52 protein-coding genes and 1 pseudogene (1 of these 53 running past the window's edge) are annotated in these 52,784 nt (G+C 70.7%); 20 read left to right on the top strand and 33 right to left on the bottom strand.

Annotation, left to right across the window (positions count from 1 at the left end; genetic code table 11):
- Positions 1-609, top strand: a pseudogene (locus ADL12_RS14990) (hypothetical protein); the annotation flags it as partial.
- Positions 610-673: 64 nt separating this feature from the next.
- On the opposite strand, the gene ADL12_RS14985 reads toward ADL12_RS14990, so the two are convergent.
- Positions 674-1,456, bottom strand: coding sequence for a hypothetical protein (locus ADL12_RS14985; protein WP_062702517.1), 783 nt, complete (start codon positions 1,454-1,456; stop codon positions 674-676).
- A gap of 300 nt (positions 1,457-1,756) precedes the next feature.
- Between ADL12_RS14985 and purN the strand changes: the two genes are divergently transcribed.
- Positions 1,757-2,386, top strand: a complete 630-nt coding sequence (gene purN, locus ADL12_RS14980) for a phosphoribosylglycinamide formyltransferase (protein WP_062702515.1) — start codon at positions 1,757-1,759, stop codon at positions 2,384-2,386.
- Positions 2,383-3,954, top strand: a complete 1,572-nt coding sequence (gene purH / locus ADL12_RS14975; RefSeq protein WP_062702513.1) for a bifunctional phosphoribosylaminoimidazolecarboxamide formyltransferase/IMP cyclohydrolase — start codon at positions 2,383-2,385, stop codon at positions 3,952-3,954. Before purN ends, purH begins: the two co-directional genes overlap by 4 nt.
- A gap of 68 nt (positions 3,955-4,022) precedes the next feature.
- Here the strand turns inward: purH and ADL12_RS14970 are convergent, their stop codons facing one another.
- The 5 genes from ADL12_RS14970 to ADL12_RS14950 all read right to left on the bottom strand — a co-directional run bounded on the left by ADL12_RS14970 (position 4,023) and on the right by ADL12_RS14950 (position 7,982).
- Positions 4,023-5,762, bottom strand: a complete 1,740-nt coding sequence (locus ADL12_RS14970) for a serine/threonine-protein kinase (protein WP_062702512.1) — start codon at positions 5,760-5,762, stop codon at positions 4,023-4,025.
- 58 nt (positions 5,763-5,820) lie between these two features.
- Complete coding sequence (locus ADL12_RS14965; protein WP_062702510.1) at positions 5,821-6,735, bottom strand: hypothetical protein; 915 nt, start codon at positions 6,733-6,735, stop codon at positions 5,821-5,823.
- 6 nt (positions 6,736-6,741) lie between these two features.
- A complete protein-coding gene (locus ADL12_RS14960; protein WP_062702508.1) occupies positions 6,742-7,119 on the bottom strand; it encodes a peptidase inhibitor family I36 protein in 378 nt (125 codons plus the stop codon).
- A 252-nt stretch (positions 7,120-7,371) separates the two neighbouring features.
- Positions 7,372-7,779, bottom strand: coding sequence for an ATP-binding protein (locus ADL12_RS14955; protein ID WP_062702505.1), 408 nt, complete (start codon positions 7,777-7,779; stop codon positions 7,372-7,374).
- Positions 7,776-7,982 carry a hypothetical protein gene (locus ADL12_RS14950; protein WP_062702503.1) on the bottom strand — a complete coding sequence of 69 codons (207 nt, stop codon included), beginning with the start codon at positions 7,980-7,982 and terminating at the stop codon, positions 7,776-7,778. The genes ADL12_RS14955 and ADL12_RS14950 overlap by 4 nt, the downstream gene beginning before the upstream one ends.
- A gap of 116 nt (positions 7,983-8,098) precedes the next feature.
- Here ADL12_RS14950 and ADL12_RS14945 point away from each other — a divergent pair, with 116 nt between their 5' ends.
- The gene (locus ADL12_RS14945; RefSeq protein ID WP_208614548.1) at positions 8,099-8,953 is read left to right on the top strand and encodes a helix-turn-helix domain-containing protein; all 855 of its coding nucleotides are present in this window, start codon (positions 8,099-8,101) and stop codon (positions 8,951-8,953) included.
- A complete protein-coding gene (locus tag ADL12_RS14940) occupies positions 8,931-9,128 on the top strand; it encodes a DUF397 domain-containing protein (protein ID WP_062702501.1) in 198 nt (65 codons plus the stop codon). The genes ADL12_RS14945 and ADL12_RS14940 overlap by 23 nt, the downstream gene beginning before the upstream one ends.
- On the opposite strand, the gene ADL12_RS14935 is transcribed toward ADL12_RS14940, so the two are convergent.
- From ADL12_RS14935 to ADL12_RS14895, 9 genes are all read right to left on the bottom strand, one after another.
- Positions 9,129-9,716, bottom strand: a complete 588-nt coding sequence (locus tag ADL12_RS14935) for an ALF repeat-containing protein (protein WP_062702499.1) — start codon at positions 9,714-9,716, stop codon at positions 9,129-9,131.
- A gap of 188 nt (positions 9,717-9,904) precedes the next feature.
- Positions 9,905-11,986, bottom strand: coding sequence for a PQQ-binding-like beta-propeller repeat protein (locus ADL12_RS14930; protein ID WP_062702497.1), 2,082 nt, complete (start codon positions 11,984-11,986; stop codon positions 9,905-9,907).
- A gap of 109 nt (positions 11,987-12,095) precedes the next feature.
- The gene (locus tag ADL12_RS14925; RefSeq protein WP_159053171.1) at positions 12,096-12,710 is read right to left on the bottom strand and encodes a M23 family metallopeptidase; all 615 of its coding nucleotides are present in this window, start codon (positions 12,708-12,710) and stop codon (positions 12,096-12,098) included.
- 118 nt (positions 12,711-12,828) lie between these two features.
- The gene (locus tag ADL12_RS14920; RefSeq protein WP_079052049.1) at positions 12,829-14,226 is read right to left on the bottom strand and encodes a protein kinase domain-containing protein; all 1,398 of its coding nucleotides are present in this window, start codon (positions 14,224-14,226) and stop codon (positions 12,829-12,831) included.
- The gene (locus tag ADL12_RS14915; RefSeq protein WP_062702492.1) at positions 14,223-14,966 is read right to left on the bottom strand and encodes a hypothetical protein; all 744 of its coding nucleotides are present in this window, start codon (positions 14,964-14,966) and stop codon (positions 14,223-14,225) included. Before ADL12_RS14915 ends, ADL12_RS14920 begins: the two co-directional genes overlap by 4 nt.
- Positions 14,967-15,153: 187 nt before the next feature.
- Positions 15,154-15,627 carry a hypothetical protein gene (locus tag ADL12_RS14910; protein ID WP_062702490.1) on the bottom strand — a complete coding sequence of 158 codons (474 nt, stop codon included), beginning with the start codon at positions 15,625-15,627 and terminating at the stop codon, positions 15,154-15,156.
- A gap of 98 nt (positions 15,628-15,725) precedes the next feature.
- Positions 15,726-17,297, bottom strand: a complete 1,572-nt coding sequence (locus ADL12_RS14905; protein WP_062702488.1) for a protein kinase domain-containing protein — start codon at positions 17,295-17,297, stop codon at positions 15,726-15,728.
- Positions 17,294-18,061, bottom strand: a complete 768-nt coding sequence (locus ADL12_RS14900) for an FHA domain-containing protein (protein WP_062702486.1) — start codon at positions 18,059-18,061, stop codon at positions 17,294-17,296. Before ADL12_RS14900 ends, ADL12_RS14905 begins: the two co-directional genes overlap by 4 nt.
- A 176-nt stretch (positions 18,062-18,237) precedes the next feature.
- Complete coding sequence (locus ADL12_RS14895; protein ID WP_062702484.1) at positions 18,238-18,882, bottom strand: hypothetical protein; 645 nt, start codon at positions 18,880-18,882, stop codon at positions 18,238-18,240.
- Between the two features lie 269 nt (positions 18,883-19,151).
- Between ADL12_RS14895 and ADL12_RS14890 the strand changes: the two genes are divergently transcribed.
- From ADL12_RS14890 to ADL12_RS14870, 5 genes are all read left to right on the top strand, one after another.
- A complete protein-coding gene (locus ADL12_RS14890) occupies positions 19,152-20,006 on the top strand; it encodes a bifunctional methylenetetrahydrofolate dehydrogenase/methenyltetrahydrofolate cyclohydrolase (protein WP_062702482.1) in 855 nt (284 codons plus the stop codon).
- A complete protein-coding gene (locus ADL12_RS14885; RefSeq protein ID WP_062702480.1) occupies positions 19,996-20,481 on the top strand; it encodes a DUF3017 domain-containing protein in 486 nt (161 codons plus the stop codon). Before ADL12_RS14890 ends, ADL12_RS14885 begins: the two co-directional genes overlap by 11 nt.
- A gap of 226 nt (positions 20,482-20,707) precedes the next feature.
- Entirely contained in the window at positions 20,708-21,208 is a 501-nt protein-coding gene (locus tag ADL12_RS14880; RefSeq protein ID WP_062702478.1) for a helix-turn-helix domain-containing protein, read from the top strand.
- Positions 21,209-21,659: 451 nt separating this feature from the next.
- Complete coding sequence (locus ADL12_RS14875) at positions 21,660-22,907, top strand: helix-turn-helix domain-containing protein (protein WP_062702476.1); 1,248 nt, start codon at positions 21,660-21,662, stop codon at positions 22,905-22,907.
- Between the two features lie 407 nt (positions 22,908-23,314).
- Positions 23,315-24,304, top strand: coding sequence for a malate dehydrogenase (locus ADL12_RS14870; protein WP_062702474.1), 990 nt, complete (start codon positions 23,315-23,317; stop codon positions 24,302-24,304).
- Between the two features lie 135 nt (positions 24,305-24,439).
- Here the strand turns inward: ADL12_RS14870 and ADL12_RS14865 are convergent, their stop codons facing one another.
- A complete protein-coding gene (locus ADL12_RS14865; protein WP_062702473.1) occupies positions 24,440-25,303 on the bottom strand; it encodes a bifunctional helix-turn-helix transcriptional regulator/GNAT family N-acetyltransferase in 864 nt (287 codons plus the stop codon).
- Positions 25,304-25,405: 102 nt separating this feature from the next.
- Positions 25,406-26,404 (bottom strand): helix-turn-helix transcriptional regulator, encoded by a 999-nt coding sequence (locus ADL12_RS14860; RefSeq protein WP_244187906.1) that lies wholly within the window; start codon positions 26,402-26,404, stop codon positions 25,406-25,408.
- Positions 26,405-26,473: 69 nt separating this feature from the next.
- On the opposite strand from ADL12_RS14860, the gene ADL12_RS14855 reads away from it, so the two are divergent.
- The 6 genes from ADL12_RS14855 (at position 26,474) to ADL12_RS14830 (ending at position 34,344) form a co-directional block, all read left to right on the top strand.
- Positions 26,474-27,034 carry a DinB family protein gene (locus tag ADL12_RS14855; protein ID WP_062702469.1) on the top strand — a complete coding sequence of 187 codons (561 nt, stop codon included), beginning with the start codon at positions 26,474-26,476 and terminating at the stop codon, positions 27,032-27,034.
- 186 nt (positions 27,035-27,220) lie between these two features.
- Positions 27,221-28,747: an aldehyde dehydrogenase family protein gene (locus ADL12_RS14850; protein WP_062702467.1), complete on the top strand. Its 1,527-nt coding sequence runs from the start codon at positions 27,221-27,223 to the stop codon at positions 28,745-28,747.
- Between the two features lie 57 nt (positions 28,748-28,804).
- Positions 28,805-30,337: a GMC family oxidoreductase gene (locus tag ADL12_RS14845; RefSeq protein WP_062702465.1), complete on the top strand. Its 1,533-nt coding sequence runs from the start codon at positions 28,805-28,807 to the stop codon at positions 30,335-30,337.
- A complete protein-coding gene (locus ADL12_RS14840) occupies positions 30,337-31,437 on the top strand; it encodes a quaternary amine ABC transporter ATP-binding protein (protein ID WP_062702463.1) in 1,101 nt (366 codons plus the stop codon). The genes ADL12_RS14845 and ADL12_RS14840 overlap by 1 nt, the downstream gene beginning before the upstream one ends.
- Positions 31,437-33,386: an ABC transporter permease gene (locus ADL12_RS14835; protein ID WP_062702461.1), complete on the top strand. Its 1,950-nt coding sequence runs from the start codon at positions 31,437-31,439 to the stop codon at positions 33,384-33,386. Before ADL12_RS14840 ends, ADL12_RS14835 begins: the two co-directional genes overlap by 1 nt.
- A 1-nt stretch (position 33,387) precedes the next feature.
- Positions 33,388-34,344 carry an ABC transporter substrate-binding protein gene (locus tag ADL12_RS14830; protein WP_062702459.1) on the top strand — a complete coding sequence of 319 codons (957 nt, stop codon included), beginning with the start codon at positions 33,388-33,390 and terminating at the stop codon, positions 34,342-34,344.
- Between the two features lie 3 nt (positions 34,345-34,347).
- On the opposite strand, the gene ADL12_RS14825 is transcribed toward ADL12_RS14830, so the two are convergent.
- From ADL12_RS14825 to ADL12_RS14780, 10 genes are all read right to left on the bottom strand, one after another.
- Complete coding sequence (locus tag ADL12_RS14825) at positions 34,348-35,088, bottom strand: isocitrate lyase/PEP mutase family protein (RefSeq protein WP_062702457.1); 741 nt, start codon at positions 35,086-35,088, stop codon at positions 34,348-34,350.
- Entirely contained in the window at positions 35,085-35,531 is a 447-nt protein-coding gene (locus ADL12_RS14820) for a carboxymuconolactone decarboxylase family protein (protein WP_062702455.1), read from the bottom strand. The genes ADL12_RS14825 and ADL12_RS14820 overlap by 4 nt, the downstream gene beginning before the upstream one ends.
- On the bottom strand, positions 35,528-36,052 hold the full coding sequence (locus tag ADL12_RS14815; protein WP_062702454.1) for a carboxymuconolactone decarboxylase family protein: 525 nt from the start codon (positions 36,050-36,052) through the stop codon (positions 35,528-35,530). Before ADL12_RS14815 ends, ADL12_RS14820 begins: the two co-directional genes overlap by 4 nt.
- An 89-nt stretch (positions 36,053-36,141) precedes the next feature.
- Positions 36,142-37,398, bottom strand: a complete 1,257-nt coding sequence (locus tag ADL12_RS14810) for an MFS transporter (RefSeq protein WP_062702452.1) — start codon at positions 37,396-37,398, stop codon at positions 36,142-36,144.
- Positions 37,395-38,180, bottom strand: a complete 786-nt coding sequence (locus ADL12_RS14805) for a hypothetical protein (RefSeq protein ID WP_062702450.1) — start codon at positions 38,178-38,180, stop codon at positions 37,395-37,397. The genes ADL12_RS14810 and ADL12_RS14805 overlap by 4 nt, the downstream gene beginning before the upstream one ends.
- Before the next feature lie 114 nt (positions 38,181-38,294).
- On the bottom strand, positions 38,295-39,380 hold the full coding sequence (locus ADL12_RS14800) for an alkaline phosphatase family protein (RefSeq protein ID WP_062702448.1): 1,086 nt from the start codon (positions 39,378-39,380) through the stop codon (positions 38,295-38,297).
- A 63-nt stretch (positions 39,381-39,443) separates the two neighbouring features.
- A complete protein-coding gene (locus tag ADL12_RS14795; protein ID WP_062702446.1) occupies positions 39,444-40,046 on the bottom strand; it encodes a transposase in 603 nt (200 codons plus the stop codon).
- Positions 40,043-40,705: a dihydroxyacetone kinase subunit DhaL gene (dhaL, locus tag ADL12_RS14790; protein ID WP_208614547.1), complete on the bottom strand. Its 663-nt coding sequence runs from the start codon at positions 40,703-40,705 to the stop codon at positions 40,043-40,045. Before dhaL ends, ADL12_RS14795 begins: the two co-directional genes overlap by 4 nt.
- 37 nt (positions 40,706-40,742) lie before the next feature.
- On the bottom strand, positions 40,743-41,732 hold the full coding sequence (dhaK, locus tag ADL12_RS14785) for a dihydroxyacetone kinase subunit DhaK (RefSeq protein ID WP_062702442.1): 990 nt from the start codon (positions 41,730-41,732) through the stop codon (positions 40,743-40,745).
- A 261-nt stretch (positions 41,733-41,993) separates the two neighbouring features.
- A complete protein-coding gene (locus tag ADL12_RS14780) occupies positions 41,994-42,770 on the bottom strand; it encodes an IclR family transcriptional regulator (RefSeq protein WP_062702440.1) in 777 nt (258 codons plus the stop codon).
- Between the two features lie 56 nt (positions 42,771-42,826).
- Here ADL12_RS14780 and dhaM point away from each other — a divergent pair, with 56 nt between their 5' ends.
- Both dhaM and ADL12_RS14770 read left to right on the top strand, forming a co-directional pair.
- Positions 42,827-43,219, top strand: coding sequence for a dihydroxyacetone kinase phosphoryl donor subunit DhaM (gene dhaM / locus ADL12_RS14775; protein WP_062702438.1), 393 nt, complete (start codon positions 42,827-42,829; stop codon positions 43,217-43,219).
- Positions 43,220-43,235: 16 nt separating this feature from the next.
- Positions 43,236-43,505, top strand: a complete 270-nt coding sequence (locus ADL12_RS14770; RefSeq protein WP_208614546.1) for an HPr family phosphocarrier protein — start codon at positions 43,236-43,238, stop codon at positions 43,503-43,505.
- Here ADL12_RS14770 and ADL12_RS14765 read toward each other — a convergent pair.
- Both ADL12_RS14765 and eno read right to left on the bottom strand, forming a co-directional pair.
- Positions 43,483-44,583 carry an aminotransferase class I/II-fold pyridoxal phosphate-dependent enzyme gene (locus tag ADL12_RS14765; RefSeq protein WP_062702436.1) on the bottom strand — a complete coding sequence of 367 codons (1,101 nt, stop codon included), beginning with the start codon at positions 44,581-44,583 and terminating at the stop codon, positions 43,483-43,485. The two genes, ADL12_RS14770 and ADL12_RS14765, sit on opposite strands and share 23 nt — an antisense overlap.
- Before the next feature lie 27 nt (positions 44,584-44,610).
- Positions 44,611-45,891, bottom strand: a complete 1,281-nt coding sequence (eno, locus tag ADL12_RS14760) for a phosphopyruvate hydratase (RefSeq protein ID WP_062702433.1) — start codon at positions 45,889-45,891, stop codon at positions 44,611-44,613.
- A 190-nt stretch (positions 45,892-46,081) separates the two neighbouring features.
- Between eno and clpX the strand changes: the two genes are divergently transcribed.
- Positions 46,082-47,362 carry an ATP-dependent Clp protease ATP-binding subunit ClpX gene (gene clpX / locus ADL12_RS14755; RefSeq protein ID WP_062702431.1) on the top strand — a complete coding sequence of 427 codons (1,281 nt, stop codon included), beginning with the start codon at positions 46,082-46,084 and terminating at the stop codon, positions 47,360-47,362.
- Positions 47,363-47,449: 87 nt separating this feature from the next.
- Here the strand turns inward: clpX and ADL12_RS14750 are convergent, their stop codons facing one another.
- The 4 genes from ADL12_RS14750 to asnB form a co-directional block, all read right to left on the bottom strand.
- Entirely contained in the window at positions 47,450-48,529 is a 1,080-nt protein-coding gene (locus ADL12_RS14750) for a diiron oxygenase (RefSeq protein ID WP_062702429.1), read from the bottom strand.
- Positions 48,530-48,617: 88 nt separating this feature from the next.
- Positions 48,618-48,902: a PqqD family protein gene (locus ADL12_RS53970; protein ID WP_062702427.1), complete on the bottom strand. Its 285-nt coding sequence runs from the start codon at positions 48,900-48,902 to the stop codon at positions 48,618-48,620.
- Positions 48,902-49,765: a hypothetical protein gene (locus ADL12_RS14740; RefSeq protein ID WP_159053170.1), complete on the bottom strand. Its 864-nt coding sequence runs from the start codon at positions 49,763-49,765 to the stop codon at positions 48,902-48,904. Before ADL12_RS14740 ends, ADL12_RS53970 begins: the two co-directional genes overlap by 1 nt.
- Positions 49,766-49,779: 14 nt before the next feature.
- Positions 49,780-51,972: an asparagine synthase (glutamine-hydrolyzing) gene (gene asnB / locus ADL12_RS14735; RefSeq protein WP_208614545.1), complete on the bottom strand. Its 2,193-nt coding sequence runs from the start codon at positions 51,970-51,972 to the stop codon at positions 49,780-49,782.
- A gap of 513 nt (positions 51,973-52,485) precedes the next feature.
- Here asnB and ADL12_RS14730 point away from each other — a divergent pair.
- Positions 52,486-52,784, top strand: the beginning of a protein-coding gene (locus tag ADL12_RS14730; protein WP_159053169.1) for a M28 family peptidase. It continues 1,516 nt past the right edge of the window; the window shows 299 of its 1,815 coding nt (coding positions 1-299); it begins with the start codon at positions 52,486-52,488; the stop codon falls past the right edge of the window.

The following is a 52,784-nucleotide window of genomic DNA, read 5'->3' as shown; positions in this document are numbered from 1 at the left end:
GTGCTCGTACGGGCGTGGCGGTGCCGGGCGGGGGCGGTGCGCCGGGATGAGCGGGTGACCGAGACGCAAGGGGCGCGGATCGGCAAGCCCCGGCTGGAGGCGTCGGGGGAGGGGCGCTCCGGGGAGAGCGGCTCGGATGCGGGTGGACGCCGGTTGCGGGAGCGGCTGCCGCTGGTCGGCGGGTGGTGGTCGCGGGCGGCGGAGCCGGGGAAGCGCGGGGGTGCGCCGACGAACTCGAAGGCGACCTCGAAGGCGACCTCGAAGACGGACTCAAAGACGGGGCACCAGGCTTACGTCCAGGACGCACCGCTCACGGCGATGGCGCCGGACCAGCCCGTTCCGCAGCAGGGCAAGGATCGGGATCCCCGGTTCGCGCAGTACGACGAGGATGCCCCGTACGAGGCTTCCGACCAGGACATCCCGCACGTGGAGTACGACCACGACACGACCTTCGAGCCATACGACTTCCCGCCCGCCGAGCCCACGCCTGAGCCGCCGGCGGAGCCGTCACCGGAGTCGCCCTCGCCCGATGCCTGGCACGACGACGCCTCCCGCACAGAGCGTTGGGCGGCGATGAAGGAGGCATCGGATCCACCGGAGGCCCCCTGAGGGCACCCCGGACCCGAACCCGAACCCGGACCCGAACCCGAACCCGGACCCGGACCCGGATCCGTCAGTCCGTCGTCCCCAGAACCCCCCGCAACTCCTTCGGCAAAAGCTCATTGCACGCCTGCTTCGCCTCGTTCGTCAGCGCATCATTCGTGCAGGTGTAGAAGTCGCTGTAGACCACCTGCGCCGTGAACCCGGCCGCGACCACCGCGATGGCGAGGGACGCCGTGACCAGGCCGCTCACTGCCGCCGTCGTCTGAGGGCGGCCGCCCGGCCGGGGGGCCGGGGTGTCCGGGTCGGGGGTGCGGGGCTTGGTGCGGAGGCTGGTGATGCCCCAGTAGAGGGCCAGCGCGCCGAGGAGCAGGGCGACGTACGGCCAGCTGAAGAGGGCGAAGAAGAAGGCCCACATACCGGACAGCAGGGCGTAGCGAGCGCGACGCTGGGCGGGGTCGGTGGGGTCCCAGCGCATGCCCGAGCTCGGGCCGTCATTCCCGGGGCCCTCAGGGCCGCCGCGGGGACGCTCTCCGAAGCCGTCGGGGGAGCGGCCCGGCTGGCGGTCGCTCCACTGACTGCCCCAGGGCGAGTTCCCGCCGCCCTCGCCCGAACCCTGCGAGCCGTCCTCGCCGGAAGGGCGCCGCGGCTGCCACGGGCGGTCCGGCGAGCCCTCCGGCGGCGGGGCGAAGGGGTTGTCGTCCTGGGCGCCACTGCCCTGTTCGCCGCCGGAGTTCTTGCCCGAGGGCGCGTCGGGAGGCGAGGCGGGCCGCTCTCGCAGCAGGACGGCGCCACGCTTCCCTCCCTGCGCGGACTGCGGAGGGAGAGTGAGGAGTCGCAGGCTGCGGTCCGACATCAAGTGAGCGTCTTCCCCTTGGTGAACAACTGATCTTGGTGAACGACTGATCCGACATGAGCTGTCACTTCGTGAACGCACCGCACCACCACCGCGTTCCCGGGCCAGCTCCCCCAGACGCTACCTTCCGGCCACGCCCCCGTCCCGTGGGGGCTGTCCGTAGTGCCGGTATCGTTGCTGACGGTCGGCCGCTTCGTAGACTTCCCCGTATCCCGGGGCGCGATGCAATCGTACGAATATACAAAGCGCCTACAAAGTGCCGGCCGCATGAAGAACGCACCCCCGAGAAAGGGCCCCACCGTGGCCGCCAAGCCCGTGGCCAAGCGCCTCGTCGTGCTGGTCTCCGGATCCGGCACCAATCTGCAGGCGCTCCTCGACGAGATCGCCGCCGTCGGTCCCGAGGCGTACGGCGCCGAGATCGTGGCCGTCGGTGCCGACCGCGAGAACATCGAGGGGCTCGCGCGGGCCGAGCGCGCCGGGCTGCCGACCTTCGTGCGGAAGGTCAAGGACTACGACAGCCGGGAGGAGTGGGACGCGGCTCTCGCCGAGGCCGTCGCCGCCCACGAGCCCGACCTCGTCGTCTCCGCCGGGTTCATGAAGATCGTGGGGAAGGAGTTCCTCGCACGCTTCGGCGGACGCTTCGTGAACACCCACCCGGCCCTTCTTCCCAGTTTTCCCGGCGCCCACGGCGTCCGCGAGGCCCTCGCGTACGGCGCCAAGGTCACCGGCTGCACCGTCCACTTCGTCGACGACGGCGTCGACACCGGGCCGATCATCGCGCAGGGCGTGGTGGAGGTCCGGGACGAGGACGACGAGAGCGCTCTGCACGAGCGCATCAAGGAAGTCGAGCGAAGGCTGCTCGTCGAGGTCGTGGGGCGGCTCGCCCGTAACGGCTATCGCATTGAGGGACGAAAGGTAGTTATCCAGTGACCGCCACCGCCGAGAGCAACAAGCGGCCCCTTCGCCGGGCGCTCGTCAGCGTCTATGACAAGACCGGGCTCGAGGAGCTCGCGCGCGGGCTGCACGAGGCCGGTGTCGAGCTCGTCTCCACCGGCTCCACGGCCGCGAAGATCGCCGCGGCGGGCGTCCCCGTCACCAAGGTCGAGGAGCTCACCGGCTTCCCCGAGTGCCTGGACGGCCGGGTCAAGACGCTGCACCCGCGCGTGCACGCGGGCATCCTCGCCGACCTGCGCCTGGAGGACCACCAGCGGCAGCTGCAGGAGCTCGGCGTCGAGCCGTTCGACCTCGTCGTCGTCAACCTCTACCCGTTCCGCGAGACCGTCGCGTCCGGGGCCTCGCCCGACGAGTGCGTGGAGCAGATCGACATCGGCGGTCCGTCGATGGTGCGCGCCGCCGCCAAGAACCACCCGTCCGTGGCGGTCGTCACCAGCCCGGCCCGTTACGCCGACGTCCTGGCGGCCGTCCGCGACGGCGGCTTCGACCTCACCACCCGCAAGCGGCTCGCGGCCGAGGCCTTCCAGCACACGGCGGCGTACGACGTGGCGGTCGCCAGCTGGTTCGCCTCTTCCTACGCCCCCGTCGACGACTCCGGGTTCCCCGACTTCCTCGGCGCCACGTGGGAGCGGGAGAACACGCTCCGGTACGGCGAGAACCCGCACCAGCCCGCAGCGCTCTACGTCGACGGCAGCGGGACTGGCCTCGCGCAGGCCGAGCAGCTGCACGGCAAGGAGATGTCGTACAACAACTACACGGACACGGACGCCGCCCGCCGTGCCGCGTACGACCACACCGAGCCGGCCGTCGCGATCATCAAGCACGCCAACCCCTGCGGCATCGCGATCGGCGCGGACGTCGCCGAGGCGCACCGCAAGGCGCACGCCTGTGACCCGCTGTCGGCGTTCGGCGGCGTGATCGCCGTCAACCGCCCGGTCAGCAAGGAGATGGCCGAGCAGGTCGCGGAGATCTTCACCGAGGTCATCGTCGCGCCCGACTACGAGGACGGCGCGCTGGAGGCCCTCGCCAAGAAGAAGAACATCCGCGTGCTGCGTTGCCCCGAGGGCCCCGGCAACCCCGTCGAGGTCAAGCCCATCGACGGCGGCGCCCTCCTCCAGGTCACCGACCGCCTCCAGGCCGACGGCGACGACCCCGCCAACTGGACCTTCGCGACGGGTGAGGCGCTCAGCGCCGAGGAGCTCTCGGAGCTGGCCTTCGCCTGGAAGGCCTGCCGGGCCGTCAAGTCCAACGCGATCCTCCTCGCCAAGGACGGTGCGTCGGTGGGCGTCGGCATGGGCCAGGTCAACCGCGTGGACTCCGCGAAGCTGGCGGTGGAGCGGGCCGGCGCCGAGCGCGCGCAGGGGTCGTACGCCGCGTCCGACGCCTTCTTCCCCTTCCCCGACGGTCTGGAGATCCTGACCGAGGCGGGCGTCAAGGCCGTTGTCCAGCCGGGCGGTTCGGTCCGCGACGAGCTGGTGGTCGAGGCCGCGAAGAAGGCGGGCGTGACGATGTACTTCACGGGGACGCGGCACTTCTTCCACTGAGCCGCGCAGGTTCGACTGAGCCGCACCAGCCGCAGGGCCCGCCGTTCATCTCGACGGCGGGCCCTGCGTCATGTGGAACTCCGCAGGGCCGCCCAGGTGTTGGGCCCCACTTGGCCGTCCACCTCGAGTCCCTTGGCGCTCTGGAACTGCTTGACCGCGGACTCGGTGTCCCTGCCGAACTCGCCGTCCACGCCCGCGCTGCCGACGCTGTAGCCGCGCTTGGTGAGCATGCACTGCACCTGGACGACGCGTTGGCCCTTGTCGCCGTAGTCGGTGAGTTCGGTGCCGGAGTAGTAGGTGCACTGGGAGATCCAGGGCGGGGTGGCGGGAGTCGTGGCGGTCTTGGGGGGGGTGGCGGTCGGGGCGGTGCCGCCGCCGCTGCCGTCGCCGTCGGATGTGGGGGAGGCTTCGGCGGTGGGAGCGGACTGCGTTGCGCCTGCGCCGCCTGCGGGTGCGTCCGGGCTCTGTGACTTCTCGGCCTCCGCTTCCCCCGGGCTGGTTTCCTTCCCCTTCTCCTTTCCCTCCCCCCTCTCCTTGTCGCCGGAGGGCGAGGCGGAGGAGCTGGGGAGGGGAGAGGCGTGCGCGGCATCGGGGGCGGTGCTGCCGGCTGCCGCCGGTGCGGCCGAGTCCGTCTCGTCGAGGGACGGGCGGGTGAGGAAGAAGGCGCCCGCGGCGACGGCGCACACGGCGAGGCCGGCGGTGACGGCGAGGTAGGCCTTCCGCTTGTTCCGACGGCCGCCGTCCTCCGGCGCCGGGGTCTGGATGGGAGTGGCGTGCTGCCAGGAGGGCGGTGCAGGCGGAGTGCCGGGCGGGACGGGCTGCTGTGTCGGCGTACGCAGCTGGACGGTCTCGTGGACGCCGACCTGTTCCAGCGCGTCGCAGGCCTGCCCTCGGGCCAGCAGCCGGGCGCTCAGCGGCTCGTGCCAGACGGCCGCGCGGCCGTGACCGGCGGCTGTGGCGGCTTCGGTGAGTTGGCGTGGAGTGGGGCGCCCGGCGGGGTCCTTGGCGAGGCAGGCGGACAGGAGGGCGGCCAACGCGGGGTCCACGGCCGCGAGTTCGGCCATGATCTCCTGCTTGGGCTCCTCGAAGGCGACCCGGTGCATCACATCGACGCCGGTGCCGTCCCCGAAGGGGGCGTGGCCGGTGGCGGCGTAGATCAGGCTCCCCGCGAGCGAGAAGACGTCGGAGGCGGTGTCGCAGCGCCCCTCACGCAGATACTCCGGCGACATGTAGGCGGGTGTGCCGACCCTGCTCCCGGTCGAGGTGATCGCGCTGCTGTCGGCGGCCTGCGCGATGCCGAAGTCGATGACGTGCGCGCCCTGCGGGGACAGGATCACGTTGGACGGCTTGAGATCCCGGTGTACGACATCGGCGGCGGCCATCGCCGACAGCGCCTGCCCGAGGTCCGCCACCAGCCGCCACACGCCGGCCGGCGCCAGCGTGCCGCAGTCGCGCACCGCGTCGGCGAGGTTGAGGCCGGGTACGTACTGCGTCGCCATCCACAGCAGCGTGTCGTCGAACCCGGTGCCGAGCAGCTGCGGCGCGCGCGGGGTGTGCACGCGGGCGTGCAGGGAGGCCTCCCGCTCGAAGCGCCGCCGGAACCTCGGGTCTTCGGCGTACTCCGGGCGGATCACCTTGACGGCGGCGAGGCCGGGGGTGCTGTCGGCGGGGCGGGCGAGGTAGACGCGGCCCATGCCGCCGCTGCCGAGGAGGCCGAGGGGGACGTAGGGTCCGATGCGACCGGGGTCGGTCGACTTCAGCGGGGTGGCGCCCGCCTGTTCGAGAGCGGCGTACCGCTGGTCTGTCATCGATCCCCCGACCGCTTCTTCTTCAACCTGCCCCGGCGTCACGCCGTTTGAGGCGAGGCTACCGTGCCAGGGGTACGCCCGCGCCCGTCAACGCAGCCTGCCGCGCAGCGCGGAAGTCCTTCAGCACGGAAGTCCGAGCCGGGGACAGTGCGCTCTCCACCAGTTTCTGGGCCCGGGCGACCTGCTCGGCGAGATCGGCCTCGGCCTGGCACGCGGCATCTCGCCGGGCGATCCTCAGCTCCTCTTCTCCGGTCGCACGGAGGCCGGCCGCGTCGGACTTCCCCGAATCCAGGTGTCTCCTCATTGCCCTGAGAGGATCCTCGCGGTCCTGGTACGGGAACCCTTCGTGCCGCATGCACACGACCCATTTCCGTTCCGCTGCCTTCACGAGGGGGTGGTCGAGGGTGTCCTCCACGATCGAGTTGCTGAGGTTCTGCAAGGTGAAATGGTTCCGCTCCCAGGAAGTGCCGTACACCTTCTGACGTGCGACGGACGCGCAGGAGCCGGTCGGGATGGACAGCGACGGACCCTCCGGCAGTTCGATCACCTGCCGTGGCCCGTTCTCCGCGCCCTTGAGCGCCGCCTCCCACACGCCGCGTTCCCGCTCGGACAGCGCGGACAGCCGCTGGGCGTTCGGATCCGCAGGCGGGGTCTTCAGCCGCTGCACCGTAAGGCCGTAGCCGTCCTGTGCGGCGCGGCTCCGGGGCAGCAGACCGTAAGGACTTGTGGCCGCTTCCCGCTGGACGTCGCCGACCGGTACCTCGCTGTAGCCGAAGCCCCGACTCCGCATGCACTTTTGTACTTCGCGTTCCTCGGCGCGGTGCAACGCGGCGGACTCGGCGGCCGTGAAGTGCAGACTTCCACCGAGGGGGCGGGGATCAGGCTGGGCCTTGGCTGCGGCCTCGTGGCCGGGCGCTTGAGAGCACCCGGCCACGAGGAGCGCTGCGGCGGCCGACCACAGCAGATGTCGCATGGCGTGTCACACGCACCAGCGGTTGGACGCGAGGTCGTCGGCGAAGATGCCACTGCGGTAAGTGTCGAGGTTGGAGATGACGTAACCGCGTTCGAGGGTGAAGTAGCTGCCGGAGTGGTTGATGCCGTTCCAGACCCGAACGTTGCAGTTGTTGCCGTTGTTGTACACCGACTCGGCGTTGTCGAACTTGTTGTACTGAAGCAGGTTGCTGTTGTTCCCCGATACCTCGCCCGGGTCACCGGCACCGCTGTCGCCCAGGTAGGCGCACAGGGATCCCGAGGAACAGTCGGTCCACGCGGCGTTCGCCGGAGTGGCGGTGGCACCAATGCCCAGACCTGCGAGCACCGCTGCACCGACCGCCGCTGCGATCTTCTTTCGGATCATGTCCTGTCCTTCTCTCGTCGATCGCCGCATCGTGGCGGGGTCTGTTGTGCCGTCCCCCGTGGCGGCGCATGCATCACAGTGGCGGTCGTGGCAGCGGAGCAGTACCTGCAATGTTTCAGGGTCGTGGGGGGAGTGTGAGGTGGGCCGCCGGGCGAGGTGACAGCCCGTGGGCTGGTCCTTTTCCCAGCGGCCACCTCCCGAACCCGCCGTGCGACGTTAATCGCAACGGGCTCTCCAGTGACTGCCATGAACTCAGGTGGTGCGGCCGGCTGAACCGGGAATGCAATCAGGCGCTTTCAGAGCGCACTCGCACCACACGGTCTTGCCGGCGGGTGTCAGCCATACGCCCCAGCGTCGTGCGATTGCGTCGAGCAGCAGGAGGCCGCGGCCGCTTTCGTCGTCCTCGCCCGGGTGGCGCGCGATGAGCCAGGCGTGCGGGTCGGGGTCGGTGACCTCCACCCGCACACGGCCGTCCTGACCATGGACCAGACGGACGGTCACCGGTGCGCCCTCGCCGACGTGGTTGATCACGTTCGTCAGCAACTCGCTGACACAGAGCTGGACTTCGGGGCAGGGGCCACCGAGGTGCTCGCGTACGGCCCGGCGGGCCTCGGGGATCGCCTTGGGGAGTGCGAGCAGTTCGAGGGCGAGGGGCTTCACTGGCCGGCCGCCTTGCGCAGGGCGGTGATCAGGGCGCGGGCGGTGGTCTGGTTGCAGTTTCCCAGTGCGATGAGGGGCCGTGTGGTGAGCGCGTCGGCGAAGGTCGGCAGGTCGACGCCGAGGGAGGGGAGCGTGATGCCGTTCGCTTCCAGGGCGGTGCGGAGGTCTTCGATGCAGGCGTCGGTTTCGTGGTGGGGGTGCATGGGGATACGCCTCCGTGTGCGTTCTGTGGTGGATCGCTCACAGATTGGCGTCAAGCTGCGTACCGTAAGAGAGGTTTCGGGTTCGCACGGAAGCTTGGGAAACGGTGGTGGTGGTTGTGCCCGCGAAGAAGGACCCTGACGCGTCGGTGAGTGTTCCCTGCTTCTACGGCGCCGAGTTGCGTTACAAGCGGGAGCTGGCCGGACTGACGCTGGAGCAGTTGGCGGAGGGGAGTTTCCGGGGGATCCCGTTCCTGAGCCAGATCGAGCGCGGAGAGCGGGGAATGCCGATGGATCTGGCCCGCCATGTGGATGAACGGCTGGGCACGGACGGGTTTTTCCAGCGGCGGTGTGAAGACGTCGCCAAGGCACGGCGGGCGGGGCATCCGCTGTACTACGCGGACGTACCGGACCTGGAGAAGCAGGCGGAGACGCTGGAGGAATGGGCGCCCAACGTCATCCCGGGCCTCCTGCAGACCGAGCCGTACATGCGGGTTCTGATGCACCACGGGAGGCCGTTGCTACCTCGGGAGCTGATCGAGCAGCGTGTCCGCGCGCGGCTGCTGCGTGCGGAACTGTGGGACCGCGAGGAGCGGCCCACTTACTGGGGGATCCTTCGCGAGTCGCTCATTCGGAACCCGCTGCTGCCGCCGGAGCAGATGGCCGAGCAGCTGGAGCACATCCTCGACGTGATCCGGGCCACGGAGAGTGTTTTGCAGGTCGTCCCGCAAACGACCGCTGCGCACCCCCTCATGCACGGCATGGCCAAGATCATGGCCTTCCCTGACGCGCCACCGTTGGTGTGGACGGAGGGCAGCTTCGACGGGCAGATTGCCGACTTTCCGGCCCTCGTGAAGGAGTACCGCAGGTCGTACGATCTGCTCAGGGCCGTCGCACTCCCGCCTGAGGCGTCCCTGGCCTTGATCGAAGAAGCAGCGAGGACCTACAGAGATGAAGCGCAACAGGGGCATTGACCTGAGCTCCGTCGTTTGGCGCAAGAGCAGTTACAGCAACGGAGATGGCGCCGACTGCGTCGAAGTGGCCGACAACCTCCCCGGCATCACCCCCGTCCGCGACTCCAAAACCCCAGAGGGCCCCGCCCTGGTGTTCCCCACCCGAGCCTGGGCCCTCTTCGTCAAGTCCCTCTGATCAGACCTCGTACTGTCCGGTCTCCAGGAAGTACCGCATCTCCTCCGGTGTCCCCTCGATGGCCCCCTCGGCCGCCGCACGCAGCGCGTCGCTGATGGTCGGGTCGGCGAGGATGCGGGCGATGCGGACGCGGTCGTCCTCGGCCACGGCGAGGCGGTAGCCGGTCTCCAGGAAGGCGCGCAGGGCCTGAGGGGTGTTGGTGTCGAGGGCCTCGTTGGCTTCCCTGATGACCGCCTTGTCGGTCTTCGGGTCGGCGGAGGCGAGGATGCGGGCGATGGCGACGCGGTCGTCCTCGGCCTGGGCTATCCAGCGGCCCGTCTCCAGGAAGTACCGCTGGTCCTCGATGGTGCCGTCCATGGCCGCCTGCGCGGCGGCGTAGACGGCCTTGCCGGTGTCCGGGTCGGCGATGATGCGCATGATCGCGACCCGGACGTCGTCGTCGGACATCTCGTCGACGCCCGAGGCGGTCGCGTCGGACGCGGTCGCCACGGTCGTGGCACCGGACGCGGCGAAGGCCGGGGTGGTGAGCAGCAGGGCGGGCGTCAGGGCGGTGGCCGCGACAGTCAGGGCGGCTCGGGCCAGTCTCATGTACGGACCTTCCTTGCGGGTTGCGGTTGCGGGAACGGAGACGTCACAGAACCGGCGGACGAAGGCACAAGTCCCCAAGTCCCCAAGTCCCTCGTCTCATCCGCCGGTTGGGACATCTTCGCTCAGCCCACGCCGCGGATCACCGCAATTACCCGGCAGGCTTCACGCTCCCCTGATTGCCGGTCACTTCATTCCTCCGGCTCGTACCAGTTCTCGGCGCGCTCCTCCCCGCCGTACGCGACCGCCTTCGTGCTGCCGTTCTTCTCGGACGTGCAGGTGAGGAGCATCGTCGGGGAGGTGTGGGCGGCCAGGAGGCCGGTGCGGCCCTGGCAGTCGGCCACCGGGGCGACGGGGGAGCGCTGGCTGTCGGCGACCTTGAACTCGTTGGCGCCGGTGATGGTCTCGACGACGGCGTGGACCTTCCCGGACGCGCCGAGGACGAGCAGGCCGTTGTCGCGCATACGGTCGCTGTTGATGCCCTGCACCTCTTCCATCGCGAAGGCCACCGCCGGGTCCCGGCCCGGCAGCGGGACGACGCGGGTGTCCGACGGTTTGCGGTAGAAGTCGTTCACGACGAGCATGCCGTCGCTGTGCGGGAGTACAAAGCCGGTGTGCGTGTGAACGGGCTGGGTGGCCTCCCGGATCCGGGGCGAGTACCCCGTCCAGCGCTCCCACCGCACCATCGGATCGTCCCGCCACGGCTCGGGTTCGAAGGTGACCCACCAAGCCCCGCGCCGGTCGGCCGGGCACCCTTCGTAGAGCACCAGGAGCCTGTCGACTCCCTCGACCGCCGCCGTCGCCCAACCCTTGCCACCGCATTCCGCCGGGACGGGCGAGGTCATCTGGGGCTTCCCATAGAGCAGCGGCGCCGTCTCGCCCTCGCCGTCGTGCTCCTCGATCCCGAAGCTGCGGAGCCTTCCGATGCAGTCGTCGGTGACCATCGCCTGCCCCCACTCCATGTACCTGCCGTGGACCAGATAACCGCAGGCGTCGTCGTCGAACCCCACCCCGGCCGTGCTGCCGTCGCTCTTACGGACGGCCAGCACCGTCGACTTGGGGGTGAGGAGGTAGGCGTAGTCCTGCCCCGGCAGTGGCACCACCCGGGGCGGCTTGCCCTCGTCGTCCAGCCTGGGGCGCGTGGAGGTGATGAACTCCCACCACGCGCCCCCCTTGCCGCCGCCGGGGTTCGTCTGCTCACTGAGGTGGAGCGAGGACAGCAGCAGCCGCCCGCGTACCGAGCCGTCGAAGGCGTCGAGGGTGGTGACGGAGTTGTCGACCAGGACGAGGACCGCGCAGCCCTCGCTCACGCCGACCTGCTCGACGGTGGCGTGCCGGGTCGTCGGCACCGTATAGCGCCAGCGCTCCTTCCCCGTACGGGTGTCGACACCGACCACGGACGCGCCCTCGGCGGCGAGGTCGTCATCGACCCCGACGACGGTGTCCTGGTGGTAGGTGACCTCGGTCCCGTTGCCGTCCTCCTTCTCCCGCTCACAGGTGCTGAGCGCCACCGGGCTGTCGAACTCTCGCTCCCAGGCGCGCTCCGACGGCACGCCCTTCGGCCAGACGGTCGGAGAGGGCGTGCGCAACGCGCCGTCGTACAGCCGCTCCTCGGGTACGGAGCGCACCTCCTGGCGCGGCAGGGTCAGCGTCTCCCGCTCACCCCGCACCAGAGCGGCACCGAGCGATCCGGCACCCGCGAGTGCCCCGCCCAGCAGGCAGCCGACGATCAGCAGCACCATCACCTGCTGGATACGGCGGCGTACCGCACCCGCCCGTCCGGCCGCCGCCTCCGATATCCCGAACCACGGCCTGCGCCGCAGCGCGAGCGGGACGCAGAGCAGGGCGACGGCCGCGCACATCAGCGACAGGGCGAGGGGAGCGGCGGGCCGCAGTTCCATGGGCGTCGGAACGGGCCAGTTCGTCACCTCGGGGTGACGCCACGTCAGGTAGCCGGCCAGCCCGATGACGCCCGCCAGCGCCGCCAGCACCCCCGCCACCAGCGCTCCGCCGCGCCGCCCCATCGACAGTACGAGTACGACGGCCGCTCCGACGGCCAGCGCACGCGGGAACCAGGCCGCCGAACCGTAGTCGTCGGCCTGCGCCTCGGGCAGCGCGTCCGTGAGCGGGAACGCCGCGTACCAGGCGAGGACTGCGGCACAGCCGAGGGCGAGTGCGAGGAGGAGGTGCGCGGGGCGGTGGGCAGGTGCCGGCGGGTCGTCATCGGTTGGTTCCGGCTGCTCGGTGATGTGTTCCTCGTCGCGCCCGGCCATCCCGCACCCCCCGTACGGCCGACTCCCGGATGACTTCAGTCTGGAAGCGGCACCCGGTACCCGGCAACGGAAATGCCGTCTTCCGGTGAGCCGTCGTCCCGCGGATGTCCTAGCAGTTCTTGCTGACGACGTCCTTCCACGTCTCGCCCACGCCTGTGTACTTCTTGCCGTTGAAGTGCACGGGCTTGCGGTTGGCCTCCGTCGGGATGCCGTTCGTCTTGTAGCGCTGCTCGTAGTGCAGGTGCGCCCAGTCGCCGCTGTTGGAGCCGGTGGCGCCGATGTGGCCGATCCGGGTCCCCGCGGTGACGCTGTCGCCCTTCTGGACGTACCTGTCGTGCTTGTCCTTGAGGTGGTAGTACGCCGTGTACCAGCCGCTGCCGTGGTTGATGATGATGACGTTGCCGGCGCCCCGGTCCCAGAAGGTCTTGGCGACCTTGCCCTTGTAGCCGGCCAGCACGTTCTTGCCGGACGATCCCGTGTTGTTCTTCACCACGATGTCGAGGGCCGGGTTGTGGCCATTGTCGTAGGTGTCGAGCCGCCAGTGGGTGTTGCAGGCGAACGGCATCTGGAACTTGGGCTTGGCCGCCGCGACCACGTCGGCCGCCTGGCCGGAGCCCGGTGCCGCCGTAGCTGTGGCGCCGAACTGCAGGCCGAGTGAGAGCGCGAGCGCGCCGGCCCCGAGTGCGGCCGTGGTGCGGCGTCGGGTCAGGTCGGTTGTCCTCATGTGTGTCTCCCCGTTGTCGTTCTTCGGTGCGGGCAGGTCAAGCATCCGGTGGTGGTCGCGACCGCGGTACCTGGAAGGTTGTAGGGCGAGCGGGGGCACCCGCACGACTACTGTCCGCTCAGCAGGACGACACCCACTCGTGCGAGCGGATCTGCAGGCCGCCGCGGTCAGGGAAGTTGACCTTCTGGAGCTCCTGGATGCAGCCGAACGGCTCCTTCCGGTTGGCCTCGCGGAAGAGCTGGACGTCGTCGTGCGGGTCCCCGGTGTAGCCGTTGTTGAAGGCCGACCTCGGCCCGGTGGTCCTCGCCCAGTCGCAGGTGATGATGCCGCCGATCCAGTCGTCGTCGTACTCGTACCAGGCGCACATCTCGCCCTGTCCGTCCGGCTTTGTGAAGAAGCAGACGTCTCCCTGGTCGCAGCGCGCGTACCCCTGCGGCGCGGGCTCGCGCAGGGCGAGGAGGCCGGCGGCGGCCAGCGACAGCGCCGCGACCGCCGCGAGCGAGATGAGGACGGCCGGATGCGGGCCGCGCCTCGGCTTCAGCCGGGGCAGCCGCGGGGAGCGTGCCGCCCCGGCCGCGGCCTCGACCCGGCGCAGCAGGGCCTGCGCGGAGTGCGGGGCCCGGTCGGTGTGGGTGGGGGCCAGGCAGTCGGTGACGATCTGCCGCCAGGCGTCCGGGAGTTCGGGGGAGAGGCGGAGCTCGTCACGGCCCTTGGCATAGCGCTGCACCGCTTCCCGGCGGGCCGTCGGATTCGTCCCGGGAAACGGCAGGCTGCCGGTCAGCACCAGGTGGGCGATGATGCCGAAGGCCCAGATGTCGGCGGTGGGACGGGTCTGGTGGCCGCGGTCGCCGACCTCGGCCCACAGCAGTTCGGGCGGGGTGTAGTCGGAGGTCGTGAACGCGGGGGAGTACGCGTGGGTGCCGTCCAGCTCGGCGGCCAGGTTGAAGTCCGCGAGCCGGACCGAACCGTCCGCCATCAGCAGCACGTTGGCGGGCTTGAGGTCGCCGTGCACCCAGCCCGCGTGGTGCAGGTGGGCCACCCCCTCGCAGATCTGGGCGACCAGGGAGGGCCCGCCCGGGACGGCGACGGCATGGTCGGCGGGTGTGCCGCCGCGGCCCCGCCGCCGGACCCCCGACAACTGGTCGAGCAACTGGTCGAGGGAGCCCTCGGCGCGTTCCAGTACGAGGACCGTGGCGCCGTCGAGGCCTGGGCGGGCGGGGTCGTCCACGGTCAGGGCCTCGTGCATCCGGATGAGGCGCGGACGCTGCAGTCTGCGCAGCAACTCGGTCTCCCGCTGGGCGAGTTCCCGCAGGTGGTGCAGTTGGCGTGGCGTTTGGGTGCCGGTGGGCAGGAACTTCAGTGCGACCTCGGCCGGCATGCCCTCGGCGGGCTCGGCGCGCCGGGCGGCGTACACACTGCCGAAGCCGCCGGAGGCGATGGATTCGCGCACCTCCCAGACGCCGACGCGGTAACCCCGCGGGACGTCCACGGCGTGCGTCGACGAGTTGGCGCTCATCGGACGAGGCTCCTGTTCCCGTTCAACAGGGCCAGGTCGTCCTCGCGTACGAGGTCGAACCGCAGGGCCAGGGAGACCAGGCGTTCCTTCTTGCCGTTGAGACGCGGACCGCCGCTGGGCACCGTGTCCGGTGCCGGTTTGAGGCGCAGCTTGACCGCGAGGTAGTCGATGTTCCACGCCACCGACGCACGGGAGACCGCGGGCCACATCGGGCGCAGCTGCTCGACCAGCTCCTCGGCGGTCGGCAGCGGGGCGTGCGGCTCGCCGCGCAGGCGGGCGGCGCACAGGGCGACCAGGACGTGGAAGTACCGTTTGCCGCGGTCGAGCGGGAAGGCGCACGTGGTGGGCGCCCCGTCCCGCTGGCCGACGCGGTCCAGGAAGTCGTGGCGCGGGGCCCAGACATCGAAGCTCAGCAGTTCGTTTCCGGCGGGCAGGACCACGCGGGCGAACTCGAAGGGCACCGGGGCGTCGAGCCGGCCCGGCGCGACCTTGATGTGCTCGCCCGCGCCCTCCGGGTTCTCGACCGCGTACGTCTGCGCGCTGCTCAGATTGCTGAGCCGCCAGTAGGCGCCCGCGGCGGTGATCTCTCCGGCTGTACGGGAGACGCCCTCGTGCGCGACGGTCAGGTGCGGGCCGTACGGTCCTGCCGTGCGGCCGAACGGCAGGGAGTCGCCCGGCTCCAGGTGAATGTGATCGTCCGGGCACGTGCTGTGCATGGGCACGACGATGATGCTGTGCATGACTGTTTCCTCCCCCGACAGAAACTGGGGTCAGGGTAGGAAGAGAAAGCGCGGGCATTCCAAGAGCATGCAAAAGCGGCGTGTCGTGTGCAAAGTGTGTGATCTTATGCGATAAGGGCGAACGGCCTCCGGCCCTCCCCCGAGGGAGCCGGAGGCCGCGCGGTCGGTTGGCGCCGGTGGTGTCAGGTCAGCACGGGCGCAGGGACCAGATCGGGTCCCAGGTAGCCGTGCCGGCCTGGTACGCCGTCGACGTCCAGCGGACGCTGCCGTCCTTGTTGTAGAACTTGGCGACCGTGCCGGGCGTCTGGTTGTTGGTGAACGGGCCGTCGCCGGTCCAGTTGGTGAGGTTCCACTTCTGGCACTTGTAGAAGTCGAACTTCTGGCCCTTGACGATCATGCACAGGTGGCCGTAGCCGCAGGCCAGGTCCCGTGTGCCGATCTGTCCGTCAGGTGCGGCGGTGACAGTGAGGCCGTCGTACGTGACCTTGTCGGCGGAGACCTGGAGCGGCTTCGGGCTCCCGGCGAGAACCTGGTCGGCGACCTGCTGGGTGCTGGTCACCCGGGTGCCGTCCGGGGCGGTGGCGGCGGTTGCCGCGACGGTGGAGCCGGCGATCAGTGCCGTGGCCGCGGCGAGGAGTGTGGCGGGCTTGATGATGTTCACGTTGATTCCCCCAGTGAACTCGGTGGTCGTACCGCCGAAGCGGAGTGCTCACACCGTCCCAGCCCGGTCCGTGCGGCAGTACCTCAGACCTCTCAGGGTCACTTCTTGCCGGGCGGCGTGTACTCCTTGAGGTAGTGGGCGACGCGGTCGGCGTAGTCGCGGATCCTCGCGGGAACGCCGTTCTCCTCGTTCACGACCTTGGACGACGTCCGGTAGGAGGCGGCGATCAGCACCCGGCGGTCGCCGGGCAGGGAGGTCTTCAGCCGCGGCTCGATGAAGCAGAGGTAGCGGCCCACGGCCGGGATCGACTCGGCGGGGGTGAAGGGAGGCCGGGGGGTCTCCTCCGCGGCGACGCCGTCCGCCCGGATCCACCAGCGCAGAACGCTCGGCGTCCAGCGGGCGATGCCGTACTCGCCCTCTTCGCCCACCGAAGGGTCGGAGAGGTCCGGGTCGAAGTTGCTCTCCGCCTTCAGCAGGGCGGCGATCAGGGCGGGGGTGACCTCCTGCTGGACGCAGTCATGGGCGGAGTCGACGATGAGACGGCGGTAGGCCACCGGGATGCCTTTGTCCGTACGGAGTTCGGAGGCGCCGTAGGTGGCGGCCGTGACCTTCGTGGTCTCGCCGCCCGAGGCGCCGGCCCCCTCGGTCCCGGCACCGGCCCAGGTGCTGATGCCGTAGCCGAGGGCGGACACCGCCACCACGGCGGTCGCGGCGGCCAGCATCGTCGTACGGCGGGAGCGGCGGCGGGGGAGGAGGGACCGTGGCAGGCGCGGTGAGCGGCCGGTGCCCGCCGCGGCCTCCACTCGCCGCAGCAGCGCCTGACTGCCGATCCGGTCGGTGTGCGTACGGGTCAGGCAGTCCCGCACGATCTCCCGCCAGGCATCCGGGAGTTCGGGCGACAGGCGCAGTTCGTCGGTGCCGCGGGCGTAGGCGGCGGCCGCGTCGCGGCGGGCCGTCGGCGTGCCGCCGGGCAGCGGGAAGGAGTCGGTCAGGACGAGATGCGCGAGAACACCGAAGGCCCACACGTCGGCCGACGGGCGGATCCGGCGGCCCCGCTCGCCGATCTCCGACCACAGCAGCTCCGGCGGCGTGTAGTCGGGGGTCGAGAACGCGGGCGTGTACGCGTGCGTGCCCTCCAGCTCCGCCGCCATGTTGAAGTCGGCGAGCCGGGCCGAACCGTCCTGCATCAGCAGCACATTGGCCGGTTTGAGGTCCCCGTGCACCCAGCCCGCCCGGTGCAGCTGCGCCAGTCCCTCGCAGATCTGCGCCAGCAGCGCCGGTCCGGCCTCCGGTCTCGGCGTGCGCGCCAGCAGCGCGGACAGCGAACCTTGCGCCTTCTCCAGTACGAGGACCGTGGCACCGTCGAGGGCGGGGCGCTCCGGGTCGTCGACGACGAGGGTCTCGTACATCCGGATCAGCCTCGGCTGCTTCAGCCGGCGGTGCAACTCGACCTCGCGGTCGATGAGTTCGCGCAGGTGGGAGAGTTGGCGGGGAGTTCCGGTGCCGGTGGGCAGGAACTTCAGGGCCACCTCGGCCGGCCGGGCCGTGCCGGTTCCGACGCGCCTGCCCTCGTACACGCTTCCGAACGCCCCCGTGGCGATCGGCTCCCGCACCTCCCACACGCCCACCCGGTACCCCTTCGGCACCGGCACGGCGTACGGCTCGGTCACCGGGCCGCCCGGCCGGGCGCCGGGGCCACCGGGCGCGCGGGCCCCCTCAGCACGATCAGGTCGTCCTCCCGGACGAGATCGAAGCGCAGCGCCAGCGACACCAGGGACTCCTTCTTGCCGTTGAGCCGCGGGCCGGTGTCCGCCGTCTCCGGGCCGGGCTTGAGACGCAGCTTCACGGCGAGGTAGTCGATGTTCCACTGCACGGAAGTGCGGGACGCAGCCGGCCAGTGGGGGCGCAGCCGGTCCACGACCTGGTCGACCGTGGGCAGCGGGGCGTGCGGTTCACCGCGCAGGCGGGGTTCGCACAGGGCGGCCAGGACCGCGAAGTACCGCTTGGTGCGGTCGACCGAGAAGGCCGGGGCGGTCGTCGCGCCGTCCAGACCGCCGTCGGGGCTGAGGTAGTCGTGGCGCGGCGCCCACACCTCGACCGCCAGCAGATCACCGGCCGCCGGCAGCACGATCCGCGAGAACTCGAACGGGACCGGCGCATCCAGCCGCCCCGGCCCGACCTTGATGTGCTCGCCCGCGCCCTCCGGGTTCTCCACGACGTACGTCTGTTCCCGGCTGAGGTTGCTCAGTATCCAGAAGGCGCCCTGCGCGGTGATCTCACCGGCTCTGCGGGACACCCCGTCGTGCGCGATGGTGAGGTCGTTGTCCGATGCGGAACGCCCGAAGCTGAGCCGCTCGCCGGGCGCCAGTCGGATCTGGGTGCGGTCGGTCTCGTCCTCCGTGGTCGGCGGAGGTACCACGATGATGCTGTACAAGGTGCGTCTCCCCGTGCCTGACGGCTACCCACGTCAGAGTAGGGCGACGCAGCGGGGCCGTGTCCCCCTCATACGGGTGAGACACGGCCCCGGCTGTTAATTGGCGCGAACTCTTCAGTCACTCGTGAACGAGCGTGAATGTTCGGTGCGTTCGGTGAAGCGCTCAGTACCGCGGTTCAGTAACGCGGGCGGCTGAACCAGGCCGACGCCGCGCTGTTGACCATCGAGGCGAGGATGATGCCCGCGATGGCGAGGGAGATGAGTCCGGCGAAGGTGGTGGAGCCGCTGGCGCCGTTCACGATGTTGCCGATGCTGCCGAGGATCATCAGCGACGCATACACGATCGTGGTGATGCGGATGCCGCTGCCGCCGTTCTTGAACTTGACGCCCAGGAAGATCGACAGGGCGCCCAGGCCCACCATGAGGCCGGCGACCAGGAAGCCGAGACCGGCCAGCATGTCGGTGTCGTCACCCGAGCCGACGCCGTTGGACACGTCCTGTACGGCACCGACGGCGACACCGGTGATGATGCCGAACAGCAGCTGGAAGCCGGCGAGGATGAAGAGGAAGACGCGCGCGGTCTTCATCAGACCGGGCATCTCCACCGGCATCATGTTCCCGCCCGGGTAACCCGGGTATCCGGGGTATCCGGGCTGGGCCGGCTGGCCCTGCGGGTAGCCGTAAGCGGGCGGCTGCTGGGGAGCGCCCTGCGGGTAGCCGTAGCCGGGCTGCCCCTGGGGCGGCTGCTGCGGCGGGTAGCCGGGCTGGCCCTGGGGCGGCTGCGGCGGGCCGTAAGGGTTGTTCGGGTCGCCGAAACTCATGGCGGTCTTTCCTCCGTTGTTCCGAGTGCGGGGACGCGCGGCACGGTTCGGAGGAAGGTCTACGTCTGCGGTGTGTCCCCCCGGTACTGCCCGCGGCACTTCTGTCACATCGTTCTTTAGTCGGCTCTTACTTGTCCAGCCGCATTCCCTATGTGTTGTGCAAGTGCAACATCATCGATCATGGGTGGATACGGGCGGAGATACGGGGCCCAAGGCCATGGCCGACCCGGATTGGAACCCGGAGGGCGTCATCCGCGAGGATGGGACCCATGACCGCCCAGATTCTCGATGGCAAGGCCACCGCAGCCGCGATCAAGTCCGATCTGACCGCCCGCGTGGCGGCGCTGAAGGAGAAGGGCGTCACGCCCGGCCTCGGCACGATCCTCGTCGGGGACGACCCCGGCAGCCAGAAGTACGTCGCCGGCAAGCACCGCGACTGCGCCCAGGTCGGCATCGCCTCCATCCAGCGCGAACTGCCGGCCACGGCGACGCAGGAGGAGATCGAGGCCGTCGTCCGCGAGCTGAACGAGGACCCGGCCTGCACCGGCTACATCGTCCAGCTGCCGCTGCCCAAGGGCATCGACGAGAACCGCATCCTGGAGCTGATGGACCCGGACAAGGACGCCGACGGACTCCACCCCATGAACCTCGGCCGCCTGGTCCTCAACGAGCCGGCCCCGCTGCCCTGCACCCCCAACGGCGTCCTCACCCTCCTGCGCCGGTACGGCGTCGAGATCAAGGGCGCGGAGGTCGTGGTCGTCGGCCGCGGTGTCACCATCGGCCGGCCGATGCCGCTGCTGCTGACCCGGCGCAGCGAGAACGCGACCGTGACCCAGTGCCACACGGGCACGCGGGACCTGGCCTCGCACCTGCGCAGCGCGGACATCATCATCGCCGCCGCGGGCTCCGCACACCTGATCCGCCCCGAGGACGTGAAGCCGGGCGCGGCCGTCCTCGACGTCGGTGTCTCGCGCAACGCAGACGGCAAGATCGTGGGCGACGTCCACCCCGGCGTCGCCGAGGTGGCCGGCTGGATCTCCCCGAACCCCGGTGGTGTGGGCCCGATGACCCGGGCACAGTTGCTGGTCAACGTGGTCGAGGCGGCGGAGCGCAGTGTCGGTTGAGGACGCCGCCGACAGGGCGGAGGAGGCGGAGGAGATCGAGGTCCGGGATCCGGTGAGCGCGCCGGACGCGGTGGGCAGGCCCCGGCGTACCACCCGACGCTTCCCGCTGTTCACCAAGGACACGGCCCGCCCGGAGGGTGGCGGCCGCGCCGCGCCCGGTGACGCCCCGGCGCCCGCCCGGCAGTGGCCGGTCCTGCTGGTGCTGGGTCTGGTCGGGGTGGGTCTGCTGATCACCGCGCTCGACGTGTTCCGGATCGGCACGCTGGTGATCGGCGGCGCCCTGCTGCTCGGCGCGGTGCTGCGCTGGCTGCTGCCGAGCGTCGGCATGCTCGCCGTGCGCTCGCGCTTCACGGACATGGTGACGTACGGCGGGCTGGGCCTCGTGATCGTGCTGCTGGCGTTGATGGCGCAGCCGAGTCCGTGGCTGACGATCCCGTTCCTGAAGGACGCGCTGCATTTCACGGTGGACAGCTGAAGCTGACCCGCACTCCGGCACGACGGCGGCCCGTCCTCTCCCCCGAGGAAGGACGGGCCGCCGTCCGCGTCAACCCTCGGGCACGGTGAAGGCGCTGTTCAACGCCTGTCAGTGCGCTGTGGCACGGAAGTGACCGTTCCGCTACGTCGCGGTACATCGCGGTATCTCGGGAACCATTGCGCCGCCCCCTGTCGTCACCCGATCGGATCTGGTTCGGAGGTGAGCGATGGGTGCCTGGCAGCCGCTGCCCGACGATCTGCCGCCGGAGGTGCGGCATTTCGTGGAGCAGTTGCGGCAGCTCAAGGACCGTACGGGCCTGAGTCTGGTCGCGCTGGGTGCGCGCACGGCGTACAGCAAGTCCTCCTGGCAGCGTTACCTCAACGCCACCCAGCCCCCGCCCCGGCAGGCGGTCGTCGCCCTGTGCCGGGTGGCGGGAACCGGGAAGGAGGAGGCGGAACGCTTCGGGGTGCGGTGGGAACTGGCGGTGCAGGCGTGGCCGAAGCCTGCGCCGGTGGCCGCCAAGCCGGAAGGTGACGAGGGGCGCGAGGGGGGCGAGGGGGAGGAGCACGAGGCGTACGAGGCGTACGAGGACGATCCCACCCTTCCCTGGTGGGATGCCCCGCCGAAGAAGCCGGAGCCGCCGTCGCGTCGGTTGCTGGTGGTCGCCGTCGTGCTCGTCGTGGCTCTGGTGCTGACGGCGGTGATCGGGGCCCTCGCGCTGGGGTGAGCCGGTTGAGGCGGAGGTGCCGGACTTGTCCGAATGCGAAGCATGTGAGTGCGTGTGGCACGTGTGATCTTTTATGTGCTTTATGTGTGTCGATGTGTTGACAAGTTCGCGGATTTGCAACGAAGTCGTTCAACAGGCGGGCTAGCGTGGTCGATCGGGACGGGTCGGGGCGTCCCGAGTGGTTGGCAAGGGCTTACTGCCAGGGTTGCGTCGGCCGGAGAGGGAAGCCGGTGGAACACTGGACGCGGTTCGATGGGCGTGCAACGGTGCACGGCCACGGTTCCGATGCTCCCGTGCGCCCCCACCCCGGGAACTGAGATCCTTGTTCGGCGCATCCCTGTGGGTAGCCACAACGAGGACTCGGCAGAGGGCACCACGCGCGGGGGAAACGCGAGAAACACCAGCACGAACCGGGGGGAAGAGGGGGGAAGCAATGCCTCGTTGGAGGGCCTTGCCGGATGAACTCGATCCGCAGGTCAGGGAGTTCGCGAGCCAGCTGCGTCGGCTCGTGGACCGCAGCGGTCTGAGCATCGCGGCGCTGGCCGACCGCACGGGATACAGCAAGACGTCCTGGGAGCGGTATCTGAACGGGCGGCTGCTCGCGCCCAAGGGCGCGATCGTGGCGCTCGCCGAGGTCACGGGCACCAATCCCGTTCACCTGACGACGATGTGGGAGCTCGCCGAACGGGCGTGGAGCCGTTCGGAGATGCGCCACGACATGACCATGGAGGCGATCCGGATCTCCCAGGCGCGCGCCGCGCTGAGCGAGTTCGGGGCGCCGCCGGCGAACGCCAAGGGGAGTGCGAAGGCGGGCAGGACCGCCCGCAAGAGCGGAAGCGCGACGGCGACGCCCGGGGTGGCGGGACCGGCGGGCGTGGCACCGACCGTGCCGCCCACGGTTCCGGCGCAGCCCACGGCACCGGAGGTGCGGGACTCTGTCGTCCGGGATTCCCCGGTACGGGACTCGGGTGTACGGGGCTCCCATGGGGGTGACGTCCGCGAGGGCGGTTCCTCCGGGGACAACTCGTGGGGGCTGGCCGGGTATCGGGGGCCGTCGCCGACGGGTGGCCGTACGGGCGGGACGCCGCCGTCGGGAACGGCCGGGGTGCCCGGGGCGGCGGTCCCGGGTTCGGCGGGGATGCCGGGTCCGTACGGCGAGCCTCCGCAGCGGCCTCGTCCGGGGCGCGGATCCTCCGCCGGCGGCGGTGGCAAGCGGCGGCTGACGATGTTCCTCGCGGGCGTCGTCGGTGTGCTGGTCGTGATCGCGGCGGTGTTCTACCTCACCGACCCCGGCAACGGGAACAAGGACCCGGACGCGGCCAAGTCGCCCTCGCCTTCCGTGACGACGGACCCCGATCTGCCGGCCGGGGTGGAGTGCAGCGGTGACTCCTGCACCGGCAAGGACGCGGAGAGCATGGGCTGCAGCGGTGACCTGGTGACGACCGCCAAGACGGCCACCGTCGGCACGGCCGTGGTCGAGGTGCGCTACAGCGAGACGTGCGGCGCGGCGTGGGGGCGTATCACGCAGGCCGCGCAGGGGGACGAGGTGGTGGTGACGGTCGGCAGGACGAAGCAGACCGGATCGATCACCCTCGCCGGGGACACGATCGCGTACACGCCGATGGTGGCCGTGAAGGACGCGGGCGAGGCCACGGCTTGCGCGACGTTGGCTGCGGGACAGGAGGGGTGCACGCAGTAACGGACCCTGCGGTACTGCTTCTCGACGCCGGTCAGGCAATCCAGCCTGTCCGGCGTCCGGCGTTGGGCGGTGAAAAGTTTTCGGACCGGACAGGAATGGCCGTCGGCATAGGGGGAACGCGCACCGTACCCCCACGGGAGTCCGGCAATCGGTACCCCCACCCGGCGGTCGCCCAGGTTCCACCTCTCCCGGACCGGGCGGCCGCCCCCCTTTTGCCGTAGTGGGCCGCCCCTTTGCCGCAGTCATGGTCATCCTGTGGGGCGGGCCACACGGGACCCGGCCGTGCGAGATCCCGGATGCGCGATAGCCTGATGGGTGGATCTCTTGACGCCAAGAGATCGATCATCTCTACGCCCCGCATCCCGGGGCAGGGATGCCTCACCGCCAGCTGTCATACGGAGAACGCCATGACCCGCACTCCCGTGAACGTCACCGTCACCGGCGCGGCCGGCCAGATCGGTTACGCCCTGCTCTTCCGCATCGCCTCCGGCCAGCTGCTCGGCGCGGACGTGCCGGTCAAGCTGCGCCTCCTTGAGATCACCCCCGCGCTCAAGGCCGCCGAGGGCACCGCCATGGAGCTCGACGACTGCGCGTTCCCGCTCCTGCAGGGCATCGACATCAGCGACGACCCGAACGTCGCCTTCGACGGCGCCAACGTCGCGCTGCTCGTCGGTGCCCGCCCCCGTACCAAGGGCATGGAGCGCGGTGACCTCCTCGAGGCCAACGGCGGCATCTTCAAGCCGCAGGGCCAGGCCATCAACGCCCACGCCGCGGACGACATCAAGGTCCTGGTCGTCGGCAACCCGGCCAACACCAACGCGCTCATCGCGCAGGCGGCCGCCCCCGACGTACCGGCCGAGCGGTTCACCGCGATGACCCGCCTCGACCACAACCGCGCGCTGACCCAGCTCGCGAAGAAGACGGGCTCGACGGTCGCCGACATCAAGCGGCTCACCATCTGGGGCAACCACTCGGCCACCCAGTACCCGGACATCTTCCACGCGACCGTCGCCGGCAAGAACGCCGCCGAGGTCGTGGGCGATGAGAAGTGGCTCGCCGAGGACTTCATCCCGACCGTCGCCAAGCGCGGTGCGGCGATCATCGAGGCCCGTGGCGCCTCTTCGGCCGCCTCCGCCGCCAACGCCGCCATCGACCACGTTCACACGTGGGTCAACGGCACGGCCGACGGTGACTGGGTCTCCATGGGTATTCCGTCCGACGGTTCGTACGGCGTTCCCGAGGGGCTCATCTCGTCCTTCCCCGTCACCACCAAGGACGGCAAGTACGAGATCGTCCAGGGCCTGGAGATCAACGAGTTCTCCCGCGCCCGCATCGACGCCTCCGTCAAGGAGCTCGAGGAGGAGCGCGAGGCGGTCCGCTCCCTCGGCCTGATCTGAGCCCGCCTCAGAACCCGTTCTGTCACGCCTGCGCAGGCCCTGTTCCGGTCTCTTCCGGAACAGGGCCTGCGCTGCGCTCCGCCGGAAGTGCCGTGCTGTGCCTCGCGCCCTTTAGGGTGCTGCAGAGGGGGATGTTCAGGGGGCCAGGCGCTTCTCGAACCAATGGCTGCCGTAGATGTCGTCGGTGTAGGCCGGGATCTCCGCGTATCCGCACGCCCGGTACATCGCCTGCGCCTCGGTGAGCGTGGCGTGTGTGTCGAGGCGTACGGCGGTCAACTCCCGTGCGGTGGCCGCGCGTTCGAGGGCGTCGAGGAGCCGGCGGGCCAGGCCGAGGCGGCGGGCGTCCTGGTGCACCCAGACGTGGCGGATCTCGCCGACGCCCGGTTCCAGTCGCCGTAGCGCCCCGCAGCCGACCGGCCGGCCCTCCTCGTACGCGACGAAGAAGGTGCCCGCGTCCCCGGACACCTCGTCGGGCCGGACCAGGAAGGACTTGTCGTAGCCCTCGGGGAAACGCTCGTCGATGTCGGCGGCGTACGCGTCCAGGCAGGCGCGGGCGTCGGGGCTCGCTCCGTCGACCTCCTCGACGGTGATCCCGGCGAGGCGCAGCAGCCGTCGTGCCGTCGTCATGGCCTCGGTCAGTTCCGTGCGCTGTGCCGCGCTCAGCCCTTCGAGCAGCCCGGCCGCGACGGCGTTGGCCCGCCGGTTCTGCTCCTTCACCTCGACCCGCCCGGCCGGGGTCAGCTCGATCATCCGCAGGCGGTTGTCCTGCGGGTGCGCACTCAGCCGGACCATGCCCTGCGACTCCAGCGCCTTGGCCATCCGGCTCAGGTACCCGGCGTCGAGGCCGAGCCGGCTCCTGAGCTCACGCAGGGACGCGCCGTCCCCGATCTCGAACAGCAGCCGGGCCTCGCCGAGCGGGCGGTCCTGGCCGAGGTAGTGGTCGTCCAGTACGCCGATGCGGCGCGTGAAGTAGCGGTTGAAGTGGCGGAAGGCCGTCACATGGTCCGCCGGGACCGGCTCCGTCGTGCCGGAGGCGTGCCTCGATGCAGTCCTCGACGCATTCCTCGCCGTATTCCTCACTGGCTCCATACTTCTTTGACTTTAGTCAAAGGTCGCGTCGGAGGCCATGCCTTCGGCCGCTTCCGTGAGGCGCCGGCCGAGCGCTCGGACCGCCTCCCGCAGCTCCCGCGGCCCGACGATGCGGAACGGGGCCCGGATCGCCGTGAGCTGCTGGGCGTACCAGTCCGGTTCGTCGGTGGTGGCGAGGAGGCGTGTGGTGCCGTCGTCGATCGGTTCGTGGCGGCCGAGGCTGCGGGGGAGCCATTCGGTCACGAGCGCGACGGGCGCTTCGATCACGATCTCCACCTCGTAGGTCCAGCCCTGGGAGAGGTGCTCCTCGAGGGTCTCGACGGGACGTAGACCGGTGGGCGGCTCGAAGATGTCGGGGAGTGTCGTCACCGTCGTGACCCGGTCCACCCGCAGGACGCGTCGCGCGTCGCGCGTGTGCGACCAGCAGAGCAGATACCAGCGGCCGTGGTGGACGACGACCGCCCACGGGTCGACCTCCATGGTCCGCTCGCCGCGCGAGCCCAGCCGGTAGCCGAGGCGCAGGCGGCGGTGTGCCGCGGCGGCCTGGACGAGGGCGGCGGTGGTGTCGGGGTCGGGGCGGGAGGCGGCGTCGGGGCCGCCCCGGGCGCTGACCTTGCGGACCGCCTCGGCCGGGTGCGCGACCGGTTCGGGCAGGGCACGCAGGAGCTTGCCGAGCGCGCCGCCCACCGGGCCGGACGGGTCGGCCGCGTCGTGATGGCCGTCCAGTACGGCCATGACCAGGCCGAGCGCCTCGGTCGGCGTGAACATCAGCGGCGGCAGGCGCAGGCCCCGGCCGAGGCGGTAGCCGCCGTACGGGCCCCGGGTGGACTCCACGGGGATGCCGGCCTCGCGCAGGATGCCGATGTAACGGCGGGCGGCGCGTTCGGAGACGCTGAGGCGGCCGGCCAGGCGGTCGGCGGTGATGCCGGGGTTGTTCTGGAGGAGTTCGAGGAGCAGGAGGGCGCGGGCGGTGGGGCTTTCGTCGGGCCGGCTCATCCGCGACGGGCTCATGAGGGGCTCCCTACGACTGCCTGACATTCCGGAAGTGGATCGACCGGAATGGACCGTAGCGTGCCTGCCATGAGCTACGACACCGAAGCACCGGTCCTCATCGAGCCCCCCGTCGCCGGCTCCGAGGCCGACACCCTGATCGGCTCCCTGGAACGGCAGCGCCGGACCTTCGCCTGGAAGTGCGAGGGGCTGGACGCGGCCGGCCTGGGCACACGGCTCGGGCCCTCCGCCCTCACCCTGGGCGGGCTGCTCAAGCATCTGGCCCTCGTCGAGGACGAGTACTTCACCCGGCGCCTGCTCGGAGTGGAGCTGCCCCCGCCGTGGGACGCGGTGGACTGGGACGCCGACCCCGACTGGGAGTGGCGGTCGGCGGCGCAGGACAAGCCCGAGCAGCTCTATGCGCTGTGGGAGGAGGCGGTGGCCCGGTCCCGGGCGAACCTGCGGCAGGTGCTGTCCGAGGGAGGTGTCGACCAGTTGGTCCGCCACACGTGGCCCGACGGCCGGGCGCCCAGTGTGCGGCGGGTCCTGATCGACCTCGTCGAGGAGTACGCCCGCCATCTCGGCCAGGCCGACATGATCCGCGAGTCGATCGACGGCCGGGTGGGGGAGGACCCGCCGGCCGACTTCTGAACCGCCCTCCGCACCGCGCTTCTGCGTCCCTTTTGCTCCTGTTTGCCCGCATGTTCAGTGACACAGCACACTTTCGGCCACCGATTGCGCATGCAATGCGAGGGCCCGGGCATGCGATGACGGTCCTCGTGAGTGACACCCGTGTGACTCAGGGGCACCGACCAGGAACGGAAGGCAACACCGATCATGACCGGACAGCAGGCGCGGCAGGCACGACAGACGATTCACGCGGGCGGCGAGTGGCGCGAAGCCGTCACCGGCGCGACGCGCGAGATCCTCGACCCCGCGGACGCCCTGCCCTTCGCCGTGGTCGCGGAGGGGGACGAGAAGGACACCGACCTGGCCGTCGCGGCCGCCCACCGCGCCTTCGACGGCGGCCAGGGGGAGTGGCCGCTGACGCCCGTCGCCGAGCGTGCCGCCCTGCTGCGCCGTGTCGCCGACCTGCTGGTGCGCGACCGCGAGGAGCTCGGCCTGCTGGAGAGCCGCGACGCCGGGAAGACCGTCGAAGAGGGCCGGGTCGACATCGACTGCGTCGCCGACGCCTTCCGCTACTTCGCCGACCTCGTCGCCGCCGAGGCCCCCGGCCGGGTCGTCGACGCGGGCTCGGCCGACATCCACAGCGTCGTAGTCCATGAGCCGGTCGGCGTGTGCGCGCTGATCACGCCCTGGAACTACCCCCTGCTCCAGGCCAGTTGGAAGATCGCGCCCGCCCTCGCGGCCGGCAACACCTTCGTCGTCAAGCCGAGCGAGATCACGCCGCTGACGACGATCGCGCTCATCGAGCTGCTGGTGGAGGCCGGGCTGCCCGCCGGAGTCGCCAACATCGTCACCGGGCCCGGCCACTCCGTCGGTGCCCGGCTCGCCGAGCACCCCGACGTCGACCTCGTCTCCTTCACCGGTGGCCTGCTCAGCGGCACGAAGGTGGCCCAGGCCGCGGCGCCCAGCGTCAAGAAGGTCGCCCTCGAACTCGGCGGCAAGAATCCCAACGTCGTCTTCGCCGACGCCTGCGCCACCGACGAGGCCTTCGACACCGCCGTCGACCAGGCCCTCAACGCCGCCTTCATCCACAGCGGCCAGGTCTGCTCGGCGGGCGCCCGCCTGATCATCGAGGACTCCGTCCGGGACCGCTTCGTCGCCGAACTCGCCCGCCGGGCAAGCCGTATCCGCCTCGGCCGAGGCACCGCGGACGGCGTCGAGTGCGGACCGCTCGTCTCCGAGCAGCAGCGCGCCAAGGTCGAGGCGTACGTCGACTCCGCGCTCAAGGACGGCGCGGTGCTGCGCTCCGGCGGCAAGCGTCCCGAGCCGTCACCCGAGCGGCCGGAGAACGGCTACTTCTACGAGCCGACCGTCCTCGACCACTGCCACCGCGAGATGGCCGTCGTACGCGAGGAGGTCTTCGGCCCGGTCCTCACCGTCGAGACCTTCCGCACCGAGGACGAGGCGATCGCCCTCGCCAACGACACCGAGTACGGCCTCGCGGGCGCCGTCTGGACCGCCGACGCGGGGCGCGCCCGCCGGGTCGCGGGCCGGCTGCGGCACGGCACCGTCTGGATCAACGACTTCCACCCCTACCTCCCGCAGGCGGAGTGGGGCGGCTTCGGCAAGAGCGGAGTGGGCCGCGAGCTCGGCCCCGCCGGACTCGCCGAGTACCGCGAGAGCAAGCACATCTACCAGAACCTCGCACCGAAGCCGGTGCGGTGGTTCGCGGGCTGACCTGACCCGAGCCCCGTAAGCCCGTTCCAGCCCGACCCCTCCTGGAGTACCACCCCCATGCCCGATATAACCCCCCAAACGTACGACTACGTCGTCATCGGCGGCGGCACCGCAGGCTCCGTCATCGCCTCCCGTCTCACCGAGAACCCCGATGTCACCGTCGCCGTCATCGAGGGCGGTCCCAGCGACGTGGGCCGCGACGACGTGCTGACCCTGCGCCGCTGGATGGGCCTGCTCGGCGGCGAGCTGGACTACGACTACCCGACCATCGAGCAGCCCCGCGGCAACTCGCACATCCGGCACAGCCGCGCCCGCGTCCTGGGCGGCTGCTCCTCGCACAACACGCTCATCGCCTTCAAGCCGCTGCCGTCCGACTGGGACGAGTGGGAGGCGGCCGGCGCCAAGGGCTGGGGCGCGGTGCCGATGGAGGCGTACTTCGCCCGGCTGAAGAACAACATCGTCCCCGTCGACGAGCAGGACCGGAACGCCATCGCCCGTGACTTCGTCGACGCGGCGCAGGGCGCGCTGGACGTGCCGCGCGTCGAGGGCTTCAACAAGCAGCCCTTCACCGAGGGCGCCGGCTTCTTCGACCTCGCCTACCACCCCGAGAACAACAAGCGTTCCTCGGCGTCGGTGGCGTATCTGCACCCGGTGATGGACGAGCGCGAGAACCTCACCATCTGGCTGGAGACCTGGGCGTACAAGCTGGAGCTGAACGGCACCCGCGCCGAGGGCGTGCATGTGCGCACCAAGGACGGCGAGGAGCTGCTGATCCGCGCCCGGCGCGAGGTCGTGCTGTCCGCGGGCGCCGTCGACTCGCCCCGCCTGCTGCTGCACTCCGGCATCGGTCCCAAGGAGGACCTCGCCAAGCTGGGCATACCGGTGGTCCACGACCTGCCGGGCGTCGGCGAGAACCTGCTCGACCACCCCGAGTCGGTGATCGTCTGGGAGACCCACGGCCCGATCCCCGAGAACTCCGCGATGGACTCCGACGCGGGCCTGTTCGTCCGCCGCGACCCCGAACACCAGGGCCCGGACCTGATGTTCCACTTCTACCAGATCCCGTTCACGGACAACCCGGAGCGACTGGGCTACCAGCGGCCGGAGTTCGGGGTGTCCATGACCCCGAACATCCCCAAGCCCAAGAGCCGCGGCCGGCTGTACCTGACCAGCGCCGACCCGTCCGTGAAGCCCGCCCTCGACTTCCGCTACTTCACCGACGAGGACGACTACGACGGCCGCACCCTCGTCGACGGCATCCGCATCGCCCGCGAGATCGCCGCGACCGAACCGCTGGCGAGCTGGCTCAAGCGCGAGGTGTGCCCCGGCCCGGACGTCACGGGCGACGAGGAGCTGAGCGAGTACGCCCGCAAGGTCGCGCACACCGTGTACCACCCGGCGGGCACCTGTCGGATGGGCGCCGCCGACGACGAACTGGCGGTGGTCGACCCGCAGTTGAGGATCCGGGGCCTGGACGGCATCCGGATCGCCGACGCCTCGGTCTTCCCGACGATGACCGCGGTGAACCCGATGATCGGAGTGCTCATGGTCGGGGAGAAAGCCGTGGACCTGATGGGAGGTGAGGCGTGATGAGTACCACCACTGGTACCCCTGTTTTCTCTGTTGAAGGTCTCTGGAAGGTCTTCGGCCCCAAGGCGCACCGCGTCCCCGCCGACCCTGAGCTGGCCGCGCTCACGCCGGCCGAGCTGCGCACCCGCACCGGCTGCACGTCGGCGGTCCGCGATGTCTCCTTCGACGTCCGCAAGGGCGAGGTCTTCGTCGTCATGGGCCTGTCGGGCTCCGGCAAGTCCACGCTGGTGCGCTGTCTGACCCGGCTCATCGAACCGACCGCGGGCACCATCGCCATCGACGGCGAGGACGTGCGCGCCATGGACAAGACCCGCCTGCGCGAACTGCGCCGGCACCGTGCCGCGATGGTCTTCCAGCACTTCGGCCTGCTGCCGCACCGCAGCGTCCTGGACAACGTGGCCTACGGCCTGGAGATCCAGGGCGTCGGCAAGGCGGAGCGCCGCGAGCGGGCCGCCGAGGTGGTGGCCAAGGTCGGCCTGGAGGGCATGGAGCACCGCAGGCCGGGCCAGCTGTCCGGCGGCCAGCGCCAGCGCGTCGGCCTCGCCCGGGCCCTGGCCGTGGACCCCGAGGTCCTGCTCTTCGACGAGCCCTTCAGCGCGCTCGACCCGATGATCCGGCGGGACATGCAGGAGGAGGTCGTCCGGCTGCACCGCGAGGAGGGCCGCACGATGGTCTTCATCACCCATGACCTGAGCGAGGCGCTCAAGCTGGGCGACCGCATCGCCCTCATGCGCGACGGCCGCGTGGTCCAGCTGGGCACCCCCGAGGAGATCGTGGGCTCGCCGGCCGACGACTACGTCCGCGAGTTCGTCCGGGACGTCCCGCGCGAACAGGTCATGACGGTGCGTACGGCCATGCGGCCCGCGTCGGCGGAGGAGACGGGCAGCGGCCCGGCTCTGGCGCCGGACGCGACGGTGTCGGAGGCGATCGAGGCCGTGGCGCGTACCGGCGCGCCGGCCCGGGTCATGGACGGGGCGCGTTGTCTGGGGGTGGTCGACCACGAACGGCTCCTCGGCGTCGTGGCGGGGACGGAGCACAGTGCCGTCGCGGGGGCGGGGAAGAGCGTCGCGGGGGCAGGGAAGAGCAAGGAGGTGGCTTGATGGCCACCGTCACCACGGCCGCCCCTCGCATCGCCGTGCCGGGCGTCCTCAAACACCCTGTCCTGCGCAAGCTCCTGCTGCTCGCGCTCGCCGCCGCGATCCTCGTGCCGTTGGCCAACGCCCGCTGGGCGAGCGGCACCTGGCCCGCCGCGCTGACCGTCGACTTCACCGAGCCGCTCACCAAGGCCAGCGTCTGGATCATCGACAACCGGGACAGCCACCCGCTGTTCCTCTACTTCTTCGGGCACATCAGCAACGCGGTCGTGCTCGCCGTACGCGCCGTGTACCTGGTGCTGCTCGCCGCCGGCTGGGCCGGTGTCACCGCCGCCGCGTCCCTCGTCGCCTGGCGTGTCGCCGGCTTCAGACTCGCCGCGGGCACCGGGATCGCGTTCCTGGCCTGCGGGTTCCTCGGCATGTGGATCCCGACCATGCAGACCCTCGCGCTCATGGTCGTGGCGGTCCTCGCCTCGGTCGCCGTGGGCGCGCTGCTCGGTCTCGCCGCCGGTCTCTCCGACCGTATGGACCGGATCCTGCGCCCCGTCCTGGACACCATGCAGGTGCTCCCGGCGTACGCCTACCTGCTCCCCGTCGTCCTGGTCTTCGGCATGGGCGTCCCCGCGGCCGTCCTGGCCACCGTCGTCTACGCCGCCCCGCCGATGGCCCGCCTCACCGCCCTCGGCCTGCGCGGCGCCGACAAGGAGGTGCTGGAGGCGGTCGAGTCGCTCGGCACCACCGCACGGCAGCGCCTGCTGACCGCCCGCATCCCGCTGGCCCGCAAGGAACTCCTCCTCGGCCTCAACCAGACGATCATGATGGCGCTGTCCATGGCGGTCATCGCGTCGGTCATCGGCGCGGGCGGCCTCGGTGACCGCGTCTACCAGGCGCTGGGGTCCGTGGACGTGGGCGCGGCGCTCGCGGCCGGCATCCCGATCGTGCTGCTCGCCGTCGTACTGGACCGGGTGACCGGCGCGGCGGGGGAGGCGCTCGGTGACGAGCCGCAGCCGAACGGCCGGGCGCGCTGGGCGTACGCCCTGGTCGCCGCCGTGGCGGTGGCGGTCGCCGGACGTCTCGCGGGACGCCTCGACTGGCCCGACGCCTGGGCCCTGAACATCGCCGAGCCCGTCAACCGCGCCGTCGACTGGATGACCGACCACCTCTACTCCGGTGTTCCCGTCATCGGCGGCACCGCCGACTGGGCGGCCCACTTCACCACCTGGGTCCTCGACCCCGTGCGCGACACCCTGCAGTGGCTGCCCTGGTGGTCGGTCCTGCTCATCGTCGCCGCCCTCGCCTGGCTGATCGGCACCTGGCGCACCGCGCTGACCGCCGTGCTCGCCATGGCCGCGATCGGCGTACTGGGCGTGTGGGAGCCGTCGCTCGACACCCTCTCCCAGGTGCTGGCGGCCGTCGCCGTCACCCTGGTCCTGGGCTTCGCGACCGGCATCGCGGCGGCGCGCAGCGACCGGGTCGAGCGCATGCTCCGGCCCGTCCTGGACGTCTTCCAGACGATGCCGCAGTTCGTGTACCTGATCCCGGTCGTCGCCCTGTTCGGAGTGGGCCGCGCACCCGCGGTCGCCGCGGCCGTCGTCTACGCCCTGCCCGCCGTCGTCCGCATCACCACCCAGGGTCTGCGCCAGGTCGACCCGGCCGCCCTGGAGTCGGCCCGCTCGCTCGGCGCGACGCCCGCCCAGCAGCTGCGCCAGGTCCAGCTCCCGCTCGCCCGCCCGGCGCTGCTGCTCGCCGTCAACCAGGGCGTGGTCCTGGTCCTCGCCGTCGTCATCATCGGCAGCCTGGTCGGAGGTGGCGCGCTCGGTTACGAGGTCGTCGCCGGCCTCGCGCAGGGCGACCTCGCGACCGGTCTGGTGGCCGGCGCGGCGATCGTCTGCCTGGGCCTGATGCTGGACCGGGTGACCCAGCCGACGGAACGCCGCGCGAAGAAGGGAGCGTGACATGCGATTTCGTACGACTGCTGTAGTGGCCGGGGCGTCTTCGCTGCTGCTGCTCACCGGCTGCGGCGCCGCCGACATGACCAAGCAGGCCTCGCCGTTCGCCAACGCGCAGGGCGTCAAGACCGTGACCCTGTCCGTCCAGTCCTGGGTCGGCGCGCAGGCCAACGTGGCCGTCGCCCAGTACCTGCTGGAGCACGAGCTCGGCTACCGCGTCGACACCGTGCAGATCGACGAGGTGCCCGCCTGGGACGCCCTCAGCCAGGGCCGCGTCGACGCGCTCCTGGAGGACTGGGGCCACCCCGAGGAGGAGCAGCGGTACGTCAAGGACAAGAAGACGATCGTGCCCGGCGGCGACCTCGGGGTCACCGGGCACATCGGCTGGTACGTCCCGACGTACTTCGCCAAGCAGCACCCGGACGTCACCGACTGGAAGAACCTCAACAAGTACGCCGACCGGATGCGCACCGCCGAGAGCGGCGGCAAGGGCCAGCTGATGGACGGCTCGCCCTCCTACGTCACCAACGACAAGGCGCTGGTGAACAACCTGGACCTCGACTACCAGGTGGTGTTCGCCGGTTCCGAGGCCGCGCAGATCACGCAGATCAAACAGTTCGCCAAGGAGAAGAAGCCCTTCCTGACGTACTGGTACTCCCCGCAGTGGCTGTTCAAGAAGGTCCCCATGACCGAGGTGAAGCTGCCGGAGTACAAGGAGGGCTGCGACGCCGACGCGGAGAAGGTCGCCTGCGCCTATCCGCACACCCCGCTGCAGAAATACCTCAACGCGGACTTCGCGAAGAGCGGCGGCGAGGCGGCGGCCCTGCTGAAGAAGTTCAAGTGGACGACCGAGGACCAGAACGAGGTCTCCCTGATGATCGCCGAGCAGAAGCTGTCGCCCGAGGAGGCGGCCAAGAAGTGGGTGGACAGCCACGAGTCCACGTGGAAGGCGTGGCTGTCCTGACGCTCACTTCGTGAGACCGGCCGCGATCTCGCGCAGCGCCTCGGCGGCCCTGCGCTGGAGTCCCGGCCCGAACGTGATCCGGGTGGCCCCGAGTTCGCCGAGTTCGGTGGGCGAGGGGCCGTCCCCGGTCACGGTGCCGTGCACATTGATCGGGCCCTGGATGCCGGACCGCAGCAGCGGCAGTACGTCGGTGGGGGCGCCGATCGGATACACGCAGTCGGCGCCCGCGGCGACGTACAACGCGGCCCGCTCGATGGCCCGTTCGGCGGCCTGCTTGGGGTCGGCGGCACCGGGCGGGCGGATGAAGGTGTCGATCCGGGCGTTGACGAAGAGCCGGTCGGCGGCGGCGTGCCGCACCTCGGCGAGCCAGTCGGCGTGCGCGCGCGGGTCCTTGAGCGCCCCGTCCTCGGAGTCCTCCAGGTTGCATCCCACGGCGCCCGTCGCCAGCAACCGCTCCACGAGCTCCTTCGGCGCGATCCCGTACCCGCCCTCGATGTCCGCCGACACCGGCACGTCGACCGCCCGGACGATCCGCGCGACCGCCGCGAACATCTCGTCGGCCGGGGTCTGCCCGTCCTCGTACCCGAGGGAGGCGGCGACCCCCGCACTCGGCGTGGCGAGCGCCGGGAACCCGGCCTCGACGAAGACGCGGGCGCTCGCGGCGTCCCAGGGGCCGGGCAGGACGAGCGGATCGCCGGGTGCCTTGCGTCGGTGCAGGGCGCGGAAGGCTTCGACCTTGGTCATGTGGTGTGTCCCCCTGGTGGAATGCGGCGGCCGACCATCACGCGGTTCCAGTTGTTGATGGCGATGATCAGCCCGACGAGATGGGCGAGTCGGATGTCGTCGAAGTGCGCGGCGGCACGGTCGTACACCTCGTCCGGCACAAACCCGTCCGTGAGAACGGTGACGGCCTCGGTCAACGCGAGCGCGGCCCGCTCCCGCTCGCCGAAGACGTCCCCGGCCTCCTCCCAGGCGGCCAGCAGGTCGAGCTGCTGCTCGCTCACGCCGTGCTTGCGGGCGAGGGCGAGATGCATGTCCAGGCAGAAGGCACAGTGGTTGAGCTGCGAGGCCCGGATCACGACGAGCTCGGCGAGGGCCGGGTCGCCGAGCCCCTTCTTGGCGGTCGCGCTGAGCGTGGACATGGCCCGCCCGACCGCCTGGTCGAGGAGCCGGGTCCGGAGCGTCACTTGTGCTGTCCCGGCTGGTAGTTGCCCGGGGCCATACGGAAGGTCACTCCGAACCGGTTCCAGGCGTTGATCGTGGCGATGGCGGAGATCAACTGCGCCAGCTCGGCCTCGCCGAAGTGCTTGGCGGCCCGTTCGTACACCTCGTCGGGCACGAAACCGTCCGTCAGGACGGTCACCGCCTCGGTCAGCTCCAGCGCCGCGAGCTCTTTCCGGGTGTAGAAGTGCCGCGATTCGTCCCAGGCGCTGAGCTGGATGATCCGCTCGACGCTCTCGCCTGCCGCGAGCGCGTCCTTGGAGTGCATGTCGACGCAGAAGGCGCAGTGGTTGATCTGCGAGGCGCGGATCTTCACCAGCTCGTACAGCTTGGGGTCGAGTCCCTGCTTGGCGGCCGTGTCGAGGCGGATCATCGCCTTGTAGACCTCGGGGGCGTGCTCGGCCCAGCGCAGCCGGACCGGTCGCTCGGGCGTGTACTCCGTCGTCGTGGTGCCGGCGGTGCTGTCGGTGCTGTCGGTGGTCGTCATGATCTCGACCCTAGGAGCGAAGCAGCCCATGGGTCTGGTCCATTTCTCCGCCGAGTTCCTGGGCCATTCCCCTACGCCGTGCCATCACGTCATGACAGGTCGCGCATCCGGCGGATCGGGCTGGTCCACACCGCGACGGGGGGCAGGAAGGCGAGGGCGCAGATCAGCCAGAGTGATCCTCGGTTGCCGATCCCCGTGGCCACGGCGCCCGCGGTGAGTGCGCCGAACGGCACGGCACCCCAGGACACGAACCGCACCGTGGCCATGACCCGCGGCAGCAGGTCGGGTGGGGTGACGGTCTGCCGGTGGGTGCGGGTGAGGATGCTGAACACGACCACACTCGCGCCGAAGCCGGTGTTGCCCAGCGCGAACAGCAGCAGCCCCCAGCCGCTCTGGGCGAGCGGCATGAGCACTGCCACCGACGCGCCGAACAGCGTGGCGACCAGCAGCGTGCGAGCGCTGCCGAGGCGGCCGGCGAGGCGCGGGGTGAGCGCGGCGCCGACGAGGGCGCCGAGCCCCTCCGTGGCGATCAGTACACCGACCAGGGCTGCGGGCGCGTCGAGGGTACGGACCAGGAAGACGGGCAGCAGCGCCATGAAGGCGCCGCAGGTGAAGTTGACCAGGGTGGCCGCGGCCACGCAGGGTCGGATCACCGGATGGCGGGCGACGTACCGCCAGCCCTCCTTGATCAGGTCCAGCGTCGACTCGCCCTGCTCCGTCTTCTTCGGGGTGGCGGGCCGCGGCAGGCTGCGCAGCAGCACGGCGGAGACGAGATAGCTGACGGCGTCGAAGAGGAGGCTGGCGGCGCCGCCGAAGACCTGGACGAGCACACCGCCGAGCGAGGGACCGCCCAGTTGGGTGGCCGACACCGAGGCGGAGGTCAGGCTGTTGCGGGCGGTCAACTCGTCCTTGCTGACGATCGACGGCAGGAACGTGGAGTTGCCCACGTCGAAGACGACCGTCGCCAGGCCGATGACCAGCGCGACCAGGACGAGATGGGCCAGGTGCAGCACGTCGAGCACCGCGGCCACCGGCACCGACAGGACGGCGACGGCCCGGATGAGGTCCATCGCGACCTGGGTGCCGCGCAGCGGCAGGCGCTGCACGATGACACCGGCGGGCAGGCCGATGGCGATCCATGCCGCGTACTGGGCGGCGGTGAGGAAACTGACCTCGAGGCTGGAGGCGTGCAGGACGCCGACAGCCACCAGCGGCAGGGCGACGGTCGTGATGGCGTCGCCGACGCTGCTGATGGTGGAGGCGGTCCAGTACCGCCAGAAGGCGGAGGCCGACTCCGGCCGGCCGTCGGCCGCGTTGTCCGACCGGACGTCCTGATGGGCAGTCAAGAGATCTCCACCTCCAGTGTGAGGTCCTTGCAGCGCTGCACGACCAGATTCACCCAGGCCTGCGGGTCTGCGGGGTCGAAGGAGCGCATGGTCTCCAGAGTCCAGTACTCCTCGAACGGCAGGGCCTTGGGCCGGGTCTCGCGGACGCGGCGGGCCCGCCACTTCGGCGTGCGCGAGCCGAAGTTGCCCTCGCTCTCCAGCAGCGCGTCCACGGTGTGCCCGAGTGCCTTGCGTGCGGAAAGCACCGCGCTGTCCAAGTCCTGGGCGGCCAGTTGGCCGACGGCATCCTCGATGGAGGCGTCGGCCTCCGCGAGCGAGCGTGTGGTCACGAAGGCCCGGAAGGCGGATGCCTCGACCTGCCGCTTGCACTCCTCGGCCCAGGAGGAACCGCTGAGCGTCAGACAGCTACTCATCCGCTCCAGGAACAGCTCCTCGGCGTCCACCAGTGCCTTGGCCGTGGTGCTGTCCGCCTCGAACTGCTCCCAGGTGACCTTGTCGAGCATCTGGCGGACCTGACTGTCGAGCCAGTACTTGATCTCCCAGCGGCGCCCGTCCACGTACAGGACGACCGCGGGGACGACGGCGGGGCTCAGCGGGACGGGGATGGTGCGGGCGCTCTCGCTCGTCCAGGGGGTGGTGGCGATGACGTTGAAGTCGTAGTCGCTGCCCTCGTTGGACCACCCGCGGGCGACGGATCCCACACAGCACACCGCGAGACAGCCGTCCGGTATGAGCCCTCGGCGGTCCATCTCTTCCAGGCAGCCGGTCAGGCTCGTCCTCATTTGGATACCTCCCCGTTCAGACCTCGGCTCAGAGAGTTCAACACAATGCAGGGAGCGTCAACCGCCACGTGAGACACGGGACTCGGGGCTCCCGGGACAGGCGCGGACATGCTTTCACCGCCATACGGAGAAGGGCGTGTCAGTCTCCTCCGGGGCGAAGGAGCCGTGGTCGTAGCAGTACGCCGGATCGGTGAGGAAGGCCTTGCCCTCGGCCACGAGCAGGACCTCGCCGACCCGGGCGCGGGCGAGTGAGCCGGGTCGGAAGACCTCGTCCGCGAGCAGGACCCGTACACCGTCGGGGAGCACCGGGCCCATCAGCGCGGCCAGTTCGGGGCCGTCGTGGCGCGTCGGGTACAGCCAGCGCATCCGCCCGGCGCCGCCCATCGCGAAACCGTGGCGTCGTCCCAGGTCGCCGAGGAGGTTCGCGAGGGCCGCGTCGTGCACCGTGGGCACCAGGCCGTGATCGGCGTGGGCGACCACCACTATGTCGCCGGTGGCCAGGGATGCGGCGAACTCGCCGAGCGCCGTGAGGACTTCGACGGTGTGGTCGTCGTAGCCGTACCGGTGCACGTGCTGGTCGACCTCGACGTAGCACCAGAGGAGACAAGGCTGCCCCGTTCCCCGCCGGGCGAGCGTCTCCACCACGGCCGTACGGACCCGGTCGGCCACCTCGGCGGCGGGACGCCGACGGTAGGTGCCGCCCGCGGTGTAGAAGCGGTGGCCCGTCACCGGGCGCGCGTGGGCCAGCAGGGCGTCGCGCCACGACGAGCCGTAGTGCTCCAGGTCGCCGAGGACGGCCAACGGGGTACGGCCGAGGGCGGTGGCGTCCAGGAAGACGTTGCCCTCGGCGGGCGTCAGGCCGGGGCCGTGGTGGTCGAGGAAGTTGACCAGGCCGTCCGCACCCCCTGGAGCGGAGAAGACGACGCCGGGCACTCCGTGGTCGGCGACGTCCAGGCCGGTGAGAGCGCTCAGCCAGCAGGCGGAGGACGTGGTCGGCGCCGCGGCGCGCATCAGCCGTGTCTCGGCGGTGGGCCAACAGGCCTGTGCCGCCGTGAGGTTGACCCCGTCGAGGGCGAGCACCACGACGGTGCGGTCGGCATGGGCGGCCATCAGCCGGGCGAGTTCGGCACGGAAGTCCGTGACGGAAAGCTGCGGGGCCGGGGGGCCCGCGGCCGGGGCGCTGCAGCTCACCCTGGACATCCTGGGTTCCCTCCCTCCGGACGTCGTCGGCCGGGTCCAGAGGCGCCCCTGCCGGGGCCGCGATCACTGGGCACGGCGGAGTTCTCGGGCGGTTCCGTCGGCCGGGGTCCTGCCCGGGCCGAACAGGCGGACGGTGAAGTCGCCCGGCTGGTGAACACGGATGCCGGGCCTGAGACCCGCACCCCGCCCGGTGGCCGCGGCGGGCCGTTCCACGGGGGCCGTCGCCCGGTTCATCCGCTCCTCGGCCAGCGCGCCGACCATGTCGGCCCACTGCCGCATCTGCGCCGGCATCTGCTGCCTGCGGGAGCCCTCGCGGACGCGGTCCCACAGGCCGGCCTCGCTCCACTGAGTGAAGCGGCGATGGGCGTTCTGCCACGACACGGCGAACGTCTTCGGGAGCGCCCGCCAGGGCACCCCGCTCACCAGCACGTACACGATCGCCGCGAACATCGCCTCGTCGTCGGCGCGTTGGGTGCCGCCGCCCTGCGGCCGTATCGCCGGGCGCGGCAGATAGTGGCGGGCCAGCGGCCACAGCATCATCGGGGTCAGCCAGGCGAACCGACCTGGTGCGGGCAGTGCCGCCTGCGTCGTCTGTGGCTGCCGGATCGCGGCGGAAGCGCTCCCGCGCGGCAGGCGGGAGACCGTCTGTGGGCGCTGCTGGGTCACTTGGCCTCCAAGGCGTGCGCGAGGGCATGGAAGATGAGCGCGAGCGATGCCGCGCCGGGGTCTTGATGGCCCACGCTGCGCAGGCCCAGATAGGAAGCACGGCCGCGGCGGGCCTGCATCAGTTCGGTCGCCCGTACGCCCGCGTCGGCCGCGTCGGCCGCCGCGCGGGCGGCGGCTTCGAGGCTTCCGCCTGTGTCGGCCACGCGGGTGAAGGCGTCGACGGCCCCCTCGTACACGTCGTACATGGTCTTGTCCCCCGGCTCGGCGGCACCCAGGCGGTGGACGCTGGCGCGCGCCGCGGACAGCGCGGCGGCGAAGCGGCGGCTGTCGTCGTCGGGGCCGGGGGCGGAGAGCGTCTTGCCCATGGCCCGGAAGGAGCTGCCGAACAGCGGTCCCGAGGCCCCGCCGATGGTCGAGACGAGGGTGTCGCCGACGGCGATCAGTAACTCCCCCGCGGTCAGGTCGTCCTGTTCCCACTCGTCGAGTGCGGCTGTGACCGCGAGGAATCCCCGGTGCATGTTGACGCCGTGATCACCGTCGCCGATGGCCAGGTCCAGTCGGGTCAGTCGGTCCTTGTCCCGGTCCAGGTAAAGAGCGGCGGTGCGCAGCCATGCCCGCGTCCGTGCGGAGTCCAACGGTCCTCCCGTTTTCTTGGTCATCGGCGCCCTTCTTGGTCATTGGCGCCCTGCTCACCCGTCAGCAGCCCCAGCGCAGGACCGGGGTGTTCACCGGGGCCGCCCAGAGCGCCAGCATGGGGGCGTCCGCCCGGCAGACGGTGATCGACACCCCCGCCATGTCCAGCGCGGTGACGTAGTTGCCGACCAGGGAGTGGGCGATGTTCAGTCCGCCCTCCCTCAGCACCCCGGCGGTCTCGTGCAGAACGACGTACAACTCCTGCAGGGGGGTTGCTCCCAGGCCGTTGACCATCACGAGGGACTCCCCGCCGCCCGGCGGGAGCCCGGCGAGCAGCGGTTCCATGGCCCGGGCGACGAGCTCGCGGGCGGGGCGCAGCGGTTCCCGGCGCAGTCCCGGCTCGCCGTGGATGCCGACGCCGAACTCGATCTCGTCCGGGCCGAGTTCGAAACCGGGTCGGCCGACCGCGGGTGCCGTGCAGGGGGACAGGGCGATCGCGATGCTGCGCGAGGCGGCGTTGACGCGCTCGCCCGCCTCGGCCACGGCCGCGAGATCGGCGCCCTCTTCGGCCAGCGCGCCGCAGATGCGCTCGACGAACACCGTGGCACCGGTGCCACGGCGGCCCGCGCCGCCGTCCGCGCCGGCGACGTCGTCGTCCACGACGACGGTGCGCACCTCGTGGCCCTCGTCCGCGGCGAGTTCGGCGGCCATGGCGAAGTTGAGCCGGTCACCGCTGTAGTTCTTGACGATCTGCAGGACGCCCGAGCCCGAGTCGGCGGACCGCAGCGCGGCCAGGATGCGGTCGGGGGTGGGGGAGGTGAACACCTCGCCGGGCACCGCGGCGTCGAGCATGCCGCGGCCGACGAACCCGCCGTGCAGGGGCTCGTGGCCGGAGCCGCCGCCGGAGACCAGCCCGACCTTGCCGGGCACCGGCCCGCCCGCCCGGGCGATCACCCGGGTCGCGTGGTCGACGCGCAGGCCGGGATGTGCGATCGCCATGCCCCGCAGTACGTCGGAGACCAGGCTTTCAGCTGAGTTGATCAGCTTTTTCATGGTGGCACCCTCCCCCGGTAGGCCACTCGGGCCAAGCACTCGGCCCGCCATGTTCTGTTCAGGTGAACGCCGCTTCGGCCGCCTCGGGAAACTCGAATGGTGTTCTGTACTGATGAACGTCTGTCGGAAAACTAAGTTCCCTCTCCTGGGGTGTCAAGGAGTGACCCGAGAGTGACACAAGTGGCTGTTTTCTCCGACCGGAGACAGGGGGGAGCGTGGTGCGACACACGTGTGGGTGTGGCGCGGCCCGAAAGGCCGGGGTCAGAAGGGGGCCCGTCGTCCGTCGGCGCGGAGGGCGCCCAGTTCGCGCGAGAGATTCCGGGCGGTCTCGCGGGTGGCGATCGCATAGCTCTGGCGCCGTTCGTCGTCCAGGAGCCGCTCGACGGGGCCGATCACTCCGATGGCTCCCGCGACGGCGCCGGTACGGTCGAAGACGGGCGCCGCGATGCCCGCGTCGCCCAGCGTCGCCTCCTGGCTCTCCAGTGCGTAGCCGACCTCTCTGGCTCGCGCCAACTGCGCGGCGAGCGCGGCGGGTTCGGTGATCGTCCGGCCGGTCAGCGCGGCCGGTGGGGTGGACAGCAGGCGCTGTTGCAGCTCCTCGGAGGAGAAGGCCACGACGGCCTTGCCGAGTGCGCTCGCGCTCCACGGCAGGGTGGCGCCGGTTTCCAGGGCCTGGACCACGCTCTCCGGGCGGAAGGCGTGGTGGACGACCATCACCTCGTCGTGGACGAGTACTCCCACCCAGACCGCCTCACCCGTTCTGGCGGCCAGCAGATTGGACCAGGTCACGGCGCGGGTGCGCAGCTCGTGCGTGTCGAGGTAGGCGTTGCCGAAGATGACCAGGGCGGGGCCCAGCCGGTATTTGCCGGACTCGGCGTCCTGGACCACGAGGCCGTCCGACTCCAGTGTGCGCAACAGTCCGTGGACGGCCGACTTGGAGATGCCGAGACGAGCGGCGAGATCCGTCACGCCGAGCCGGGGGGAGGCTCCGGTGAGCTCCTGCAGGATGCGCACGGCACGCTTGACCGACTCGACCACTGCTGTCCCTTGTTCGCTCTTGCTGAACGCTGTTCTGGAATCTAGAGTATGCGTTCATGAACCAGTCCGTTGGCATCGTACTGGTGTCACACAGCGCTGAGCTCGCGGCGGGGTTGGCCGAGCTGGTCGGACAGATAGCGGCGAAGAGCGTGCCCGTGGTTGTCGCGGGGGGTGATGATCAAGGCGGGCTCGGTACGAGCTATCGCCGTATCCAGCAGGCCTTCGAGGCGGCGGACCGGGGTGCCGGGCTGGTCGTCCTGCCGGACCTGGGCAGTGCCGTGCTGATGACCCGTACCGTCCTGCAGGACCATCCGCGCCCCGACACCGTCATCGCCGACGCGCCCTTCGTGGAGGGTGCCGTCGCGGCCACGGTCGCCGCGGCAGGCGGCGCCGATCTGGCCTCTGTGCTCAAGAGCGCGGAGGAGGCCCGAAGTGTCCCCAAGTTCTGAGTCCCCGGGAGATCCTGTGCGAGGTTCCGGCCTGCGCGTCCGCGTCGTCCTGCCCGAGGACCTGCACGCCCGCCCGGCGGGCCGCGTGGCCGCCGCGGCGCCCCGTTTCACCAGCACGGTCCACATCGAGTACGACGGCCGCACCGCCCTCGCCGCCAGCGTCCTCGCGGTCATGTCTCTGGGGGCCAGGGCCGGCTCGGCGGTTCACATCGTCGCCGAGGGGCCTGATGCCGCGGCGGCGACGTCGGCGCTGACCGAGATCCTCACGGGGCCGGGGACGTCGTAGCGTCAACGACCTTCGCGCAGTGGGGAGTTCGGCCGAGGCGAGTGTGCAGTTCGTGCAGCCGGTCCTCCCGGAGAGGGACGCTCAGACGGCCGACCTCGGTGAGGGTGCCCGCGGACGTCGACCACACCGGCTGGACCTTGGCCTGGATGCCGCGCTCCGCGAGGAGTTCGACGGCTCGGTGCGGATCGTGCGGGAACAGGAGGTAGGGCAGACCCCGTGCCGCCGGGACCGGATCCGGCAGGCCCGCCTCGGTCAGCAGGTCGCGTACGTACGGCTTGGTGCGCGCGATGGCCGCCCGCAGGTCGGCGGTGATGTCGCCCAGGCGGAGGATCCGGCGGGCGATGCGCAGGGACAGGGAGGAGGGGCCCAGGGGGGACACCGCCTCGCGGACGCGGCCCGCCATGGGGGCCGACGCCACGCAGTAGCCGAGGCGCAGCCCGCCGAGCCCGTACGCCTTGGACAGCCCGCGCACCACGATCAGATTGGGTACCTCGGGAGCGAGGTTCGCGGCGCTGAAGTCCGGCGGGCAGTAGTTGGCGTTCGACTCGTCCACCACGACCACGGCACCCCGGTGCGCCGCCACCGCGCACAGCTCGCGCACCGCGTCGAGCCCGGCGAACCGCTCATCGGCGAGTGCGGGCCGCTCCAGCAGCAGCACGTCCCCGCGCGGCCCGGAACCGTACGGCACACAGCGGCCCTTGGCACGGGCCACCCAGTGCGGGTAGTCCGGATAGACGTCGGTTACGACCTCCACCGTGCCGCCGGCGGCCAGCAGGCTCAGTCCATGCAGCAGCGGTCCCACGCCGGCGCCGCAGGTCACCGAGACCGGCCGGCCCGGAGCGTCGAAGAACTCCCCCACGGCGGGGCCGAGCAGAGCCTCGCCGTAGGGGTCCTTGACCAGGTAATCACGGACGTACGGCAGTCCCTCGGCCACCTCGGCGGCCAGCTCGGCCGACACCGCGGCCATCACGTCCACCGACAGCAGGTCCCCCTCGTCCTGCGTCCAGGCGAGGTTGAGCAGGTCCGAACCGTCGGACAGGTCGCGCAGCTTCTCGTAGGAGCCGATGGCGAGGGACATCCGTGCGCCGCCTTTCCGTGCCGGGTGTCAGCGCAACCGCAGCACGCTGTTGCCCGGGTAGATCGCTTGCGAGCCGAGCTCCTCCTCGATCCGGATGAGCTGGTTGTACTTGGCGGTGCGGTCCGAGCGCGACAACGAACCGGTCTTGATCTGCCCGCAGTTGGTGGCCACGGCCAGGTCCGCGATGGTGGTGTCCTCGGTCTCGCCGGACCGGTGCGACATGACCGCGGTGTAGCCGGCCTTGTGTGCGGTCTCCACGGTGGTGAGGGTCTCGGTGAGCGAGCCGATCTGGTTGACCTTCACCAGGATCGAGTTGGCGTATCCACCGCTGATGCCGTCCTTCAGGCGCTCCACGTCCGTGCAGAAGACGTCGTCACCGGTGAGCTGGATCTTGCCGCCCAGCTCGCGGGTGACCTGCTTCCAGCCCTCGATGTCGTCCTCGGCCATCGCGTCCTCGATGGAGGCGATCGGGTAGCGCGAGACGAGTTCGCCGAGGTAGGCGATGTGCTCCTCGACGGAGCGCTTCACGCCCTCGCCCGCGTAGTCGTACACCCCGTCGTGGAAGAACTCGGAGGTGGCCGGGTCGAGGACCAGGCAGATGTCGTCGCCGGGGGCGTAACCGGTCTGCTCGATGGCGCGGACGACGAACGACAGCGCCTCGTCGGCCGAGCGCAGGTTGGGGGCGAAGCCGCCCTCGTCGCCGACATTGGTGTTGTGGCCGGCCTCGGAGAGCGCCTTGCGCAGGGTGTGGAAGACCTCTGAGCCCATCCGCACGGCCTCGGCGAAGCTCTCCGCGCCGATCGGCGCGATCATGAACTCCTGGAAGTCGATCGGGTTGTCGGCGTGGGCGCCGCCGTTGACGATGTTCATCATCGGCACCGGGAGCGTGCGGGCGCCGACACCGCCGACGTAGCGGTACAGGGGCAGGCGGTGGGCCGCGGCGGCCGCCTTCACCGTGGCGAGCGAGACGCCGAGGATCGCGTTGGCGCCGAGAGCGCCCTTGTTGCGCGTCCCGTCAAGCTTGATCATCGTCTCGTCGATCAGGGGCTGGTCCTCCGCGTCGAGACCGCGCAGCGCCTCGGCGACGGGCCCGTTGACCGCCTCGACGGCCTTGCGTACGCCCTTGCCGTGAAACCGGCTGCCGTCGCCGTCGCGCAGCTCGACCGCCTCGTTGGCGCCGGTCGACGCGCCCGACGGCACCGCGGCCCGGCCGAACGAGCCGTCCTCCAGAGTGACATCGACCTCGACCGTCGGATTGCCACGGCTGTCGACGATTTCACGAGCAACGATTCCCGATACGGCGGTCATGCGACTCCTCGAACACATTGATTCTGTCGCCCTCATCCTGCCATGGTTGCAGCATCGACGCGACGTCGTCTCACCATTCAAAGTCCGTACTGCAGCGGTCGATTGAGCGGCGCGTTACTCAATTGATCCGTGCCGTCGGCCGGTTCGGCGCGCACCTGGATTTCACCAACCGTTCGGAGGGGTTCACCAAATGGCGGTCGCAGGCTCGCACGGCTCCCAACTCACCTGCTCCTTCTGCGAGAAGAGACAAGACCAAGTCTTTAAGCTCGTTTCCGGACCGGGCGTGCACATCTGCGACGGCTGCGTAGACCTGTGCGCCGAAGTGGTAACCGAAGAGAGAAATGGAGCGGGTGCCGGAAGGCTTGCCGGTGGACTTCCCAAGCCACGTGAGATACGGGCCTTCCTGGACACTTATGTAGTCGGCCAGGAACGCGCCAAGCGGTCTCTTTCCGTAGCCGTGTACAACCATTACAAGCGGGTGCGCTTCGCCACGCCCGCCGACGACGAGGTCGAACTGGCCAAGTCCAACATCCTGTTGCTCGGGCCGACAGGTTCCGGCAAGACGCTGCTCACCCAGACCCTGGCGCGCATCCTCGACGTGCCGTTCGCCATCGCCGACGCCACCGGGCTGACCGAGGCGGGGTATGTGGGGGAGGACGTGGACGCGATGCTGCTGAAGCTGATCCAGGCCGCCGACCACGATCCGCGCAAGGCGGAGACGGGCATCGTGTATATCGACGAGATCGACAAGATCGCGCGCCGGGGCGAGGGGCCGGCTGTCTCACGTGATGTCTCCGGCGAGGGAGTCCAGCAGTCGCTGCTCAAGGTGCTCGAAGGGTCGGTGGTCACGGTGGCGCCCCCGAACCGGGGGACCGGTGCGGTCGCGGGCAGCCGCAGCCGCACCGCCCAGGAGGGCATCCAGATCGACACCTCCCACATCCTCTTCATCGTCGGCGGCGCCTTCGCGGGGCTGGAGCAGATCATTGAGGCGCGCACAGGGGCGAAGGGCATCGGCTTCGGCGGCAGCGTGCGCTCCCGGCAGGAGGCCGCGACGGACGATCTGTTCGACCAGGTCACGCCGGAGGACCTGGTGAAGTTCGGCATGATCCCGGAGCTGATCGGCCGCCTTCCCATGATCACCTCTGTGGGCCGGCTGGACCGCGAGGCCCTGCTGCGCATCCTCACCGAGCCGAAGAACGCGCTGGTGCGCCAGTACCGCAGCCTGTTCCGACTGGACGGTGTGGAGCTGGACTTCGAGACCGGCGCGCTGGAAGCGGTCGCTGACCAGGCGATCAGCCGAGGCACGGGCGCCCGGGGTCTGCGTGCCATCCTCGACGAGGCGCTCATCTCGGTGATGTACGACGTGCCGTCGCTGCAGGACGTGGTCCGGGTGACGGTGACGGAACGCACGATCCTGAAGGGTGAGGAGCCTTTGCTGGTCCGGGGGGACGGCTCGGTGCACAGCGGTTGAGTCGCGGGACGGGCGGGGCCGGGGAGTGAGTCACCCGGGCCCGCCCGTCGTCGAGGGAGGGGAAGGACGAGGCGGTCGGCGGGGACGTCAGTCCAGCAGGCCGTGCGCCGCCAGTTCGGCCTGGGCCGCCCGGTCGTCGAAGGCGCCGAGGTCCCGGAAGTAGCGGCGGGTCTGCTGTGAGGTCGCCCGGAAGTGGTCGGCGAGCACCTCGGGGGTGTACACCTCGGCGATGACCTGCTCGACGTGGTCCTTCGACAGCCCGTAGCCGGCCAGCTCCTCGCGCAGCGCGTCCAGGTCCGGGCGCAGGAAGGCGTCCATCAGGCGGGGCACGAGCCGGCCCGCGGTGCGCCGCTCCGCCTGGTCGAGCTGGGCCCACAGGCGTTGCAGGAACTGGGCGAAGTAGGCGTGGTGGCGGCCCTCATCCAGAGCGTGGTCACGGATCGTCCCGGTGACGGCGGGGACCACCTCATCGCGCTGCGGCATATCGGCGAGGCTCGCGGAGATCAAGGTCTCCGAGACGATCACGAAGAGCAACTCGGCCAGCGGTCGGTCGGCCCCCGGCAGCTCATCGAGGATCTCCTGGAGCCGGCGCAGGAAGAAGGGCTCGTCGGGCAGCCGTGGTTCGACGCCGGTCGCCCGTCCTGCCTGGGCGGTGAGATCCGCCGAGAACAGAGCGTGGTAAGCCTCGTCGCAGTACATCTTGTACGCGTCCAGGCGCATCTCCTCGGGTACGGCGACCCCGACCGACCCATGGGCGATGCCGAGCACCGTGCGGTTGACGACCAGGTACTCCAGCTTCGCGGTGAAGTCCAGGTACCGGTAGAGGTGCTGGACCAGCACCTCCTGGAACCGGTGCTCGGGCAGCGCGCGGACCAGAGGGTGCCGGGTCACCGGCACGAGGTCCGGCGGGAACAGCCGCAGTCCCGGTTCACCGTCCCCGGAATCGAGCACCCGCCGCGGTGAACTGCGCACACTGGACCGCTCGTACCAGGTGCGGAACGGGCTGCGGTACGACGGGAGTTCGGGCGGCTCGGGACGCTCGGGGGCCTCCTCCGGCCGCCGGCCCTCCGGCTCCCCTTCGACAGCCCCGCCGGGCCCCCGCAGCAGCCGGCGCGGACAGTACGACAGCGCCGAGCAGCCGACGAACATCCCTACGGTCCCGCACATGCCGTCCCCCTCTCACCACGGCCGACGGCGGTAGGGCTGCCCGCGGAACGGCCCTCGGCGGGCCGCCGCGAGCCAGTTGTGCCCGAGGTCATCGAACGACCTCCACGACCCCGTGTCCCACCAGCTGGGCGGCGAAGCCGACGGTGTCGTCCGTCGCCTCGTCGACCGGGACGCCGTACTCCTCGGCGAGCCCGGCCGCGATCTCCGCCAACGTCGAGACGCCGTCGATCCGGCGGAAGATGGCCTGTGCGACCTCGTCCAGCTCCAGCGCCTGGTCCTGCACGGCGATATACAGCTTGCCCCGGTATTTGCGTGCGCGGGCCTCCATACGGCGCCGCAGCACATTGCCCGGAGTCAACTCCAGTTCCCCCATCAGTGAATCTCCACCTCGATCGACAGATCCCTGCACCGCTGCACGGTCCGCGTCACCCAGGCATCGGGCGCCCGGGGGTCGAAGTCCCGCATGGTCTCCACGGCCCAGTACTCCTGGTACGGCAGCTGACTGGGCCGTACCTCGCGCAGCCGCCGGGCACGCCACTTGGGGATGGGTGAGCCGTACGCACCGTGGCTCTCCAGCAGCGCGTCCACCACATGCCCGAAGGCCTTGCGTGCCGACAGCACCGCGCTGTCGACGTCGTCGGCGGCGAGCTGGCCGAGCGCGTCCTCGATCGAGGAGTCGGCCTCGGCCAGGGAGCGGGCCGTCACGAATGCCCGGAACGCGGTCTCGCCCAGTTCCTGCCGCCTGCTGCGCACCCACGACGTACCGCTGAGCGTCAGGCAGGTCGCGAGCCGCTCCAGGAACAGCTCCTCGGCGTCGGTCAGCGCGCGAGCCGTCGAGGCGCCCTCCTCGAACCGGTCCCAGGCCACCTTCGCGAGCATCTGGTCGACCTGTACGTCCACCCAGTACTTGATCTCCCAGCGCCGCCCGTCGACGTACTCCACCACGGCCGGAACCGAGGCCGGGCGCAGCGGGACGGGGATGGTGCGCACGCTCGGTCCGTGCCAGGGACCGTGGGCGACGATGTTGAAGTCGTAGTCGCTGCTGTCGTTCGCCCAGCCGCGGGCCACGGAGCCGACGCAGAGCACGGCAAGATGATCGGCCGGCAGCAGCCGGCGGCTCTCCAGCCCCTCCAGGCAGTCGAGCAGCGTCGTGCGCAGCGCGGACCGCTCCCACGGTCCATGGACCAGGGTGGCGTCGGTCCTCCGGGGCGCCCGCCGCGCGGTCGCCTTCCTCACCGGGCCGTACCCCGTCATCCGGCGGGGACCGCATGCGAGAGCAGTCCCAGCTCGAGCGCCTCGGCGACCAGCGGTGCGACCTCGTCGGCGGCGACCCCGAGACCGGTGATGAGATCTCCGTACGACTGCTTGCCGTCGAAGGCGTGCAGCAGCCGGAGCCAGCCGGGGTTCTCGACCTCGTCGAGGACGTACTCGATACTGCCGTTCACCACGAGGTACCAGACGGCCGGTTCGTCCGCGGAGTGCAACAGCAGGACATCGTCGGTGAGCCGCAGCACGTGCTCCGGCTCGACCTCCGGGCGGCGCACCACCCGTGCCTCGATCGACGCCCGCTCGACCGCCCAGTCCGTCACCGGCACGCCCTGCGGTACCGGCGCCTTGACGGTGTCGACGAGTGGCGCGGGCAGGTCCGCCGTCATCCGCTCCAGCAGCCCGAGGTTGACGACGCGCAGCAGCAGTTCCACATGGCCGGCCGACGGATCGCGCTCCAGCCGGCGCAGCTGGGCGCGCACCTCGTCGGTGTCCAGGTGGTGGCGGGCGGCGTCGGAGTCGAGGGCCTCCTCGAGCAGCCGGTCGCCGTCCTGGGCCAGCATCCGCACGAAGGTGCGGTAGGTGTGGTGCTCGCCGTCGCCGTAGAAGAAGGGGCCCTTGGGGCGGTCCACCATCTCGGGCGGCAGGATGCCGGACATGGCGCGGCGCAGGATCTGCTTGTCCCACACCAGGCTCGGCCGCAGCTCCTCGGGCACCGCCGCCACCAGCTCGACCAGGCGGTGGTCGAGGAAGGGCACCCGGGCCTCGATGCCGTTGCCCGCGGCGGTGCGGTCCTCGTGCCAGCAGTTGTAGAGCTGGACGTCGCGGTACTTCCAGCGGAACAGCGCGTGATAGGGGTCGCCCGCATGTCCGCCGGCCGCCTCACGCAGATAGCGGGCACTGACCGGCGAACGGCCGGCGGCGTCCCACCAGGCGCCGAGGTCGGGGCGCCGGGCGCGGTCCCGGGCGACGCCCATGCCGGCGACGTTGCGGACGAAGTCGGGCCACTGTCCGCCGCCCGCGATGGTCTTGGAGTAGCCGCCGTTGAATTCGTCGGCGCCGCCGCCCAGCAGCATGGCCTTGATCTCGGGGGTGTGGGCGCCTACGTAGCGGTACATCTCGTACTTGTAGAACGTCTCGGGTCCGGCGAGCGGCGTCTCCAGCAGCCACAGGTGCCGCTTCCACTCCTCGACGCCAGGGGTGTGCGCGGTGTCCAGCAGCACCTGGTGATTGGCCAGGCCCAGCGCGGCGGCGATGGCGTGGGCGGACTCGGCGTCGCCGTTGCCGAGAGTGGAGCCGTTGAGCGCGGTGTACGTCTTGGGCTTGACGCCGGCCAGTGCCGCGACGGCGGCCGAGTCGATGCCGCCGCTGAGGAAGAGGCCGATCTCGACATCGGCCATCTGGGACTCCTCGACGCTCTCGGCCAGGAAACGGCCGTAGTCGGCGACGAGTTGGGACTCGGAGGCGGCCGAGTCACCGGCCTCGAACGAGGGGAAGTCCCAGTAGCGGTGGGTGGAGATGGAGCCGTTGGTGAGGTCGACGGTGACGATGGAGGCCGCGGGGACGAGTTCGATGCCCTTGAACCAGGAGTGGGCCGGGCTGTCGTCCGTCACCGGCGCCATGCTGAGCATCTGGTCGCCCAGCGCCGCGTCCCAGTCGAGTTCGCGCGGGCAGGACGGGTCCTGGAAGAGCGCCTTGACCTCGGAGGCGAAGACGATCCGCTCGCGGTCGAGGTGGTAGAAGAGCGGCTTGATGCCGAACCGGTCACGGGCGAAGACCAGCCGGTCGTGGTCGCGGTCCCAGAGCACCAGGGAGAACATGCCGCGCACCTTGTCCAGGAAGCGCAGCCCGTCGCGGCGGTAGAGGTGAAGCAGGACCTCGCAGTCGGAGCGGGTGCGCAGCCGGGTGCCGGCGGGCAGGCCGGCCGCGAGCTCGCGGTGGTTGTAGATCTCGCCGTTGGCGATGAGGACCAGCGCCCCGTCGTCCGTGGCCAGTGGCTGGGCGCCGCCCTCCGGGTCGACCAGCGAGAGCCGCACGAAGCCGAGGCCCAGCGGGCCGGACCGGAAGTACGTCTCGTCGTCGGGCCCGCGATGGGCCAGGACCCGAGCCATCCGGCGCAGCAGTGCGTCCGTGCCCTCACCAACGGGTCGGCCGTCGACCCGAGCAATCCCGGACAAGCCACACATACAACTACCTCGCTCGCTGCGGAGTCGGATCGGAGGAAGGGAGGGCCGGCATGGGGCCGCGCCCGGACATTGCCGGGCGCGGCGGTCCGTGTTCCGAGCGGGGCTCAGGCCACGACCTTGAGGACGGTGCCGGAGGTGACCTCCTTGGCAGCCGGCTTGGTGTACTTGCGCATCGCATTCACCTCCCCCGCGAAAAATTGCGAATGACGGATAACGGGAATCCCGCAGTCGCGCATTCGTCGATTCCGACGCTGGGAATGCAACAGGTGAGCCGTCGGGCCGTCAAGGCCCACATGAGACAGTTCAACGTTCAACCGGAGCTGTCGAGTCGGCATACTCGCAGGTGGATGGGGGTGCATCTGGAACGCAATGAGGCCGATAGGGCGTCCAGGCAGGCGACGACATGAGACAGATCGGCGATTGCCGTGATGCCTCGCGGCTCTGTATAGATGTCCGAGTAGATGGGTGAACCGGACCGGACCGATATTCTCGGGAGTGGCTTTCGTGGGTGATTCACTGGTTTCGCGGTTGCTGCACTTCATACGGATCGACGACGTCATGGACCACGTCGCACGAGTGAGCGCCCACGACCGCTACCAGGCGTCGCTCGGCCTCGAACGGGCCGCCGGGACGGTGGCCGAGGCGGCCACCGCGGCCGGCCTGGAGGACGTCGGCGTACAGCGCTTCGCCGCCGACGGCCGGCCCCAGTGGTGGACGTTCCGGGCGCCCGTCTCCTGGACCCCGCTGAGCGCACACCTGACCGTGTTCGCCGGGTCCGGCCCAGGCGCGCCCGAGGTCTGGCA

The sequence above is a fragment of the Streptomyces regalis genome (assembly GCF_001509475.1).
In the GTDB taxonomy this organism is placed as follows: domain Bacteria; phylum Actinomycetota; class Actinomycetes; order Streptomycetales; family Streptomycetaceae; genus Streptomyces; species Streptomyces regalis.
This window is presented reverse-complemented; position numbering and strand designations above follow the sequence as displayed.

Bases quoted from the DNA above. Each gene is read 5' to 3' on its own strand.
- dhaK (WP_062702442.1), bottom strand. From the start codon at position 41,732: ATGAAAAAGCTGATCAACTCAGCTGAAAGCCTGGTCTCCGACGTACTG.
- ADL12_RS14880 (WP_062702478.1), top strand. From the start codon at position 20,708: ATGGGTGCCTGGCAGCCGCTGCCCGACGATCTGCCGCCGGAGGTGCGG.
- ADL12_RS14860 (WP_244187906.1), bottom strand. From the start codon at position 26,404: ATGAGCCCGTCGCGGATGAGCCGGCCCGACGAAAGCCCCACCGCCCGC.
- ADL12_RS14935 (WP_062702499.1), bottom strand. From the start codon at position 9,716: ATGAGACTGGCCCGAGCCGCCCTGACTGTCGCGGCCACCGCCCTGACG.
- ADL12_RS14965 (WP_062702510.1), bottom strand. From the start codon at position 6,735: ATGCGACATCTGCTGTGGTCGGCCGCCGCAGCGCTCCTCGTGGCCGGG.
- ADL12_RS14940 (WP_062702501.1), top strand. From the start codon at position 8,931: ATGAAGCGCAACAGGGGCATTGACCTGAGCTCCGTCGTTTGGCGCAAG.
- ADL12_RS14895 (WP_062702484.1), bottom strand. From the start codon at position 18,882: ATGAGTTTCGGCGACCCGAACAACCCTTACGGCCCGCCGCAGCCGCCC.
- ADL12_RS14925 (WP_159053171.1), bottom strand. From the start codon at position 12,710: ATGAGGACAACCGACCTGACCCGACGCCGCACCACGGCCGCACTCGGG.
- ADL12_RS14815 (WP_062702454.1), bottom strand. From the start codon at position 36,052: ATGACGACCACCGACAGCACCGACAGCACCGCCGGCACCACGACGACG.
- ADL12_RS14825 (WP_062702457.1), bottom strand. From the start codon at position 35,088: ATGACCAAGGTCGAAGCCTTCCGCGCCCTGCACCGACGCAAGGCACCC.
- clpX (WP_062702431.1), top strand. From the start codon at position 46,082: ATGGCGGTCGCAGGCTCGCACGGCTCCCAACTCACCTGCTCCTTCTGC.
- ADL12_RS53970 (WP_062702427.1), bottom strand. From the start codon at position 48,902: ATGGGGGAACTGGAGTTGACTCCGGGCAATGTGCTGCGGCGCCGTATG.
- ADL12_RS14890 (WP_062702482.1), top strand. From the start codon at position 19,152: ATGACCGCCCAGATTCTCGATGGCAAGGCCACCGCAGCCGCGATCAAG.
- ADL12_RS14840 (WP_062702463.1), top strand. From the start codon at position 30,337: ATGAGTACCACCACTGGTACCCCTGTTTTCTCTGTTGAAGGTCTCTGG.
- ADL12_RS14855 (WP_062702469.1), top strand. From the start codon at position 26,474: ATGAGCTACGACACCGAAGCACCGGTCCTCATCGAGCCCCCCGTCGCC.
- ADL12_RS14985 (WP_062702517.1), bottom strand. From the start codon at position 1,456: ATGTCGGACCGCAGCCTGCGACTCCTCACTCTCCCTCCGCAGTCCGCG.
- ADL12_RS14930 (WP_062702497.1), bottom strand. From the start codon at position 11,986: ATGGCCGGGCGCGACGAGGAACACATCACCGAGCAGCCGGAACCAACC.
- ADL12_RS14870 (WP_062702474.1), top strand. From the start codon at position 23,315: ATGACCCGCACTCCCGTGAACGTCACCGTCACCGGCGCGGCCGGCCAG.
- eno (WP_062702433.1), bottom strand. From the start codon at position 45,891: ATGACCGCCGTATCGGGAATCGTTGCTCGTGAAATCGTCGACAGCCGT.
- ADL12_RS14970 (WP_062702512.1), bottom strand. From the start codon at position 5,762: ATGACAGACCAGCGGTACGCCGCTCTCGAACAGGCGGGCGCCACCCCG.
- ADL12_RS14950 (WP_062702503.1), bottom strand. From the start codon at position 7,982: ATGCACCCCCACCACGAAACCGACGCCTGCATCGAAGACCTCCGCACC.
- ADL12_RS14960 (WP_062702508.1), bottom strand. From the start codon at position 7,119: ATGATCCGAAAGAAGATCGCAGCGGCGGTCGGTGCAGCGGTGCTCGCA.
- ADL12_RS14765 (WP_062702436.1), bottom strand. From the start codon at position 44,583: ATGTCCCTCGCCATCGGCTCCTACGAGAAGCTGCGCGACCTGTCCGAC.
- ADL12_RS14830 (WP_062702459.1), top strand. From the start codon at position 33,388: ATGCGATTTCGTACGACTGCTGTAGTGGCCGGGGCGTCTTCGCTGCTG.
- ADL12_RS14750 (WP_062702429.1), bottom strand. From the start codon at position 48,529: ATGTGCGGGACCGTAGGGATGTTCGTCGGCTGCTCGGCGCTGTCGTAC.
- ADL12_RS14805 (WP_062702450.1), bottom strand. From the start codon at position 38,180: ATGAGGACGAGCCTGACCGGCTGCCTGGAAGAGATGGACCGCCGAGGG.
- ADL12_RS14920 (WP_079052049.1), bottom strand. From the start codon at position 14,226: ATGAGCGCCAACTCGTCGACGCACGCCGTGGACGTCCCGCGGGGTTAC.
- dhaM (WP_062702438.1), top strand. From the start codon at position 42,827: ATGAACCAGTCCGTTGGCATCGTACTGGTGTCACACAGCGCTGAGCTC.
- ADL12_RS14800 (WP_062702448.1), bottom strand. From the start codon at position 39,380: ATGTCCAGGGTGAGCTGCAGCGCCCCGGCCGCGGGCCCCCCGGCCCCG.
- ADL12_RS14915 (WP_062702492.1), bottom strand. From the start codon at position 14,966: ATGCACAGCATCATCGTCGTGCCCATGCACAGCACGTGCCCGGACGAT.
- ADL12_RS14835 (WP_062702461.1), top strand. From the start codon at position 31,437: ATGGCCACCGTCACCACGGCCGCCCCTCGCATCGCCGTGCCGGGCGTC.
- ADL12_RS14845 (WP_062702465.1), top strand. From the start codon at position 28,805: ATGCCCGATATAACCCCCCAAACGTACGACTACGTCGTCATCGGCGGC.
- ADL12_RS14850 (WP_062702467.1), top strand. From the start codon at position 27,221: ATGACCGGACAGCAGGCGCGGCAGGCACGACAGACGATTCACGCGGGC.
- dhaL (WP_208614547.1), bottom strand. From the start codon at position 40,705: ATGACCAAGAAAACGGGAGGACCGTTGGACTCCGCACGGACGCGGGCA.